55 protein-coding genes (1 of these 55 cut by a window edge) are annotated in these 56,077 nt (G+C 67.7%); 28 read left to right on the plus strand and 27 right to left on the minus strand.

Going from position 1 to position 56,077, the window contains the following annotated elements:
- The 3 genes in view from dnaE to GQ57_RS11505 are tightly spaced (at most 57 nt apart) and all read left to right on the plus strand, a layout consistent with a single transcriptional unit that may run on beyond the window.
- On the plus strand, positions 1 to 2,336 hold the 3' portion of the coding sequence (gene dnaE / locus GQ57_RS11495) for a DNA polymerase III subunit alpha (protein WP_031402840.1). The gene continues 1,198 nt to the left of window position 1, outside the view; the window shows 2,336 of its 3,534 coding nt (coding positions 1,199-3,534); its start codon lies beyond the left edge, outside the window; it ends in the stop codon at positions 2,334 to 2,336.
- A gap of 57 nt (positions 2,337 to 2,393) precedes the next feature.
- Positions 2,394 to 3,572: a glycosyltransferase family 9 protein gene (locus GQ57_RS11500; RefSeq protein WP_034197935.1), complete on the plus strand. Its 1,179-nt coding sequence runs from the start codon at positions 2,394 to 2,396 to the stop codon at positions 3,570 to 3,572.
- The gene (locus GQ57_RS11505) at positions 3,565 to 4,503 is read left to right on the plus strand and encodes a glycosyltransferase family 2 protein (RefSeq protein WP_031402842.1); all 939 of its coding nucleotides are present in this window, start codon (positions 3,565 to 3,567) and stop codon (positions 4,501 to 4,503) included. Before GQ57_RS11500 ends, GQ57_RS11505 begins: the two co-directional genes overlap by 8 nt.
- A gap of 18 nt (positions 4,504 to 4,521) precedes the next feature.
- On the opposite strand, the gene GQ57_RS11510 is transcribed toward GQ57_RS11505, so the two are convergent.
- Complete coding sequence (locus GQ57_RS11510) at positions 4,522 to 5,367, minus strand: beta-1,4-mannosyl-glycoprotein beta-1,4-N-acetylglucosaminyltransferase (RefSeq protein WP_031402843.1); 846 nt, start codon at positions 5,365 to 5,367, stop codon at positions 4,522 to 4,524.
- Between the two features lie 2 nt (positions 5,368 to 5,369).
- Positions 5,370 to 6,173 carry a glycosyltransferase family 2 protein gene (locus tag GQ57_RS11515; protein ID WP_052001261.1) on the minus strand — a complete coding sequence of 268 codons (804 nt, stop codon included), beginning with the start codon at positions 6,171 to 6,173 and terminating at the stop codon, positions 5,370 to 5,372.
- Positions 6,174 to 6,428: 255 nt separating this feature from the next.
- Here GQ57_RS11515 and GQ57_RS11520 point away from each other — a divergent pair, with 255 nt between their 5' ends.
- The 4 genes from GQ57_RS11520 to GQ57_RS11535 all read left to right on the plus strand — a co-directional run bounded on the left by GQ57_RS11520 (position 6,429) and on the right by GQ57_RS11535 (position 11,053).
- Positions 6,429 to 7,763 carry an O-antigen ligase family protein gene (locus GQ57_RS11520; RefSeq protein ID WP_235212808.1) on the plus strand — a complete coding sequence of 445 codons (1,335 nt, stop codon included), beginning with the start codon at positions 6,429 to 6,431 and terminating at the stop codon, positions 7,761 to 7,763.
- Positions 7,682 to 8,767, plus strand: a complete 1,086-nt coding sequence (locus GQ57_RS11525) for a hypothetical protein (RefSeq protein ID WP_235215051.1) — start codon at positions 7,682 to 7,684, stop codon at positions 8,765 to 8,767. The genes GQ57_RS11520 and GQ57_RS11525 overlap by 82 nt, the downstream gene beginning before the upstream one ends.
- Before the next feature lie 56 nt (positions 8,768 to 8,823).
- Positions 8,824 to 10,608 (plus strand): lipid A export permease/ATP-binding protein MsbA, encoded by a 1,785-nt coding sequence (gene msbA, locus GQ57_RS11530; RefSeq protein ID WP_031402847.1) that lies wholly within the window; start codon positions 8,824 to 8,826, stop codon positions 10,606 to 10,608.
- Between the two features lie 94 nt (positions 10,609 to 10,702).
- Positions 10,703 to 11,053 (plus strand): RcnB family protein, encoded by a 351-nt coding sequence (locus GQ57_RS11535; RefSeq protein WP_031402848.1) that lies wholly within the window; start codon positions 10,703 to 10,705, stop codon positions 11,051 to 11,053.
- A 64-nt stretch (positions 11,054 to 11,117) separates the two neighbouring features.
- Here the strand turns inward: GQ57_RS11535 and GQ57_RS11540 are convergent, their stop codons facing one another.
- The 13 genes from GQ57_RS11540 to upp all read right to left on the minus strand — a co-directional run bounded on the left by GQ57_RS11540 (position 11,118) and on the right by upp (position 22,577).
- Positions 11,118 to 11,684, minus strand: a complete 567-nt coding sequence (locus GQ57_RS11540; RefSeq protein ID WP_031402849.1) for an FUSC family protein — start codon at positions 11,682 to 11,684, stop codon at positions 11,118 to 11,120.
- 41 nt (positions 11,685 to 11,725) lie between these two features.
- Positions 11,726 to 12,994, minus strand: coding sequence for an MFS transporter (locus tag GQ57_RS11545; protein ID WP_031402850.1), 1,269 nt, complete (start codon positions 12,992 to 12,994; stop codon positions 11,726 to 11,728).
- On the minus strand, positions 12,991 to 13,953 hold the full coding sequence (locus GQ57_RS11550; protein ID WP_031402851.1) for a PRC-barrel domain-containing protein: 963 nt from the start codon (positions 13,951 to 13,953) through the stop codon (positions 12,991 to 12,993). Before GQ57_RS11550 ends, GQ57_RS11545 begins: the two co-directional genes overlap by 4 nt.
- A 295-nt stretch (positions 13,954 to 14,248) precedes the next feature.
- A complete protein-coding gene (locus GQ57_RS11555) occupies positions 14,249 to 14,584 on the minus strand; it encodes a YggL family protein (RefSeq protein WP_031402852.1) in 336 nt (111 codons plus the stop codon).
- A 126-nt stretch (positions 14,585 to 14,710) separates the two neighbouring features.
- Complete coding sequence (gene rng / locus GQ57_RS11560) at positions 14,711 to 16,180, minus strand: ribonuclease G (RefSeq protein WP_031402853.1); 1,470 nt, start codon at positions 16,178 to 16,180, stop codon at positions 14,711 to 14,713.
- An 8-nt stretch (positions 16,181 to 16,188) separates the two neighbouring features.
- On the minus strand, positions 16,189 to 16,821 hold the full coding sequence (locus GQ57_RS11565; RefSeq protein WP_034197936.1) for a Maf family protein: 633 nt from the start codon (positions 16,819 to 16,821) through the stop codon (positions 16,189 to 16,191).
- Between the two features lie 51 nt (positions 16,822 to 16,872).
- Positions 16,873 to 17,343: a 23S rRNA (pseudouridine(1915)-N(3))-methyltransferase RlmH gene (gene rlmH, locus GQ57_RS11570; RefSeq protein ID WP_006484265.1), complete on the minus strand. Its 471-nt coding sequence runs from the start codon at positions 17,341 to 17,343 to the stop codon at positions 16,873 to 16,875.
- A gap of 17 nt (positions 17,344 to 17,360) precedes the next feature.
- Positions 17,361 to 17,813: a ribosome silencing factor gene (rsfS, locus tag GQ57_RS11575; protein ID WP_031402856.1), complete on the minus strand. Its 453-nt coding sequence runs from the start codon at positions 17,811 to 17,813 to the stop codon at positions 17,361 to 17,363.
- Between the two features lie 4 nt (positions 17,814 to 17,817).
- Entirely contained in the window at positions 17,818 to 18,543 is a 726-nt protein-coding gene (locus tag GQ57_RS11580) for a nicotinate-nucleotide adenylyltransferase (protein WP_174923288.1), read from the minus strand.
- Positions 18,544 to 18,557: 14 nt separating this feature from the next.
- Entirely contained in the window at positions 18,558 to 19,481 is a 924-nt protein-coding gene (gene hemF / locus GQ57_RS11585) for an oxygen-dependent coproporphyrinogen oxidase (protein ID WP_034197937.1), read from the minus strand.
- Between the two features lie 118 nt (positions 19,482 to 19,599).
- Positions 19,600 to 20,877: a phosphoribosylamine--glycine ligase gene (gene purD / locus GQ57_RS11590; protein ID WP_031402859.1), complete on the minus strand. Its 1,278-nt coding sequence runs from the start codon at positions 20,875 to 20,877 to the stop codon at positions 19,600 to 19,602.
- A gap of 104 nt (positions 20,878 to 20,981) precedes the next feature.
- Complete coding sequence (locus GQ57_RS11595) at positions 20,982 to 21,710, minus strand: YebC/PmpR family DNA-binding transcriptional regulator (RefSeq protein ID WP_031402860.1); 729 nt, start codon at positions 21,708 to 21,710, stop codon at positions 20,982 to 20,984.
- Between the two features lie 216 nt (positions 21,711 to 21,926).
- Entirely contained in the window at positions 21,927 to 22,577 is a 651-nt protein-coding gene (gene upp, locus GQ57_RS11600; RefSeq protein ID WP_011352740.1) for a uracil phosphoribosyltransferase, read from the minus strand.
- Positions 22,578 to 22,781: 204 nt separating this feature from the next.
- Between upp and GQ57_RS11605 the strand changes: the two genes are divergently transcribed.
- Entirely contained in the window at positions 22,782 to 23,561 is a 780-nt protein-coding gene (locus GQ57_RS11605) for an SDR family oxidoreductase (protein WP_031402861.1), read from the plus strand.
- A gap of 46 nt (positions 23,562 to 23,607) precedes the next feature.
- Positions 23,608 to 24,000 (plus strand): methylglyoxal synthase, encoded by a 393-nt coding sequence (locus GQ57_RS11610; protein WP_031402862.1) that lies wholly within the window; start codon positions 23,608 to 23,610, stop codon positions 23,998 to 24,000.
- 253 nt (positions 24,001 to 24,253) lie between these two features.
- Here the strand turns inward: GQ57_RS11610 and GQ57_RS11615 are convergent, their stop codons facing one another.
- On the minus strand, positions 24,254 to 24,649 hold the full coding sequence (locus GQ57_RS11615) for a Rap1a/Tai family immunity protein (protein ID WP_152603238.1): 396 nt from the start codon (positions 24,647 to 24,649) through the stop codon (positions 24,254 to 24,256).
- A gap of 464 nt (positions 24,650 to 25,113) precedes the next feature.
- On the opposite strand from GQ57_RS11615, the gene GQ57_RS11620 reads away from it, so the two are divergent.
- The 14 genes from GQ57_RS11620 (at position 25,114) to GQ57_RS11690 (ending at position 40,917) form a co-directional block, all read left to right on the plus strand.
- The gene (locus GQ57_RS11620; RefSeq protein ID WP_031402864.1) at positions 25,114 to 26,088 is read left to right on the plus strand and encodes a quinone oxidoreductase family protein; all 975 of its coding nucleotides are present in this window, start codon (positions 25,114 to 25,116) and stop codon (positions 26,086 to 26,088) included.
- A gap of 300 nt (positions 26,089 to 26,388) precedes the next feature.
- A complete protein-coding gene (gene kdpF, locus GQ57_RS11630) occupies positions 26,389 to 26,481 on the plus strand; it encodes a K(+)-transporting ATPase subunit F (protein WP_006752209.1) in 93 nt (30 codons plus the stop codon).
- Positions 26,478 to 28,283: a potassium-transporting ATPase subunit KdpA gene (gene kdpA / locus GQ57_RS11635; protein WP_031402866.1), complete on the plus strand. Its 1,806-nt coding sequence runs from the start codon at positions 26,478 to 26,480 to the stop codon at positions 28,281 to 28,283. Before kdpF ends, kdpA begins: the two co-directional genes overlap by 4 nt.
- A 54-nt stretch (positions 28,284 to 28,337) precedes the next feature.
- Positions 28,338 to 30,422, plus strand: a complete 2,085-nt coding sequence (kdpB, locus tag GQ57_RS11640; RefSeq protein ID WP_034197938.1) for a potassium-transporting ATPase subunit KdpB — start codon at positions 28,338 to 28,340, stop codon at positions 30,420 to 30,422.
- Between the two features lie 25 nt (positions 30,423 to 30,447).
- Positions 30,448 to 31,029, plus strand: a complete 582-nt coding sequence (gene kdpC / locus GQ57_RS11645) for a potassium-transporting ATPase subunit KdpC (protein ID WP_031401944.1) — start codon at positions 30,448 to 30,450, stop codon at positions 31,027 to 31,029.
- Between the two features lie 151 nt (positions 31,030 to 31,180).
- Positions 31,181 to 34,024, plus strand: coding sequence for a DUF4118 domain-containing protein (locus GQ57_RS11650; protein ID WP_034197939.1), 2,844 nt, complete (start codon positions 31,181 to 31,183; stop codon positions 34,022 to 34,024).
- On the plus strand, positions 34,017 to 34,715 hold the full coding sequence (gene kdpE / locus GQ57_RS11655) for a two-component system response regulator KdpE (protein WP_031401942.1): 699 nt from the start codon (positions 34,017 to 34,019) through the stop codon (positions 34,713 to 34,715). Before GQ57_RS11650 ends, kdpE begins: the two co-directional genes overlap by 8 nt.
- Before the next feature lie 124 nt (positions 34,716 to 34,839).
- On the plus strand, positions 34,840 to 35,121 hold the full coding sequence (locus GQ57_RS11660) for a DUF333 domain-containing protein (protein ID WP_031401941.1): 282 nt from the start codon (positions 34,840 to 34,842) through the stop codon (positions 35,119 to 35,121).
- A 145-nt stretch (positions 35,122 to 35,266) separates the two neighbouring features.
- Positions 35,267 to 35,587, plus strand: a complete 321-nt coding sequence (gene sugE / locus GQ57_RS11665) for a quaternary ammonium compound efflux SMR transporter SugE (protein ID WP_031401940.1) — start codon at positions 35,267 to 35,269, stop codon at positions 35,585 to 35,587.
- Positions 35,588 to 35,783: 196 nt separating this feature from the next.
- A complete protein-coding gene (locus GQ57_RS11670) occupies positions 35,784 to 36,401 on the plus strand; it encodes a DUF4126 domain-containing protein (protein WP_031401939.1) in 618 nt (205 codons plus the stop codon).
- Positions 36,398 to 39,013 carry an ABC transporter permease gene (locus tag GQ57_RS11675; protein ID WP_034197940.1) on the plus strand — a complete coding sequence of 872 codons (2,616 nt, stop codon included), beginning with the start codon at positions 36,398 to 36,400 and terminating at the stop codon, positions 39,011 to 39,013. Before GQ57_RS11670 ends, GQ57_RS11675 begins: the two co-directional genes overlap by 4 nt.
- Positions 39,014 to 39,056: 43 nt before the next feature.
- On the plus strand, positions 39,057 to 39,467 hold the full coding sequence (locus tag GQ57_RS11680; protein WP_031401937.1) for a group II truncated hemoglobin: 411 nt from the start codon (positions 39,057 to 39,059) through the stop codon (positions 39,465 to 39,467).
- 104 nt (positions 39,468 to 39,571) lie between these two features.
- The gene (locus GQ57_RS11685; RefSeq protein WP_034197941.1) at positions 39,572 to 40,303 is read left to right on the plus strand and encodes an alanyl-tRNA editing protein; all 732 of its coding nucleotides are present in this window, start codon (positions 39,572 to 39,574) and stop codon (positions 40,301 to 40,303) included.
- Positions 40,300 to 40,917 carry a DUF924 family protein gene (locus GQ57_RS11690; protein ID WP_031401935.1) on the plus strand — a complete coding sequence of 206 codons (618 nt, stop codon included), beginning with the start codon at positions 40,300 to 40,302 and terminating at the stop codon, positions 40,915 to 40,917. Before GQ57_RS11685 ends, GQ57_RS11690 begins: the two co-directional genes overlap by 4 nt.
- A 188-nt stretch (positions 40,918 to 41,105) precedes the next feature.
- Here GQ57_RS11690 and GQ57_RS11695 read toward each other — a convergent pair whose 3' ends face one another.
- From GQ57_RS11695 to GQ57_RS11745, 11 genes are all read right to left on the minus strand, one after another.
- A complete protein-coding gene (locus GQ57_RS11695) occupies positions 41,106 to 42,998 on the minus strand; it encodes an ArnT family glycosyltransferase (protein ID WP_034197942.1) in 1,893 nt (630 codons plus the stop codon).
- 229 nt (positions 42,999 to 43,227) lie between these two features.
- Entirely contained in the window at positions 43,228 to 43,989 is a 762-nt protein-coding gene (locus GQ57_RS11700) for an SDR family oxidoreductase (protein WP_031401933.1), read from the minus strand.
- A gap of 22 nt (positions 43,990 to 44,011) precedes the next feature.
- Positions 44,012 to 44,593: a TIGR00730 family Rossman fold protein gene (locus tag GQ57_RS11705; protein ID WP_031401932.1), complete on the minus strand. Its 582-nt coding sequence runs from the start codon at positions 44,591 to 44,593 to the stop codon at positions 44,012 to 44,014.
- Positions 44,590 to 45,333: a TetR/AcrR family transcriptional regulator gene (locus GQ57_RS11710; protein WP_031401931.1), complete on the minus strand. Its 744-nt coding sequence runs from the start codon at positions 45,331 to 45,333 to the stop codon at positions 44,590 to 44,592. Before GQ57_RS11710 ends, GQ57_RS11705 begins: the two co-directional genes overlap by 4 nt.
- Positions 45,334 to 45,540: 207 nt before the next feature.
- Positions 45,541 to 46,077 carry a diacylglycerol kinase gene (locus GQ57_RS11715; RefSeq protein ID WP_034197943.1) on the minus strand — a complete coding sequence of 179 codons (537 nt, stop codon included), beginning with the start codon at positions 46,075 to 46,077 and terminating at the stop codon, positions 45,541 to 45,543.
- A complete protein-coding gene (locus GQ57_RS11720; RefSeq protein ID WP_031401929.1) occupies positions 46,074 to 47,108 on the minus strand; it encodes a glycosyltransferase family 4 protein in 1,035 nt (344 codons plus the stop codon). Before GQ57_RS11720 ends, GQ57_RS11715 begins: the two co-directional genes overlap by 4 nt.
- A 29-nt stretch (positions 47,109 to 47,137) precedes the next feature.
- Positions 47,138 to 48,076, minus strand: coding sequence for a UDP-2,3-diacylglucosamine diphosphatase (locus GQ57_RS11725; RefSeq protein WP_031401928.1), 939 nt, complete (start codon positions 48,074 to 48,076; stop codon positions 47,138 to 47,140).
- Positions 48,077 to 48,298: 222 nt separating this feature from the next.
- The gene (locus tag GQ57_RS11730) at positions 48,299 to 48,805 is read right to left on the minus strand and encodes an RDD family protein (RefSeq protein WP_034197944.1); all 507 of its coding nucleotides are present in this window, start codon (positions 48,803 to 48,805) and stop codon (positions 48,299 to 48,301) included.
- A 6-nt stretch (positions 48,806 to 48,811) separates the two neighbouring features.
- Positions 48,812 to 49,567: a DUF3106 domain-containing protein gene (locus GQ57_RS11735; RefSeq protein WP_034197945.1), complete on the minus strand. Its 756-nt coding sequence runs from the start codon at positions 49,565 to 49,567 to the stop codon at positions 48,812 to 48,814.
- A gap of 26 nt (positions 49,568 to 49,593) precedes the next feature.
- Positions 49,594 to 50,019, minus strand: coding sequence for a DUF3619 family protein (locus GQ57_RS11740; protein WP_031401925.1), 426 nt, complete (start codon positions 50,017 to 50,019; stop codon positions 49,594 to 49,596).
- On the minus strand, positions 50,016 to 50,579 hold the full coding sequence (locus tag GQ57_RS11745) for an RNA polymerase sigma factor (protein WP_021162797.1): 564 nt from the start codon (positions 50,577 to 50,579) through the stop codon (positions 50,016 to 50,018). The genes GQ57_RS11740 and GQ57_RS11745 overlap by 4 nt, the downstream gene beginning before the upstream one ends.
- A gap of 353 nt (positions 50,580 to 50,932) precedes the next feature.
- Here GQ57_RS11745 and GQ57_RS11750 point away from each other — a divergent pair, with 353 nt between their 5' ends.
- The 5 genes from GQ57_RS11750 (at position 50,933) to pssA (ending at position 56,070) form a co-directional block, all read left to right on the plus strand.
- Complete coding sequence (locus GQ57_RS11750; protein ID WP_031401924.1) at positions 50,933 to 52,696, plus strand: acetolactate synthase 3 catalytic subunit; 1,764 nt, start codon at positions 50,933 to 50,935, stop codon at positions 52,694 to 52,696.
- Between the two features lie 110 nt (positions 52,697 to 52,806).
- Positions 52,807 to 53,298 carry an acetolactate synthase small subunit gene (ilvN, locus tag GQ57_RS11755; RefSeq protein ID WP_006398781.1) on the plus strand — a complete coding sequence of 164 codons (492 nt, stop codon included), beginning with the start codon at positions 52,807 to 52,809 and terminating at the stop codon, positions 53,296 to 53,298.
- A 95-nt stretch (positions 53,299 to 53,393) separates the two neighbouring features.
- Positions 53,394 to 54,410: a ketol-acid reductoisomerase gene (gene ilvC / locus GQ57_RS11760; RefSeq protein WP_014896490.1), complete on the plus strand. Its 1,017-nt coding sequence runs from the start codon at positions 53,394 to 53,396 to the stop codon at positions 54,408 to 54,410.
- Between the two features lie 127 nt (positions 54,411 to 54,537).
- A complete protein-coding gene (locus tag GQ57_RS11765; RefSeq protein WP_031401923.1) occupies positions 54,538 to 55,182 on the plus strand; it encodes a phosphatidylserine decarboxylase in 645 nt (214 codons plus the stop codon).
- A 15-nt stretch (positions 55,183 to 55,197) separates the two neighbouring features.
- Positions 55,198 to 56,070 carry a CDP-diacylglycerol--serine O-phosphatidyltransferase gene (gene pssA / locus GQ57_RS11770; RefSeq protein WP_031401922.1) on the plus strand — a complete coding sequence of 291 codons (873 nt, stop codon included), beginning with the start codon at positions 55,198 to 55,200 and terminating at the stop codon, positions 56,068 to 56,070.
- The last annotated feature ends 7 nt before the right edge of the window (positions 56,071 to 56,077 follow it).

The raw sequence follows: 56,077 nt of genomic DNA on the forward strand, positions 1-56,077 counted from the left end.
CGATGCCCGACTTCGACATCGACTTCTGCCAGCACGGCCGCGATCGCGTGATCCAGTACGTGAAGGAGAAATACGGCGCGGACGCCGTATCGCAGATCGCGACCTTCGGCACGATGGCCGCGAAGGCGGCCGTGCGCGACATCGGCCGCGTGCTCGATCTCGGCTACATGTTCACCGACGGCGTCGCGAAGCTGATCCCGTTCAAGCCCGGCAAGCACGTGACGATCGCCGACGCGATGAAGGAGGAGCCGCAGCTTCAGGAGCGCTACGACCACGAGGACGAAGTCCACCAGCTGCTCGATCTCGCGCAGCGCGTCGAGGGCCTCACGCGCAACGTCGGGATGCACGCGGGCGGCGTGCTGATCGCGCCCGGCAAGCTGACCGATTTCTGCCCGCTGTACACGCAGGGCGACGACGGCGGCGTCGTCAGCCAGTACGACAAGGACGACGTCGAGGCAGTCGGCCTCGTGAAGTTCGACTTTCTGGGCCTCACGACGCTGACGATCCTCGACTGGGCCGAGCGCTACATTCGCCGCCTCGATCCGTCGAAGGCCGACTGGTCGCTCGCGCAGGTGCCGCTCGACGACGCCGCATCGTTCCAGATCCTGAAGAAGGCCAACACGGTCGCGGTGTTCCAGCTGGAAAGCCGCGGGATGCAGGGCATGCTGAAGGATGCGCAGCCCGACCGCTTCGAGGACATCATCGCGCTCGTGTCGTTGTATCGTCCGGGCCCGATGGACCTGATTCCGAGCTTCTGCGCGCGGAAGCACGGCCGCGAGAAGGTCGAGTACCCGGATCCGCGCGTCGAACCCGTCCTGAAAGAGACCTACGGCATCATGGTCTATCAGGAGCAGGTGATGCAGATGGCGCAGATCATCGGCGGCTACTCGCTCGGCGGCGCGGACTTGCTGCGCCGCGCGATGGGCAAGAAGAAGCCCGAGGAGATGGTCAAGCACCGCGAGATCTTCGCCGAGGGTGCGGCGAAGAACGGCCTCACGCGCGAGAAGTCCGACGAAATCTTCGACCTGATGGAGAAGTTCGCGGGCTACGGCTTCAACAAGTCGCACGCGGCTGCCTATGCGCTGCTCGCGTACTACACAGCGTGGCTGAAGGCGCACCATCCGGCCGAATTCATGGCGGCCAACATGACGCTCGCGATGGACGACACCGACAAGGTGAAGATCCTGTTCGACGACTGCGTCGTGAACAACCTCGCCGTGCTGCCGCCGGACATCAACCAGTCGCACTACCGGTTCGAGCCCGTCGCCGAAGCCGACGGCAAGCGTTCGCGCACGATCCGCTACGGCCTCGGCGCGGTGAAGGGCAGCGGCCAGAACGCGATCGAGGAAATCCTGCGCGCCCGCGAGGAGAAGGCGTTCACCGACCTGTTCGACTTCTGCGAGCGGATCGACCGGCGTGTCGTCAACCGCCGCACGGTCGAGGCGCTGATCCGCGCCGGTGCGTTCGATTCGCTGAACACGAACCGCGCGCAGCTGATCGCGTCGGTGCCGCTCGCGATGGAAGCGGCCGACCAGGCCGAGGCGAACGCGATGCAGGCGGGCCTGTTCGACATGGGCGCCGAATCGCCGCACGCGCATGCGCTCGTCGACGAGCCGGCGTGGGACGACAAGCGCCGCCTGCAGGAAGAAAAGGGCGCGCTCGGTTTCTACCTGTCCGGCCACCTGTTCGACGCGTATCGCGACGAGGTGCGCCGCTTCGTGCGGCAGAAGGTCGGCGATCTGAAGGAGGGGCGCGACAAGCTCGTCGCCGGCATCATCGCGTCGCTGCGCACGCAGATGACCCAGCGCGGCAAGATGCTGATCGCGCTGCTCGACGACGGCTCGGGCCAGTGCGAGATCACGATCTTCAACGAGCAGTTCGAGGCGAACAAGGCGCTGTTCAAGGAAGACGAGTTGCTGATCGTGCAGGGGCAGGCCCGCAACGACGCGTTCACGGGCGGCATCCGCTTCACGGCCGACACGGTGATGGATCTCGAGCGCGCACGCAGCCGCTATGCGCAGGCCGTGCGGCTGACGATGAACGGCAATGCCGATGCGGACGCGCTGCGCCGCGTGCTCGAGCCGCACGTATCGAAGGACGATCCGGCGGCCGCGCCGGCGGTCGAAGCGCCCGCGCCGCGCGGCGGTGGTCGCGACGGCGGGCGCCGCCCGCAGGCGCCGCTGCCGAACGGGCTCGCGGTCCAGATCCACTACAGCAACGCGCGGGCACAGGGTGAAATGCGTCTCGGCGATGCGTGGCGCGTGAAGCCGAGTGATGCGCTGCTGGCCGAGCTGCGTGCGGCGTTCGACGGCAGCGCCGTCGAGATCGCGTATTGAACGGGCTGAGCATCTCGATCCGATTGCCAACGGAGACCAACGAGGCTCAGCCGATTTATGGATCAAGTTTTGGACCTGTTTCCCACCGACCGTCCTCCGTGCACGATCCTGGTCGTCTGCACGCGCCGCATTGGCGACGTGCTGCTGACGACGCCGCTCGTGCGTTCGCTGAAGGTGCGCTGGCCCGAGGCGCAGATCGACGTGCTGGTGTTCCGCGGTACCGACGGCGTGCTCGAGAACAATCCGGATGTCCGGCGGGTGATCACGGTTGCGCAACGTGCCGGTATCGGCGAGCGTTTTGCCGATGCGGCGCGGATCTGGCGTCGCTACGATCTGGCGTGCGCCGCTATCAGTTCGGATCGTGCGCGGTTCTACTGTTGGTTCGCGGGCCGCAAGCGCATCGGTCTGTTGGCGCCGGAGCGCGTCACGCGTTTCAATCGCTGGATGCTCGATCGCCATGTTGTCGACGACAGCGATCTGCACACCGTCAATAGCGGTCTGCTGTTGGCGCGCGGGCTCGGCATCGCTCCGCTCGCCGACGTGGTGCCTCCCTCCGTCGGTAGCGGCGCTGCTGCAGTCGCGCGTTTCGAGCAGCATTTCGACGGCGCCGGCGAATTGCAGGGGCGGCCGTACGTGGTGCTGCATCCATATCCGATGTACGCGTACAAGCTGTGGCATCTGGAGGGCTGGGTTGAGCTCGCTACTTGGCTGCACGGTCAGGGATTCGCGATCGCATTGAGCGGTGGACCGGCGCCGGCCGAGCGCGACTATGCGGAGCAGATCGCCGGCCGGTTGCCGGGCGTCGTGCTGAATCGGGTCGGGCAGCTGTCGTTGGCGGAAAGCGCCGAGATGATTCGGCGCGCGCGTCTGTACGTGGGCCCGGATACGAGCGCCACGCATATCGCGGCGGCCACTGGTACGCCGACGCTTGCGCTGTTCGGACCGTCCGATCCGGTGCGTTGGGGTCCGTGGCCTCACGGATGGGCCGCGGCGGTCAATCCGTGGCAACGCAAGGGGACGGCGCGACACGGAAACGTCTATCTGCTGCAGGGCGAAGGCGGTTGCGTCCCGTGCCTTAACGAAGGGTGCGAGCAGCGCCTGGAAAGCCTGAGCGAATGCCTGACCACGCTCAGCTCGGCCCGCGTGATCCGGGCCGCAGGCGAATTATTGAACGTGCCGGTGCCCGACGCCCTGGTACGCGTCGATGTATTAGCGAGAGAGAACAAGCATGTTTAGCATTCTGATTCCGACCTGGAACAACCTGCCGTATTTGAAGCTGTGCATCGACAGCATTAGACGGCATTCGGCCTACGAGCACGAGATCGTCGTGCACGTGAACGACGGCAGTGACGGTACCCTCGACTGGGTGCGTGAGCAAGGCATCGCGCATACGTGGAGCCGGGGCAACGTCGGCGTGTGCATCGCGCTGAACGACGTGGCAAGGCTCGCGACGCGCGACTGGATCGTATTCATGAACGATGACATGTTCTGCACGCCGGGCTGGGATCTCGCGTTCGAAAACGCGCTGCGCCGACTCGACCACTCGTGCGCATACTTGTCGTCGCACCTGATCGAGCCGACGCAGACCGGGAACGATCTGGTATCGGTCGGCGCGTTCGGCACGGACCCGCAGACCTTCGACGAAGCCGGCCTGCTGGCGCATGCGAAGCAACTGAAGACCGTCGATCGTGACGGCGTCGCATCGCAGCCAACGCTCGTGAGCCGCGAACTGTGGCACCGCGTCGGCGGCTACAGCATCGAGTTCGGACCGGGTATGAGCAGCGATGACGATTTCCTGATCAAACTGTGGCTGGTCGGTTGCCGGGTGTTCCGCATTGTCGGCGAAAGCCGCATCTATCACTTCAGCTGCCGTAGTACCGGGCGTATCAAGCGCAATCGTGGCGGCCGTGAGTTCCTGATGAAGTGGGGCATCTCGCCGCGCGAATTCAAGAATAAGTACATGCGCGATGGCGCGGACAATCCGCGCGACGCGCTGCCGAACGTGCCGGTGCCCAGTCTGAAGAGCCGCCTGAAGCGTTTGATGTACGCGTTCGGTCGTTATCCGACGCTCGACCTCGAGGCCTGGGAGCCGAACCTGCCGGCGCAACTGCAGTTTCTCCCGCTCGCCGGGCACGACGCGCGGTCCGGCGAGAAGAACAACGTTTGAGCACGCGCCCGAGGCCGCTCAAACCGGCCTCAGCCATTGCGCGTAACGTTCGCGGTGCGCGGCCAGATGGGGCGGGAAACGTTCGGCATCTGGCGTTTGCGCAACGTAATGGCTGTTCGGGTTGAGCAGGTCCCGACCCGCATGGATCTGTGCGTCGATATACGCGAGATCCTTGTACTCGTCGCGCACGAACTCCTGCTCGGCGATGCTCTCCATCTTGAGCACGATTTTCTCCGGCGACAGCACCCACGTGAAATGCCAGCCGCCTGGCGTCAGGCGCTGTACTTCGAAGCGCCGGAACCATGCGCGGCGCAGCGAACGCAACGGTCCGGACGATTTGTATGAGCGCACCGCGTTGATGTTGCCGAAAAACCGTTCGACCTGATGCATTGTCGTGATCTTGGACCCGGCCCAGATCGCGGGCCGGCCATCGTCCTGCACGAGCTGATTGTTCAGAAAATAGGCATACGCATGCTGCTGAAAATCACCGCGGCGATAGCGCGGGTCGTATGCGCGAATCGTGGCCGGATACGGAATCTCGTCGAGGTCCGACACCAGGATCCAGTCGTCAGGCCGTGCGTCGTGCAGCCCGTGGATCAGGTAGTTGCGCTGATAGTTCTCATTCCTCCACGCGCTGCGCGCGCCCGGCGGGAAATGATCAACCACCAGATAGCGAATCTTGTCGCGGTATTTCGCGAATTTCTCGATGTCGAAATTCAGCGGTTTGGGATTGCCGGTTTGGGTGTAGACCGCTTCGGAAATCACGAAATAGTCGACGTGGTCCCACAGTGTCTCGAGTCGCAGCTCGAGCAGCATGTCCTCGTTGAAATAGCAGAAGCAGTCGTAAATCTTTGGGCGGGTCATATTCAGGCTTGCGGGTGATTGCCGCGATCGTCGCCGAGCAACATCATCTTCAGGTAGCGGTAGTACGAGGTCTCGGCATTCGAAACGGCCAGGATGAATCCCATCCTGCCGTCGAGGAAGCCCAGCTTGACGACATAGGTGCGGATGAAAGTCCACAGGCCGTGCAGCACCGCGCGGCGCAAACCTCCCGATTTGCCGCGTGCGACTTTCTGTGCCGCGCCATAACTCGAATAGCTGTCGATCTTGCCGAGCACCTCCGAAAGATCGCGGTACGTGTAATGCAGCAGAGGCGTCGCCAGCCGCGCGCAACGGGCGTCGTCGTTGCCGATCACGCGTTCGTGCACGAGATCGTCGGAGAAGCGCGCCCGGCCGCGCACAAACAGGCGCCGCACATAGTCGGGACTCCAGCCGCTGTGGCGAATCCAGGTTCCGCAGTAATTGGAGCGGCGCGGGAGATCGTAGAGTTCGGCACCCGGCGATTCGATGCAAGCCAGGATTTCGTCGCGTAGCTCGGGCGGAACGCGCTCGTCGGCATCGATCGAAAGCACCCATGTGCCGCGGGCCTGGTCCAGCGCGCGCTGCTTTTGAGCGCCGAAGCCGGGCCAGTCGGTTTCATGAACAATCGCGCCATATTCGCGACAGATGGTTTGCGTGCCGTCGGTGCTGCCGGAGTCGAACACGATGATCTCGTCGACCCAGGGCCGTAGCGATGCGAGACATGCGCCAATATCGCGCGCCTCGTTCTTGGTGATTACGATGGCGGTGAGTGTGGGGGCGGCTGTGCGGGCGGCGAAACGGTCGCTCATGAGATGTGATGCTCGGGTCGATGCAGGTCTGGCAGGGGGCGGCGAAACTCATGGAAGTATAGCAAGCGCGGACGTTTGCCATGCCGGCGGCAGCCCGGCTTCGGCGAAGCGCGTGGCGATCCCCGTGCCCGTCAGCGCCCGCGCGGCGCGCGGCACGTCGGGCGCGCCGCGGCGCTACGTCGCCCCGAAGTCCGTGTGCTATTCTCCGGCTGATATTTTCATGCAATAACCTTGCGATATCCGAAATCAATGAGCATGTTGTTCGATCGTTTGCGGCCTGGCGCGTGGTGCCGGAACGGGACGCAGCACGACCTCGCACCCGGTTGCCAGCGGAGCGATCTTGTGGCGGTGCTGGCGGCGGGACTGGGGGTAGCCGGATATCTCAGCTGGCGTGGCGCGACCAATACCGCGTTATTCATTCTGGTGCTGCTGGCGTTGCTGCACGGCCCTGCATGGGGGGCACAAGCGCGCGGCCAATGGCGCCGTTTCGCGCCGTTGATGATTGCGCTCGCCGCGCCGATCACGGCGGTCGCGATCGGACAGCTGCTTCGGCACGAATGGGTGCTGAAGGCGTTTGACGCGCCCATGCGAATGCTGCTCGGGATTCCGGTCCTTCTGTATTTCCATCAGCGGCGCATTGACTTTGCGCGTATCGTCGGCTACGCCGCTCCTCTCTGCCTGTTCGCGATGCTGATCGAGGTGTGGCTGAATCCGGCTGCCTCCAGGCAGTGGGGCGGGCGCTATGCGACTTATTTCGTCGACACCGATACGTTCGGTGTTTATGGGCTGGTGCTGACCGGCTTTTGCTTGTTCAGCTTGCGCGTTGCGTCGGGCGGCAGAGGCAGGATGCTGGCGGCGTGGCAGTCGCTCGGCGTGCTGGTCGGTATCGCGCTGATTATCGGTTCCGGCACTCGCACTGCATGGTATGTGATACCGGTGGTGTTTGCGCTGTGGATGTGGCTGAACCGGCGCTCCGTCAGATTGTGGTGGCTGCTGGTCTGTGTCGCAGTACTGGCCGCCGTGGTAATTCCTGATCATGAAGTCGCAGTGCGCCTGGCCAGCGGTTATGAAGAGATTCGCCAGTGGCTCACCGGTACGCAGCGCGACACGTCGGCTGGCCTGCGTCTGACCATGTGGCACATATCGTGGGAACTGTTCAAGCACAGTCCGTGGAGTGGCTACGGTGACACCGGATATCTCGCGTCTCTGGGCCAGCCGTGGATCACGTCGATCGCGCCGCCATCGCAGGCGATCGCGATCGAGCACGGCCCGCATAACGAACTGCTGGCGAACTTGCTGCGCTCCGGCGTGGCCGGCGGAGTCGCGGTCCTGTGTCAATTCCTGATTCCGCTCGTGTTCTTCGGGCGGCGGTGCCATGCCGCCGACGATGGCGTGAAGCGGGCGAGTCAGCTCGGCTTGATTTATATCGTTTGCGTGATGGTGATGAGTGCCGGTTTTGAAATGTTCACGCTGAAATACACTGCCTCGTTCTATGGCCTGGTGATTGCGTGCCTCGGCGCTCAGGTGCTGGCGAGCGAAGGCGCGGCACGGCAGACAGCATCGCGCACGACCGAGGTGGCACACGGATGAACCGATATGCCAAAGTCAAGGTCATTTGCCCTGGGGGCGCGATGACGGCTGGGCCCGAGGCGCTGCATCAGCTCGTCGCCGAACTGAACCGGCTCGGCCAGCCGGCGGCGATCGTGTATAGCCCGTTCGACCGGACCTTCGAGACCCCCGAACCGTATCGCAAGTACGCGGCCCCGGTGGAGGCGTATGCGGACGAGCACGGCGAGCTGATTGTGTTTCCGGAGATCATGCCGACCGACGCGCTGCGCGTGAAGCGCGCCGACGCGGCGATCTGGTGGATGTCGCTGAACAATTACACGTGCGTGCGGTATGGAAACCCGCTGCGCGATCGCTTCCGCTATTTCAAGGCGTGGATCAAGGGCAAGCGACCGCTGGGTGGAATCGGCGCGTTGCGGCATCTGAAGCACTTTGCCCAGAGTCACCATGCGCAGACGTATCTTGCGGCACGCGGCTTTTCGGTGCTGCCGTTGACCGATTCGATTCCGGTTTATACCGCGCTCGACTATCTGGCGGCGTTGCCGCAGCGGCTAGCGGCCGCGACGCACGACGATGTGATTCTGTACAACCCGAGCAAGGGACGATCCGTCACCGAGCGTTTGATGCGCGCCTATCCGCAATGGCAGTTCAAGCCGCTGCGCGGCCTGAACCGGGAGCAGCTTGCCGACGCGTTCTGCGCGGCGAAGGTCTACATCGATTTTGGACACCATCCGGGCCGGGACCGTCTGCCGCGCGAGGCGGCCGTGCACGGCTGCTGCGTGGTGACGGCCAGGCATGGCTCGGCCGGCAATCCGGTGGATGTGCCGATTCCGGACAGGTACAAGCTGGACCCGAAGGCGAGCGGGTTCGTCGAGCAGTTCGGCCAGGTCATCGACGCGATTTTCGGCGATTTTGCGGGCTGCTCCGCCGAATTTGAGCCGTACCGACATATGATCCATCGGGAGGCGGACGTGTTCGAAGCGCAGATCCGGCGCGCGTTCGAGCTCGGGGGGCCATCCGCCTTATAATTCGCTCCATTCACGGAGCTTCCCGGGCTCTTCGTCATTTGTATCAAAGGATCGTCTTGAGCAAGCACCAATCCGGCCTCAGAAAGCCAGTCGGCGATGGGGACACACAAACCACCGCGGTCGGCAAGCGGCTGTGGGCCTACGTTCGCCCGCTGGCCGGCGTGCTGCTGCTCGGCGTGCTGGCGATGGCGGTCAGTTCGGCGACAGACGCAGGCATTCCGGCACTCCTCAAGCCGCTCCTCGATCATGGCTTCGGCAGCAACGGCAGCCGCCAGGCCATGTGGTTCGTGCCGATCGCCGTGATTGGCCTCGCGTTCGCACGCGGCGCCGCGCAGTACATGTCACAGTATCTGCTGTCGTACGTGTCGAACCGGATCCTGCTGCAGATGCGTCTCGACATGTTTGCGCGCATGGTCAACACCGGCGCATCGTTTTTTCAGCGCGAAACCGCGAGCACGGTGATCAACGCGATCGTGTTTGAGGTCAATCAGATCCTCAGCGTGCTGGTGAGCGTGATGGTCACGCTGGTGCGCGATTCGTTGACCGTGATATTTCTGCTCGGCTACCTGTTCTATCTGAACTGGCGCCTGACGCTGATCATCGCGGTGATCCTTCCGGGCATCGGCTGGCTCGTCAGCAAGATCAATCGTCGTCTGCGCCGGCTCGGCCGCGATCAGCAGATGCTGACCAACGACCTGTCGTATGTCGTCGAGGAGGCGGTGGCCGGCTATAAGGTGGTTAAGGTGTATAACGGCGAGCCGTACGAAATCTCGCGTTTCAGCGAAATGGCCAAACGGCTGCGCGGCTATGCAATGCGGCTGTCAGTGGCCGGCGGCCTTGCACAACCCCTGACACAGTTCCTTGCGTCGATCGCGCTCGCGATCGTGATCACGATCGCTGTCGTGCAATCGAAGCACGATCAAACCACGGTGGGCGGCTTCGTCGCGTTCGTCACGTCGATGCTGCTGATCATTTCGCCGCTCAAGCATCTGATCGACGTGAACCAGCCGCTGCAGCGCGCGGTGACCGCCGCCGAGCTGATCTTCGGGCTGATCGACGAGCCGGCCGAGCCGCAGGGCGGCGGCCGGCCGCTCGCGCACGCGCGCGGCGAGATCGAGTTCCGCGGCGTGACGTTCGATTACGGCGCGGCGGAGCGGCCGACGCTCGACCGGATCTCGTTCAAGGTCGCGCCGGGCGAGATGGTTGCGCTGGCGGGGCCGTCCGGCAGCGGCAAGACGACGCTCGTGAACCTGCTGCCGCGCTTTTTTGATCCGACCGACGGTTCCGTCCTGGTCGACGGCGTGCCGATCGCCGACTACGACATTCATGCGCTGCGCAGCCAGATGGCGATGGTGAGTCAGGATGTCGTGCTGTTCAACGACACGATTGCCGCCAACGTCGCGTACGGGCAGACGCCCGACCGCGCGCGCGTGCAGGCCGCGCTCGAGGCCGCGAACCTCGCCGATGCGGTTGCCGCGATGCCCGACGGGCTCGATACGCTCGTCGGTGGCAACGGGATGCGGCTGTCCGGCGGCCAGCGCCAGCGGCTCGCGATCGCGCGCGCGATCTACAAGGACGCGCCGATCCTGATTCTCGACGAGGCGACCTCGGCGCTCGATTCGGAATCGGAGCGGCACGTGCAGGCGGCACTCGAGCGGCTGATGGAAGGCCGCACGACGCTCGTGATCGCGCACCGGCTGTCGACGATCGAGCGTGCGGACCGCATTCTCGTGCTCGAGGCCGGCAAGATCGCCGAGGAGGGCAGCCACGAAGAACTGCTGCGCCACGGCGGTCTGTACGCACACCTGCACCGGATCCAGTACCAGCAGCAGACGGCGTAATGCGCGGTCACGCGGTTGCGGGATGCCGTGTGCTAGTCTTCGCCGGGTAGTCCGAGTGGTTTCGTTCGACGTGACAACACGGAGGGAAGGCACGATGAAGAAGATGCACGGGATGATGCTGGCCGCCCTGGTCGCGGCGGGTTTCGCCGCACCGGCCGCGATGGCGCAGGATCATGACAACCACTACGACCAGGGCATGCAGCACGGCCGCGGCCAGATGCGCCACGAGCCGGACGTGCCGCCGCGCTGGGCCGACCAGCCGCGTCGCGAGTGGCACCGGGGCGACCGGCTGCCGCCCGAGTTCCGCGATCGCCAGTACGTGATCGACGACTGGCGCGGCTATCACCTGAGCCCGCCGCCGCGCGGCTATCAATGGGTCGGCATCGGCGGCGATCACCTGCTGGTGCAGATCGGTTCCGGCATCGTGCTGCGGATCGGCGACTGACCTTGCCGGTCGCCCCACCCGTATCGCCACGCGGCGATGCGGGCCGGGCGATCGAACCACTGCGTCACTTCGCCGCTGCGCGGCGGAACCAGCGACGCTCGATTCCCGACATCACCCAGCACACGCCCAGCGCGCACACGGTGCCGAGCGTCACCTCGCCGAGCCGCATCAGCGGAATGTCCCACAGCGGGCCGTTGCCCGGAAACAGCAGCACGATCGTCGCGGTCACGCCGCCGAGCCGTGCCGCACTGCCCACGTTCAGACACCAGCAGCAGACGATCACGACCGCGACGGTGATCGCGTACGCGACGAGGCGATCGCCGCCGAGCGCCGCGCCGGCGAAGCCCAGCACGCCGCCGACCATCGCGCCGATGAACTGGTCGCGCGACAGCGACATCGTGTCCGAATAGTTGTGCTGCGTGACGGCGATCGCGGTGATCGCGGCCCACACGGCCTGCTCGGTGTGCAGCGCGCGCCCGATCGCGTACGCGAGGCATGCGCCGCACACGGCCTGGAGCGCCATCAGCCCGCCTTGCGCGAGCCGTTCGCTGAATGACAGCCCCTTGAACAGATCGAAGATCGACTGCTGGATCTGCTGGCGGGCTTCGTTGAGTGTCCTGATCGTATCCATCATGCGTTGGCCAATAAACGGGTAACGGCGGCGTACCGGCCTCAGTGCGCCTGTTCGGGCGAGGCGGCGGCCGCTTCGCCGGCGGTCGCGTCGCCGTTCCCGACGCGCGTTTCGGGCATCACGAGCCAGACCAGCAGCACCGCGAGCGCGCCCGCGCCCGCGAGCCCGAAGAAGCTGACCGCATTACCGAAGTGATCGGCGACATAGCCCGCCGCGGCGGTGCTCAGCGTCGCGCCGATGCCGGCCGCGAGCCCGAACAGCCCGATGCACAGGTTGTAGCGGCCCTTGCCGCCCGCGACGTCGGCCGCGATCAGCGGCAGCATCACGCCGAACACGGCCGCGCTGATGCCGTCGAGCATCTGCACGGGCACGAGCAGGTACGGGCTGCTCACGCCGGCGAACAGCAGCGCGCGCACCGGCAGTGCGGAGAAGCCGAGCAGCAGGATCGGCCGGCGCCCCCAGCGCTGCGCGGAGCGGCCGACCCACGGCGACAGCATCGCGACGATCGCCTGCGGCACGATGATGCACGCGGCGATCACGAGCTGCACGTTCTCGCCCATCCCGGCCGTGACCTCGCCGGCCGCGAGGTTCAGCATCGCCGCGTTCGACAGGTGGAACAGCACGACGCACGCCGCGAAGATCAGCATCCGGCGGTCGCGCAGCAGTTCGAGCAGCGTTTCGCGCTCGCCCGCTTCGTCGTGCTCGCCGCGCTCGTCCGGCTTCGACGACTGCGGGATCACCTCGTGCGTCGGCTGGATCATCGCGAGCGCGACCAGCGCGGGCAGCGCCAGCACGGCGGTCAGCCAGAACACCGCGCGCGCGGAGAAGTATTCGCCGGTCAGCCCCATCAGGCCCGCCGCGACCGCGCTGCCGATCGACGCCCAGCGGGCGTTGCGGCCGAGCCGGTCGCCGAGGTCGGCGCGGCCGACGAGCGAGAACGAGATCGCGGCCATCGCCGGCACGAGCATGCAGCTCGCGAAGCCGTGGAACACCTCGGCGGCGATCACCGGCACGATGGTCGGGCTCGACGCGAGCAATACCGCGGACAGGATGATGGCCGCGATCGCCCACGCGGCCGCGCCCTTCTTGTTCTTCAGCGCATCGACAGCCGCGCCGCCCGGCACCTGGCTGACCATTGCGCTGATCGTGCCGATCGACAGCACCATGCCGATCTCGCCCTGGGTCCACTTGTGCGACGCGAGGTAGGACGCGATGAACGGACCGAACCCGGTTTGAACGTTTGCAACGAAGAAGTTGAGCCAGTCGAGGGACCGCAGACTGCGAACGCTGACGGAATGCTTGATCGTCATCGGGTCGCACTCGCAGACGAAGCCGGTGCCGGGGCAACGGGCGGGTAGACCGCGACGATCGGCTTGTCGGCCGCGTAGGGCGGCGACGCCTTGATCTGTGCGTCGTTCAGGTCGAGCTGCGGGTGCAGCGCCTTGTCGCGCGTGACGAAACGCAGCGCGCCCCAGCTCGCGGCGATCGAACGGCGGTCGGTATTGACGAGCCCGCCGAGGTCGAGCACGACGGCCTGCGGCTGCGACGCGCGGTCGATCAGCACGTCGACGACGCGGCCGATCTTCGTGCCGTTCGGGCGCTCGACGTCGCTGTCGAGCATCGACAGCCGCGTCGCGGGCGAGGCCGCGGCCGAACCCGACAGCGGCACGGCCTTGGGCCGCGCGGCCGGCGGCAGGTCGCCCGACGGCATGTCGAGCACGATCGGCTCCTGCTTGCCGCCCGGCGTGAAGCGGAACACGTTCCACGGGAAGATGACCTTGCGGTCGCCGACGCCCATGAAGCCCTGCAGGTTGACGACCATCTCGCGCGGCTTGCCGCTCGCGTCGGTCACCATGTCGACCGCGCGGCCGATCACCCTGCCGTTGCGGCGCGCGACTTCGCTGTCGAGCAGCGCATGGATCTGGGTCCGGTCGAGCGGGCGCGTCGCGACGAGCGGCGCGGGCGGAGGCGGCGGCGGTGTGGGCGATTCGGGGCGCTGCACGGGCTTCGGCCGCGTGACTTCGCGATGCGGCTTCTTCGGCGCTTCCGGTTCCTCCGGGTGTGTCGGCGCCGGCATGGGCGGCATCGTCAGCGGTTCGCCGGCGGTTTCCTTGACGGGCTCGACGAGCGCCTCGCTGATCGGTGCGGGCGGATTCTGGACCGGCAGCAGCCCGCAACCGGACAGCAGCGCGGCGGCGGAGAGAATCAGGACGGCCGTCGACGACGGAAACGACTTGCGGGATGCGGGAAACGGAAGTCCGCCGCTCATTGACACTCACTCCATGGGTCGGGGGCGGCCCGAGGGCACGCGGCTGGCGATGGATGGCGGGTGCGGGCGGCGCACCACGCGAGGAGAGATTTTAACGTGTCTTGCTTTCACGGCCGATTTCGATGGCTTGCCGGAGGCTGACCGTCGGGAAAAGGTAGGGATCGGCGGGGGTGGTCGCGTCGCTGTCAGGCGAGGGCGACGGGAGGCGGAAGACGGGCGGTGCACGCCGGCTCCGGCCCGCCGCCGTCATGGCGGGCAGGCGCGGGTGCTGCATGAAGCAGGGAAAACCGGAACGTCAGGCGTCCGGGTACCACGCATCGGTGAATTCGCTGACCTTGACGTCGGTCAGTTCCGGCCGGGCGGCCAGCCAGCCGCGCACGCGTTCGCGATCGGCATCGGTCGTCGTGCCGCGCGGCGCGCCGGAAATCACGTATGCGCCGATGCCTTCGTCCGCCGATGCGACGGTCAGCAGCCCGTTCGCTTCGACGAAGTCGATGAACGCGTCGATCAACTGGCCGCGTTCGAGGTCGGACAATTCGTTGCGATAGTGCGCGGTGGCGTTGAATGCGAGTTCCTGGAATTCGCCGATGTGGAGTTTCTTGCGCTGGCGGCGGTTGTGGCCTTGGCTCATGGTGTGTCGTGAATACGAAAAGGGTGGATGAAAAGGCGGCGGCGGGGGCCGGCGCGGCATGCGCGGGCGGCCCGGGCGCCGCATCGAAGCGCCGCGCGGCGACGCCGGCGGCGAAAAGGCGGAACGTTACATCAGCACGATATCGTACTGCTCCTGGCTCAGGTTCGACTCGACCTGCAGCGACACCGGCTTGCCGATGAAATCGATCAGCATCGCGAGGTGCTGCGATTCCTCGTCGAGGAACAGGTCGATCACCTGTTGCGCGGCGATCACGCGGAATTCGCGCGGGTTGAACTGCCGCGATTCACGCAGGATCTCGCGCAGGATGTCATAGCACACGGTGCGCGACGTCTTCACCTGGCCCTTGCCCTGGCAGGTCGGGCACGGTTCGCACAGCACGTGCGCGAGCGATTCGCGGGTGCGCTTGCGCGTCATCTCGACGAGCCCGAGCTGCGAGAAGCCGTTGACCGTCACGCGCGTACGGTCGCGCGACAGCGCCTTCTTCAGCTCGGACAGCACCGCGTCGCGATGCTCGGCGTTCTCCATGTCGATGAAGTCGATGATGATGATCCCGCCGAGGTTGCGCAGCCGCAGCTGCCGCGCGATCGTGTGCGCGGCCTCGAGGTTGGTCTTGAAGATCGTGTCGTCGAAGTTGCGCGCGCCGACGTAGCCGCCCGTGTTCACGTCGATCGTCGTCATCGCCTCGGTCTGGTCGATCATCAGGTAGCCGCCCGACTTCAGGTCGACCCGGCGCGACAGCGCGCGCTGGATTTCCGTCTCGATGTTGTACAGGTCGAACAGCGGCCGCTCGCCCGTGTAGTGGTGCAGCTTCGGGCTCACGGCCGGCGTGAACTCGGCCGCGAATTCCGCGAGGCGCTGGTAGGTTTCGCGCGAGTCGACCTGGATGCGCGTCGTGTCGTCGTTCGCGAAATCGCGCAGCACACGCTGCGCGAGATCGAGATCCTGGTACAGCAGGCTCGTTGCCGGCAGCCGCTGCGCCTGCGCGACGATCGTCGCCCACGTCTTGCGCAGGTAGGTCACGTCGCCGGCCAGCTCGTCGGACGTCGCATCCTCGGCGATCGTGCGCACGATGTAGCCGCCTTTCTCGTCCGGCGGAATCACGGCGGTCAGGCGCGCGCGCACGGCCTCGCGCTCGGCTTCGCTCTCGATCTTCTGCGAGATGCCGATGTGCGGCTCCTGCGGCAGGTAGACGAGCGTGCGGCCCGCGATGCTGACTTGAGTCGACAGCCGCGCGCCCTTCGTGCCGATCGGATCCTTGATCACCTGCACCATCAGCGTCTGGCCTTCGAACACGGTCTTCTCGATCGGCTGGTGCGGCGCGCTCGACTGCGGTTCGCCCGCGACGCGCGGTTGCCAGATGTCGGCGACGTGCAGGAAGGCCGCGCGCTCGAGGCCGATGTCGATGAACGCCGACTGCATGCCGGGCAGCACGCGCACGACCTTGCCGAGATAGATGTTGCCGACCCGCCCGCGCGACAGCGTGCGCTCGACGTGAAGCTCCTGCACCGAGCCTTGCTGGACGAGTGCGACCCGCGTTTCCTGCGGCGTGAGGTTGATCAGGATTTCTTCGTTCATGGTGGGGTTCAGAAGGCGACGCGCGCGGTGCGCAGCAGCGCCGCAGTCTCAAAAAGGGGCAGACCCATGATACCTGAATGGGAACCGTCGATTCGCTCGACGAATTCGGCCGCGCGCCCCTGGATCGCGTACGCGCCGGCCTTGCCGAACGGCTCGCCGGTTGCGACGTAGCGCGCGTATGCGTCGTGCGACGCGACCGCGAAGCGCACCGACGAGCGCGACAGCGCGGGCGGCAGCAGTTCGCCGCTGGCGTCGATCACGGCGACGGCGGTCAGTACCGCATGTTCGCGGCCCGCGAGACGGGTCAGCATCGCGAGCGCGTCGTCGGCGTCGGCCGGCTTGCCGAGGATCGCGCCGTCGATCGTGACGGTCGTATCGGCGACCAGCACCGGCGCGGCCGGCTTGCCGCTCGCGACAAGCCGCGCCCGCGCGGCCGCGGCCTTCGCGACGGTCACGCGTCGCACGTAGGCATCGGCGGCCTCGCCGGGCAGCTCGGCTTCGAGCGCCTCGGCGTCTTCGTCGGGCCGCGGCAGCAGCAGCTCGAAACTCACGCCGATCTGCTGCAGCAGCTCCTGGCGGCGCGGGCTTTGCGAGGCGAGATAAAGGGTCGGAAAAAGCGCGGTGGGCGTGCTGGACGGCATGGTGTCGTTATCTCGGTGGGCGCGCGCGGCGCGCGTCGCGAGGACGACGCGTCATGCGCGGTGGTAGGGGTGATTCTGCGTGATGCTCCACGCCCGGTAAAGCTGTTCGGCGAGCAGCACGCGCACCATCCCGTGCGGCAGCGTCATGCTGGAGATGCGCAGCAGCACGTCGGCGCGCGCTTTCAGTTCCGGATCGAGCCCGTCGGCGCCGCCGATCACGAACGCGACGTCGCGGCCGTCCTGCTGCCAGCCGGGCAGCGCCTGCGCGAGCTGCATCGTGGTCCAGTCGCGGCCGCGCTCGTCGAGCGCGACGAGGCGCGCGCCTTTCGGCAGCGCGGCCTCGATCTTCTGCCGCTCGGCCGCCATCACGCTCTCGGCGCTGCGGCCGCCCGAACGCAGTTCGGGCTTGATCTCGCGCAACTCGATGCGCAGTTCGGGCGGCATCCGCTTCGTGTATTCGTCGAAGCCGGACGCGATCCAGCCCGGCATCTTGTGGCCGACGGCGAGGATGAAAAGCTTCATCGGGACAGACGGGCGACTCAGCGGCGACGGGCGGCCGTCTTGCGTGCCGGGCGCGCCGGTGCGGCTTCTTCTTCCTCGTCCTCGTCGTCTTCGCTGGCCGTCGCAAAGCCGTTCGGGCCCTTGCCGCCGCCGAGCTTCATCCGCACGGGCTTGTCGCCCCAGATTTCCTCGAGGTTGTAGTACTGGCGCAGCGCCGGTTGCAGGATGTGCACGACCGCGTCGCCGCAGTCGACCAGCACCCATTCGCCGGTGTCCTCGCCTTCGGAGCTGACGATGTCGCCCCCAGCCTCCTTGACCTTGTCGCGTACGTTCGACGCGAGGGCCTTGGTCTGGCGATTGGAGGTGCCCGACGCGACGACCACGCGGTCGAACAGTTCGGTCAGGTGGCTGGTGTTGAACACCTTGATGTCTTGCGCCTTGACGTCTTCGAGGGCGTCGACGATCACGCGCTGCAGTTTGCGGATATCCATGGATTCAGGAATGGTAGAGACGATGTTGAAGAATATAGGCCCATACGGCGGCCGGCACATGCTCGGCCGATGCGTCGGGCATTTGCGCATGGCGCGCGATGCATTCGCGCAGGTGCGCGCGGATGTCGGTCGCGGCGATGTCGAAGGCGAGCGTCGTGTCGATCAGCAGGCGGCCGGCCGGCACGGCTTTCAGCACGTCGGCGCCCGCCTGCCGCACGGCGATTTCCCGTGCGACGTCCGGCGGCGCCGCGCCGAGCTCGAAGCCCGGGCGCGTCGACACGCAGACGTGCGCATGGTCGAACAGCCCGCGCCAGTCGCGCCACGTGTCGAGGCGCACGAGCTGGTCGGCGCCGATCAGCAGCGACAGCGACGCGTCGGGGCCGATCCGCTCGCGCCAGCGCGCGAGCGTCTCGACCGTGTAGGTCGGGCCGGCGTGCTCGATCTCGTCGGTCGCGACGGTCACGGCCGTGCCCGGCAAGGACAGCGAGCCGGCGGCGGCGCGCGTCATCGCGAGCCGATGCTCGGCGGCCGACACGTCGCGCTTCTGGTACGGCTGCCCGGCGGGCAGCAACACGAGCTCGGTCAGGTCGAGCAGTTCGGCGAACCGGCGCGCGAGCGCCAGGTGGCCGTCGTGGATCGGGTCGAAAGTGCCGCCCAGCAGGCCGATACGACGCGGCAGCGGGGCGGGGCGGGCGATGGTGTCCAGAGACGCGTCCTTTCGTTGGGGCAGCGGGGCGCGCGGGCTCACACCCAGTCGCGCGGCACGAGGAAGTCGCTGGTCAGGCGCGCTTCGGGCGAACCCGGCTCGGGCTGCCAGTTGTAGCGCCAGTTCGCGACCGGCGGCATCGACATCAGGATCGACTCGGTCCGGCCGCCGCTCTGGAGGCCGAACAGCGTGCCGCGGTCGAACACGAGGTTGAATTCGACGTAGCGGCCGCGCCGATACGCCTGGAACTCGCGTTCGCGCTCGCCGTACGGCATGTCGGCGCGGCGTTCGACGATCGGCAGGTAGGCCTGCAGGAACGCATCGCCGACCCGTTGCATCATGTCAAACGAGCGTTCGAAACCGGGCTCGGCGTAATCGTCGAAGAAGATCCCGCCGATGCCGCGCGTCTCGTTGCGGTGTTTCAGGAAGAAATACTCGTCGCACCACGTCTTGAAGCGCGGGTACAGCTCGGCGCCGAACGGGTCGAGCGCATCCTTGCAGGTCTGGTGGAAATGCCGCGCGTCGTCCTCGAAACCGTAAACCGGTGTCAGATCCATGCCGCCGCCGAACCAGAACACGGGATCTTCGCCCGGCTTCGTCGCGATCAGCATCCGCACGTTCATGTGGACGGTCGGGCAGTACGGATTGCGCGGGTGCAGCACCAGCGACACGCCGAGCGCCTCGAAGCCGCGGCCCGCGAGCTGCGGGCGCGCCGCGCTCGCCGACGGCGGCAGCGCGTCGCCCGCGACATCGGAAAAACCGATTCCCGCGCGCTCGAACACGCGCCCACCTTCGAGGATGCGCGTGCAGCCGCCGCCGCGCAGGCGTTCGGCCGGCCCGCGCTGCCAGGCGTCGGTCGCGAGCGGCGTGCCGTCGAGCGCGCCGAGCGCGTCGGCGATACGTGTCTGCAGGCCCTGGAGGTACGTGCGCACGCGCGTCACGTCGTAGGTCGAATCGGTCATGTCTGAACTGGCTGCCCCCGCCCGAAGCGGGGGCCGTAAAAAAAGCATCTGCCGGGCATTCTATCGAACCCCGGCAGAGGAGGCGGCGCCTGGGTCGGGCCAGGCGCCCGGACCCGCGTCACGCGTTCTTGCGGTTGAGCGCGCGGAAACCGATGTCGCGGCGGTACTGCATGCCTTCGAAGTTGATCTGGTTGATCGTGTCGTAGGCATGCTGCTGCGCTTCGCGCACCGAATCGGCGAGGCCGACCACGCACAGGACGCGGCCGCCGGACGTCGTCAGCTTGTCGCCGTCGAGCGTCGTGCCCGCGTGGAACGTGACCGTCTGTTCGGTCTCGGCCGGGATGCCGTTGATGCGGTCGCCCTTGCGCGGCGCGTCCGGATAGCCGTGTGCGGCCAGCACGACGCCCAGCGCGGTGCGACGGTCCCAGTCGAGCTCGACCGTATCGAGCGTGCCCGCGATCGCGTGCTCGACGACCTTCGAGAAATCGCTCTTCAGGCGCGCCATGATCGGCTGCGTTTCCGGGTCGCCCATCCGGCAGTTGAACTCCAGCGTGCGCGGATGGCCTTCCTTGTCGATCATCAGGCCCGCATACAGGAAGCCCGTGAAGCGGATGCCGTCCTTCTCCATCCCGCGCACGGTCGGCATGATGATCTCGCGCATCACGCGCGCGTGCATCTGCGGCGTGACGATCGGCGCGGGCGAATATGCGCCCATGCCGCCCGTGTTCGGGCCGCGGTCCTCGTCGAGCAGGCGCTTGTGATCCTGGCTCGAAGCCAGCGCCAGCGCATGCTTGCCGTCGACCATCACGATGAAGCTGGCTTCCTCGCCGTCGAGGAATTCCTCGATCACGACGCGTGCGCCCGCATCGCCGAGCTTGTTGCCCGACAGCATCATGTCGACGGCTGCGTGCGCCTCTTCCAGCGTCATCGCGACGACGACGCCCTTGCCGGCCGCGAGGCCGTCGGCCTTCACGACGATCGGCGCACCCTTCGCGTCGATGTACGCATGCGCGGCGGCCACGTCGGAGAAGGTTTCGTACTCGGCGGTCGGGATGCCGTGGCGCTTCATGAACGCCTTCGCGAAATCCTTCGAGCTTTCGAGCTGCGCGGCTTCGCGGGTCGGGCCGAAGACCTTCAGGCCGCGTGCGCGAAACAGGTTGACGATGCCGGCCGCGAGCGGCGCTTCCGGCCCGACGAGCGTGAACGCAACGCCTTCGCGTTCCGCGAAATCGGCGAGTTCGTCGAGCGCCGTGATGTCGACGTTCTTCAGACGCTCGTCCTGCGCCGTGCCGCCATTGCCGGGCGCGACGTAGACCATCTGGACGCGCGGCGACTGCGCGAGCTTCCACGCCAGCGCATGTTCGCGGCCGCCGGAACCGACGACGAGTAGTTTCATGGGATTCCCCGCAGACTAGAAAACAGGGCGGCCGGCACGCTCAGGCGCGCCGGCCGCGGATTCGATCGGGCCGCCGCCGCAACGGGCGCACGGCGGCCGGCATCTCATTCCTCGACGATGACGGCGTTCGTATACACGTCCTGCACGTCGTCGAGGTTCTCGAGCGCGTCCAGGAGCTTCTGCATCTTCGCCGCGTCGTCGCCGGTGAACTCGACTTCGTTCTGCGGCTTCATCGTCACTTCGGCGAGCTCGGCCTTGAAGCCGGCGGTTTCGAGCGCGTCCTTCACTGCCGAGAAGGCCTGCCAGTCGCACAGCACCTCGATCGAGCCGTCGTCGTTCGTGTTCACGTCGTTCGCGCCGGCTTCGAGCGCGGCTTCCATCAGCGCGTCTTCCGACGTGCCCGGGGCGAACAGGAACTGGCCGACGTGATCGAACATGAAGGCAACCGAGCCGTCGGTGCCCATGTTGCCGCCGAACTTCGAGAACGCATGGCGGACTTCCGCGACCGTGCGGGTGCGGTTGTCGGTCAGCGTGTCGACGATGATCGCCGCGCCGCTGATGCCGTAGCCTTCGTACCGGATTTCCTCGTAGTTCGCGCCGTCCGCGCCGCCGACGCCGCGATCGATCGCACGCTTGACGTTGTCCTTCGGCATGTTCGCGTCGGCCGCCTTGTCGACCGCGAGACGCAGGCGCGGGTTCGAGTTGACGTCGCCGCCGCCGAGGCGTGCCGCGACCTGGATTTCCTTGATCAGGCGGGTCCAGATCTTGCCGCGCTTCGCGTCGGCCGCTGCCTTCTTATGCTTGATGTTGGCCCATTTCGAATGACCAGCCATACCTTTCTCCGTGCCCGGGCGCGCAGCGCGGGCGATTGTGCCAATGTGTCGTTGAATCGGCGGCCGTGTCGGCGGGCATGAAGCCGCGGGGCCGCGTGTCGAGTGGATCGGGATTTTATCACGCGGCGACCGTCGTTTCGGGGCCGCCGCGCATGGCCGAACGGCCGGGTGGGCCGCCGCCGGGCCGGGCCGCGCGCCGCGCGGGCGCGCCGGAACTCAGTTCTTGGTGCCGAACAGGCGGTCGCCCGCGTCGCCGAGGCCCGGCACGATGTATGCGTGCTCGTTCAGGTGCGAGTCGAGCGACGCGACGAACAGTTTCACGTCCGGGTGGGCGTCCTGGAACACCTGCACGCCCTCGGGCGCGGCGACGAGGGCGACGAACATGATGTTCGCGGCCGGCACGTTGCGGCGCTTGAGCACGTCGACCGCATGGACGGCCGAATAGCCGGTCGCGACCATCGGGTCGCACAGGATGAAGATGCGGTCTTCCAGATCCGGCAGGCGCACCAGGTACTCGACCGGGCGGTGGTCGTCGGCGCGGTACACGCCGATATGGCCGACGCGCGCGGACGGAACCAGGTCGAGCAGGCCGTCCGACATCCCGATGCCTGCGCGCAGCACTGGCACGATCGCCAGTTTCTTGCCCGCGATCACCGGCGCGTCGACCTCGACCAGCGGGGTTTCGACCCGCTTGGTCGTGATCGGCAGGTTGCGGGTGATCTCGTAGCCCATCAGCAGCGTGATCTCGCGCAGCAGCTCGCGGAACGTGCGCGTCGACGTGTCCTTGTCGCGCATGTGCGTGAGCTTGTGCTGGATCAGCGGGTGATCGGTGATGAAGAGATTGGGGAAACGGCTGTCCTGTTTCATGACGGGGGTGCCTTGGCGGCAAAAGGTGATCGGGGCGGCGCGCCCGGGCCGGCCGCCGCTTATGGCCGCAATTTTACCAAGGCGCGCCGCGCGATCCGGATATTATCGACGTCTCACGACAATCCGCGCGCCGCGCGCGCCCGTTCGCCCGTCCGGCGGCGCAACGGCGCCGCGCCGGCGCGCGTCGCCACCAAGGAATCGACGATGGATCTCGGCATCGCAGGAAAGACCGCGCTCGTGTGCGCGGCAAGCAAGGGGCTCGGTCGCGGCTGCGCGGAAGCGCTGGCCGCCGAGGGCGTGAACCTCGTGATCGTCGCGCGCACGCGCGACACGCTGGAGGAAACCGCGGAGGAGATCCGTGCCGGCGCGAACGTGTCCGTCACGGCGGTCGCCTGCGACATTACGACGCCGCACGGGCGTGCGGCCGCGCTCGCCGCGTGCCCGCAGCCGGACATTCTCGTGACGAATGCCGGCGGCCCGCCGCCCGGCGATTTCCGCGACTTCTCGCACGACGACTGGATCCGCGCGCTCGAGTCGAACATGCTGACGCCGATCGAACTGATCCGCGCGACCCTCGACGGGATGATCGCGCGCGGCTTCGGCCGGGTCGTCAACATCACCAGCTCGGCCGTGAAGGCGCCGATCGACGTGCTCGCGCTGTCGAACGGCGCGCGCTCGGGGCTGACCGGTTTCGTCGCGGGGCTGTCGCGCAAGGTTGCCGGGCAGGGCGTGACGATCAACAACCTGCTGCCGGGGCTGTTCGACACCGACCGGATCGCGACGACGCTCACCGCGTCGGCGAAGGCGCAGGGCGTCACGGTCGACGAGATGCGCGCGCGGCGCACCCGGGAGATCCCGGCCGGCCGTCTCGGCACGCGCGCGGAATTCGGCGCGGCATGTGCGTTCCTGTGCAGCGTGCATGCCGGCTACATCACCGGGCAGAACTGGCTGCTCGACGGCGGCGCGTATCCGGGCACGTTCTGACGCGCACCGCCATTCACGACCACCACCGACAACGAAGGATCCGGAGATGAGCAAACCCCGCATCGCCTTGATTGCGCACGACGCGAAGAAGAACGAGATCGTCGCGCTCGCGGGCGAATACCGCGCGACGCTCGCGCAATGCCGCCTGGTCGCGACCGGCACGACGGGCGGCCGCATTGCGGCCGCGCACGGGCTCGAGGTCGAGCGCAAGCTGTCGGGGCCGCTCGGCGGCGATTTGCAGATCGGTGCGGAACTGGCCGACGGCCGCGTCGACATCGTCGTGTTCCTGCGCGATCCGATGACCGCGCAACCGCACGATCCGGACATCACCGCGCTCGTGCGCGCGTGCGACGTGCACGACGTGCCGGTTGCGACCAACGTCGCAACCGCGCGGATGCTGCTCGACGATCTGGCGCGCAACATGCAGGACGTCTGCTAGCCGGGCGGCCGGGACGGCGGCGTCAGGTCGAGGGCGACCTTGGGCGCTGACGCTGCCGTGACGAAGGGGCGCGAACGGGGGCCGCGAACGACGGCAGATCGGGTGCGGATCGTCACCGTAGCGGCCAGAACCACACCTCGGATGCCTCCCAATAGCCATCCGAACCGCTGGCGGCCCGTGCGCCGTCATCCTGTTGCCCGGATAGTGACTGAGTAGCAGGAAAAAGGGCGGCTTCAACCCGGATCTCCGCCGATCAGCGACACGGATACTTGTGCCGAAGGATGCCGACGACGAGGCTCGTCGCGCTGGCCTTCAGCGCTTCTCGCGGCAGCTTGCGGAGCGTGTCGAGTACGTCCAAACCGACTTCTCCCGGCTTGATGCGCGCGTTGCCGCACCAGTCCTTGCCGGCTGTGGCGTCGGCCACGCCAGCCAGATACCCGGTCGCGGCGTGGCGCTCGGCGTCGGCGTATGGCGTGATATCGGTGCGGCTCATGCCGTCGAGCAGCCGGACGCCGTCGACGCGCGGCACCTTGGTCGCGCTTGCGACCGCGGCACTCGCCGACAACGACACGAAAACAAACATGTGCCGGAGGGAAAGGACGCCCACGGGGTGACGCTCGCAAATTCGACGGAAGCGCAAACCTGGCATGGCTCCCGTCTCGGAAATCGGCAAGGTGGCGGCGTGTTTCGGCGAACCGATCCCGGCCGGAGTCGCCGACGTCGGCGCCCGGTGTGAAGAAGTTGCGCGGGGGTTGCGTGGCGTGCAGGGATGCTCGCCGCTGATTCGCGGGACCGTCAGGCTCCGCTGTCCCCGACCGGGCGGGGTGCCGTCCGGTGCGCAGCGCATGATTGGAACGTGGCGAAGTGTTGCTGGCGCGGTTTGCGCGGGCAATGCCGGCCTGACGGGCATCGAGCGGGCCGCAGGCCCGGTCGGCGTCGCGATACCCCTGCGTCGGCAAAGGGTTTGCGGCGGCGCGCTGCGCGACGCCGCGCGTTGCGCGAGAATCGTGCGTCGCGATGCGCGCCCGCCGCCCGGTTCCCGCAAGAATCGGCCGGCCCGCCCATCGGCGATCCGGATTTTTCCTGACCGATTGACAGACGAGGAGCGAAACGATGCCGAAAGCAATCCGATACGACCAGCCGGGCGGCCCGGACGTGATGAAGTGGGTCGATGTCGAGGTCGGCGAGCCGGGCGCGGGCGAAGTCCGCATCCGGCAGCATGCGGTCGGGCTCAACTACATCGACGTGTATTTTCGTACGGGCCTCTATCCGCAGCCGCTGCCCGGCGGCCTCGGGATGGAGGCGGCGGGCGAGGTGACGGCCGTCGGCGAAGGCGTGACCGCGTTCAAGGCGGGCGACCGCGTCGCGTACGTCGGGCAGCCGCCGGGCGCCTACGCGCAGGAGCGCGTGATGCCGGCCGCGAAGCTCGTGAAGTTGCCGGACGGCATCGGCTACGACGACGCGGCGTCGGTGATGCTGCAGGGCCTGACCGCCCACTACCTGCTGCGCCGTACCTACCCGGTGAAGGCCGGCGACACGATCCTGATCCACGCGGCGGCCGGCGGCGTCGGCCTGCTCGTGTGCCAGTGGGCGAAGGCGCTCGGCGCGACCGTGATCGGCACGGTCGGCTCCGACGCGAAGGCCGAACTTGCGAAGGCGCACGGCTGCGATCACCCGATCGTCTATACGCGCGAGAACTTCACGCAGCGCGTGAAGGACATCACGAACGGCGCGGGCGTGCCGGTCGTCTACGATTCGATCGGCAAGGACACCTATGTCGGCTCGCTCGACAGCCTCGCGCCGCTCGGCTACTTCGTCAGCTTCGGCAACGCGTCGGGCCCGCTGCCGCCGATCGACTCGAAGGAATTCTCGTCGCGCGGCTCGCTGTTCTTCACGCGTCCGACGCTGTTCTCGTACATCGCGAAGCGCGCGGATCTCGAATCCGCGGCCGCCGAGCTGTTCGACGCGATCCTGTCGGGCAAGGTGAAGACCAGCATCAACCAGCGCTACCCGCTCGCGGAAGTCGGCCGCGCGCATGCCGATCTCGAGTCGCGCAACACCACCGGCTCGACGATCCTCGTTCCCTGACCCGTCCCCGCCGTGCCGGCACCCCGCCGGCACGCGTCCCCGCGGGCGGCGCCGAGGCGCCGTCCGTCCCGCCTCCCGGTTGCGCCCGTCTGCGCGTTTACGCGTTTTTTACACCGGCCCCGATACCTTTGACCCGTCCTTTACGTGCGTTCCCATAAGGTTCTAGTCGTCTGATTTCGATGACGGAGAACACAAAATGGATGGGGTTTTCATCGGCGCACTGGTGCTTTTCACCGCGCTGATCCTCGGTTTGGTTGCCGGTTGCGAGAAGCTCGTGCAATACGGTCGCGGGGGGCGAGCATGACCTGGATGCTTTGGCTGGCGGGCGCATCGACGGCCCTGCTGTTCGCGTATCTCGTGTTTGCGCTGCTGCGCGCGGAGGACATCGAATGAACGCGAACAATCTCTTGCAGACGGCGCTCTTCATCGTCGTGCTGCTGGCGGCGGCCGTGCCGGTCGCGCGCTACCTGTCGGCGGTGATGGACGGCAGCTCGCGCGTCGTGCGCGTGTTCGGGCCGCTCGAGCGCGCGCTGTACCGCATCGCCGGCGTCGACGCCGGCAGCGAGATGAACTGGAAGCAGTATGCGATCGCGACGATCGCGTTCAACGCGCTTGGCGCGCTGTTCCTCTACGGCCTGCTGCGCCTGCAGGGCTTCCTGCCCGGCAATCCGCAGCAGTTCGGCGCGATGACGGTCGACGGTGCGTTCAACACCGCCGTGAGCTTCGTCACCAATACGAACTGGCAGGACTACACGCCGGAGCAGACCGTCAGCTACCTGACGCAGATGCTCGGCCTGACCGTGCAGAACTTCCTGTCGGCGGCAACCGGCATCGTCGTCGTGATCGCGCTGATCCGCGGTTTCGCGCGCCACACGGCAGCCACCATCGGCAACTTCTGGGTCGACCTCACGCGGGTGACGATGTACGTGCTCGTGCCGATGTCGGTGCTGATCGCCGGGCTGCTGATGAGCCAGGGCGTGATCCAGAACATGAAGGCCTACGAGGACGTGCCGGTGCTGCAGGCGAGCACGTACGCGGCGCCGAAGCTCGACGCGCAGGGCAACCCGGTGAAGGACGACAAGGGTAATCCGGTCACGGTGTCGACGCCGTTGACGAAGCAGACGCTCGCAATGGGCCCGGTCGCGTCGCAGGAAGCGATCAAGATGCTCGGCACCAATGGCGGCGGCTTCTTCAATGCGAACTCCGCACACCCGTACGAGAACCCGACGCCGTTCGCGAACTTCATCCAAATCTTCGCGATCCTGATCATCCCGGCCGCACTGTGCCTGGTGTTCGGCCGCGTGATCGGCGATCGCCGGCAGGGTATCGCGGTGCTGGCGGCGATGACGGTCGCGTTCGTGATCGCGATCGGCGTCGAGGTGAACGCCGAGCAGGGCGGCAACCCGACGCTCGCCGCGCTGCACGTCGACCAGTCGGCGAGCGCGCTGCAGCCGGGCGGCAACATGGAAGGCAAGGAAACGCGCTTCGGCATCGCGCAGACCGGCATCTTCACGGTCGCGACCACGGCCGCGTCGTGCGGGGCGGTCGACACGATGCACGATTCGCTGACGCCGCTCGGCGGCCTCGTGCCGATGCTGCTGATGCAGCTGGGCGAGGTGATTTTCGGCGGGGTCGGTTCCGGCCTGTACGGGATGCTCGTGTTCGCGCTGCTCGCGGTGTTCGTCGCCGGCCTGATGATCGGGCGCACGCCGGAATACGTCGGCAAGAAGATCGAATCGTACGAGATGAAGATGGTGTCGATCGTCGTGCTGCTCACGCCGCTGCTCGTGCTGGTCGGTACGTCGATCGCCGTGCTCGCCGATGCGGGCAAGGCCGGCATCGCGAACCCGGGCCCGCACGGCTTCTCGGAAATCCTGTACGCGTTCAGCTCGGCCGCCAACAACAACGGCAGCGCGTTCGCGGGCCTGACGGTCGGTACGCCGTTCTACAACTGGATGACCGCGATCGCGATGTGGTTCGGCCGCTTCGGCACGATCGTGCCGGTGCTGGCGATCGCCGGCTCGCTGGCCGCGAAGAAGCGCATCGCGGTGACGAGCGGCACGCTGCCGACGCATGGTCCGCTGTTCGTCGTGCTGCTGCTCGGCACCGTGCTGCTGGTGGGCGCGCTGACCTACGTGCCGGCGCTTGCGCTCGGCCCGGGCGTCGAGCACCTGATGATGTGGCTGGGCGCGTGATGCGCGTCCGCACGGCGACACATTGAAAAGACTGAAGAGATTGAAGAGATCGCAATGACTCAACATTCCGCAACACGGTCCATGTTCGACCCGGCGCTGCTGCGCCCGGCGATCGTGGATTCGTTCAAGAAACTCACGCCGCGCACGCAGTTCCGCAACCCGGTGATGTTCTGCGTGTACGTCGGCAGCATCCTGACGACGATCCTGTGGATCGCGGCGCTTTCCGGCCAGGCCGAGGCGCCGTCGGGCTTCATCCTCGCGATCGCGCTGTGGCTGTGGTTCACGGTGCTGTTCGCGAACTTCGCCGAAGCGCTCGCGGAAGGGCGCTCGAAGGCGCAGGCCGCATCGCTGCGCAGCGCGAAGAAGGACGTGACGGCGAAGAAGCTCAACGAGCCGCATCCGAAGTCGCCGATCCGCATCACGAACGCGACCGAGCTCCGCAAGGGCGACGTCGTGCTCGTCGAGGCCGGCGACGTGATCCCCGCCGACGGCGAGGTGGTCGACGGCGTCGCGTCCGTCGACGAGTCGGCGATCACCGGCGAATCCGCGCCGGTGATCCGCGAATCGGGCGGCGATTTCTCGTCGGTGACGGGCGGCACGCGCGTGCTGTCCGACTGGATCGTCGTCAAGGTCACCGCGAACCCCGGCGAGGCGTTCCTCGACCGGATGATCGCGATGGTCGAAGGCGCGAAGCGCAAGAAGACCCCGAACGAGATCGCGCTGACGATCCTGCTGGTGGCGCTGACGATCGTGATGCTGCTCGCGACCGCGACGCTGCTGCCGTTCTCGATGTTCTCGGTCGAAGCGATGAAGGCCGGCCACGTGGTGACGATCACCGCACTGGTCGCGCTGCTCGTGTGCCTGATCCCGACGACGATCGGCGGCCTGCTGTCCGCGATCGGCGTGGCCGGCATGAGCCGGATGATGCAGGCGAACGTGATCGCGACGTCGGGGCGCGCGGTGGAAGCGGCCGGCGACGTCGACGTGCTGCTGCTCGACAAGACCGGCACGATCACGCTCGGCAACCGCCAGGCATCGACGTTCGTGCCGGCGCCGGGCGTGGCCGAGGAAGCGCTGGCCGATGCCGCGCAGCTGTCGTCGCTCGCCGACGAAACGCCGGAAGGCCGCAGCATCGTCGTGCTCGCGAAGGAGCGCTTCAACATTCGCCAGCGCGACATGGCGCAGCTGCATGCGACGTTCATCGGCTTTTCCGCGCAGACGCGGATGAGCGGCGTCGATCTCCCCGGCCGCGAGATCCGCAAGGGCGCGGCCGACGCGATCCGCGGCTACGTCGAGGCGCACGGCAGCCGTTTCCCCGAGGAAGTGCGCCGCGCGGTCGACGAGGTCGCGCGCCGCGGCAGCACGCCGCTCGTCGTGGCCGACCTGCATGACGGCGCGGCGCGCGTGCTCGGCGTGATCGAGCTGAAGGACATCGTGAAGGGCGGCATCAAGGAGCGCTTCGCGGAACTGCGCAAGATGGGCATCAAGACCGTGATGGTGACGGGCGACAACCGGCTGACGGCCGCGGCGATCGCGGCGGAAGCGGGTGTCGACGACTTCCTCGCGGAAGCGACGCCGGAAACCAAGCTCGCGACGATCCGCGAGCATCAGGCGGCAGGCCGCCTCGTCGCGATGACGGGCGACGGTACGAACGATGCGCCGGCGCTCGCGCAGGCCGACGTGGCGGTGGCGATGAACACCGGCACGCAGGCGGCGAAGGAAGCGGGGAACATGGTCGACCTCGACTCGAACCCGACGAAGCTGATCGAGATCGTCGAGATCGGCAAGCAGATGCTGATGACGCGCGGCTCGCTGACGACCTTCTCGATCGCGAACGACATCGCGAAGTACTTCGCGATCATCCCGGCCGCATTCGTGACGACGTACCCGCAGCTGCGCGTGCTCGACATCATGCACCTGACGTCGCCGGCGTCCGCGATCCTGTCGGCGGTGATCTTCAACGCGTTGATCATCGTCGCGCTGATCCCGCTGGCGCTGAAGGGCGTCACGTACCGGCCGCTCGGCGCGGCGTCGCTGCTGCGCCGCAACCTGCTGGTGTACGGCCTCGGCGGCGTGCTGCTGCCGTTCCCGTTCATCAAGCTGATCGACATGACGCTCGCTGCACTCGGCTGGGCCTGAGCCCGCCGTATTTGAAGGAACCATCATGAAAACGTTGATTCGTCCGCTCGTCGTGATCTTTGTCGTGCTGACCGCGGTGACGGGACTCGCCTACCCGGCCGTGATGACCGTGTTCGGCCAGGCCGTGTTCCCGTCGCAGGCGAACGGCAGCCTGATCGAGAAGGACGGCAAGGCGGTCGGCTCCGCGCTGATCGGCCAGCAGTTCGATGCACCGAAGTACTTCTGGGGCCGGCTGTCCGCCACGACGCCGATGCCGTACAACGCGACCGGCTCCGGCGGCTCGAACCTCGGCCCGCTGAACCCGTCGCTGGCCGACCAGGTGAAGGGGCGCATCGCCGCGCTGCACGACGCGGGCACCGACATGTCGAAGCCCGTGCCGGTCGACCTCGTGACGGCGTCGGCGAGCGGCCTCGATCCGGAGATCACGCCGGCCGCCGCCGCGTACCAGGTCGAGCGCGTCGCGAAGGCGCGCAACCTGGCGCCCGACGCGGTTGCGCAGCTCGTCGCCGCGAACACGACGGGGCGCCAGTTCGGCGTGCTCGGCGAGCCGCGCGTGAACGTGCTGAAGCTGAACCTCGCGCTCGACGCCGCGCAGGCCGCGCACTGATCGGGCACGCGAGAACCGGCGTCCGGCGCGGCCCGAGCCGCGCCGGACGCGTTTTTTCCCGACGGCGCTTGCGCCGTCTTTGCCTTTTGCGGCGATTTGGAACAACAATGCTCGTATTCGCGCGCATCCGGGCGCCTCGCCTTTCTGACGCATGAACCGTCCCGATCCAGACCAACTCCTCGACAAGCTGCAGCGCGATGAAGAAAAACAGCGACGCGGCCAGCTCAAGATCTTCTTCGGCGCATCGGCCGGCGTCGGCAAGACCTACGCGATGCTGCAGGCCGCGCGCCAGCGCATGCAGGAAGGCGTCGACGTCGTCGTCGGCATCGTCGAGACCCACGGCCGCGGCGAAACCGCCGCGCTGCTCGACGGCCTCGACGTGCTGCCGCTCGCCCGCATCGACTATCGCGGCCGCACGCTCGCCGAATTCGATCTCGACGGCGCGCTCGCGCGCCAGCCGCAACTGATCCTCGTCGACGAACTCGCGCATTCGAACGTGCAGGGCGCACGGCACCTGAAGCGCTGGCAGGACGTCTACGAACTGCTCGACGCGGGCATCGACGTGTACACGACCGTCAACGTCCAGCACCTCGAGAGCCTGAACGACGTGGTCGGCGCGATCACCGGCATCCGCGTGTGGGAGACCGTGCCCGACCGCGTGTTCGACGCGGCCGACGAAGTCACGCTCGTCGACCTGCCGGCCGAGGAACTGCTCGAGCGGATGCGCGACGGCAAGGTCTATCTCGCGCAGCAGGCCGAGCGCGCGGTGCGCAACTTCTTTCGCAAGGGCAACCTGATCGCATTGCGCGAGCTGGCGCTGCGCCGTACCGCCGACCGCGTCGACGCGCAGATGCGCGAGTATCGCGCCGACCGTTCGATCCAGCGCATCTGGCAGGCGCGCGAGCGGCTGCTGGTGTGCGTCGGTCCCGGCCCCGAGGCGCCGACGCTGGTGCGTGCCGCCGCGCGGCTCGCCGCGAGCCTGAAGGCCGACTGGATCGCCGTTTATGTGGAGACGCCGCGCCTGCAGCGGCTGCCCGACGCGCGGCGGCAGCGCACGCTCGACGCGCTGAAGCTCGCGGCCGAGCTCGGCGCGGAGACGGCCACGCTCGCCGGCGCCGACGCGGTCGCCGCGCTGATCGGCTATGCGAAGGTGCGCAACGTGTCGAAGGTCGTCGCGGGCGGCTCGCCGAAAGTCGGGCTTGCGCGCCGCTTCGTGCGGCCGTTCGGCGAGCAGCTCGCCGAACGCGCGGGCGACGTCGACCTGATGCTGATCCGCGCGTCCGCGAGCGACGAGGCGCGCGCCGCACCGCTCGACGCGCGGGCGCGCGACTGGCGCGACGCGTTCGCGCAGTTCGGCACGCACCGTTCGCCGCCGCGGCACTACGTGTACGCGGCCGCGATCTGCGCGGCGATCACGGTCGTCGCGAGCCTCGTGTCCGAGCGCCTCGATCTCACGAACCTCGTGATGCTGTACCTGCTCGGCGTGGTGTTTTCCGCCGTGCGGCTCGGGCGCGGCCCGGGCGTGCTGCAGTCGTTCCTGTCGGTGGCCGCGTTCGACTACTTCTTCGTGCCGCCGCGCATGTCGTTTTCGGTGAGCGACACGCAATACCTGCTGACCTTCTTCGGGATGCTGCTGACGTCGCTCGTGATCAGCCACCTGACGTCGACGCTGACGCGCCAGGCGAGCGTCGCGCAGCGCCGCGAACGCCGCACCGGCGCGATCTACGCGATGGCGCGCGAACTCGGGGCGGCGCTGACGACCGAGCAGATCGTCGAGATCGGCAGCCGCCACGTGGGCGAGGTGTTCCGCGCGCGCGTCGCGTTCCTGCTGCCCGACAGCGCGGACAAGGTGCGACAGAAGATCGAGGATCCCGACGCGGCCGTCACGCTGACGGGCGCCGATCTCGACAGCGACGTCGGCCAGTGGGTGTACGACCAGCAGAAGCCGGCCGGCCGCGGCACCGATACGCTGCCGGCCACCGCCGCGCTGTATCTGCCGCTGAAGGCGCCGATGCGCACGCGCGGCGTGCTCGCGGTTGCGTCGCGCGAGCCACATGAACTCGAGGTGCCCGAGCAGCAGCGGATGCTCGACGCCTTCGCCGCGCAGATCGCGCTCGCGCTCGAACGCGTGCACTACGTCGAGATCGCGCGCGACGCGCTCGTCAACATGGAATCCGAGCGGCTGCGCAACTCGCTGCTGTCGGCGATCTCGCACGACCTGCGCACGCCGCTCACGACGATCGTCGGCTTCTCGTCGATGCTCGCGAACGGGCGCGCGGCGGCCCAGGGCGGCGACGTCGTGGCGGCCGAACGGTTCGCGCAGCGGGAGGGCGAGCTGATCGACGCGATCCACGACGAGGCGCTGCGGATGACGGGCATCGTCACGAACCTGCTCGACATGGCGCGGCTGCAGGCCGGCAGCCTGCAGCTCAAGCGCCAGTGGTCGCTGCTCGAGGAAGCCGTCGGCGCCGCGCTGGCCGCATGCAAGCGCGTGCTCGCGCGCCATCCCGCGCGTGTCGCGCTGCCGCCCGACCTGCCGCTGCTGCAGATGGACGCGGTCCTGATGGAGCGCCTCTTCAGCAACCTGTTCGAGAACGCGGCGAAGTACACGCCGCCCGACACGCCGCTCGACATCGGTGCCGAGCGCGTGACCGACGACGGGCTGCCGTTCGTGCGCGTGCACGTCGACGATTTCGGCCCGGGCCTGCCGGCCGGGATGGAAACGCGCATCTTCGACAAGTTCACGCGCGGCGAGAAGGAATCGGCGACGCCGGGCATCGGGCTCGGCCTCGCGATCTGCCGTGCGATCGTCGAGGCGCACGGCGGTAAAATCGGCGCGCTCAACCGCACCGCGCCCGACGGTCGCGTGACGGGCGCGCGTTTCTGGTTCACGCTGCCGGTCGAGACGCCGCCGGCCGCGCCAGCCGTGCCCGACGACGAACCCGATGCGCCGGGCGCATCGTCCCCATCCGAGTCATTGCCAGACCATGAGTGAACCCAGCCTGACCGTTGTCCTGATCGAGGACGAAAAGCAGATCCGACGTTTCGTGCGCGCCGCGCTTGAAGAGGAGGAGATCGCCGTGTTCGAGGCCGAGACGGGCAAGCAGGGGCTGATCGACGCAGCGACGCGCAAGCCCGATCTCGTGATCGTCGACCTCGGCCTGCCCGATACCGACGGCCTCGACGTGATCCGCGAGCTGCGCGGCTGGTCCGAGGTCCCGGTGATCGTACTGTCCGCGCGCACGCAGGAAGAAGAGAAGGTCGCGGCGCTCGACGCGGGCGCCGACGATTACCTGACCAAGCCGTTCGGCGTGTCCGAACTGCGCGCGCGGATCCGCGCGCAACTGCGCCGGCGCAACCAGGGCGGCGCGAACGAGTCGCCCAAGGTGAGCTTCGGCACCGTGGTCGTCGATCTCGCGCTGCGCCAGGTGTGGCGCGACAACGAGATCGTGCACCTGACGCCGCTCGAATACCGGCTGCTCGCCACCCTCGTGCGGCACGCGGGGCGCGTGCTCACGCACCGGCAACTGCTGCGCGACGTGTGGGGGCCGTCGCACGTCGAGAGCCACCATTACCTGCGGATCTACATGGCGCACCTGCGCCAGAAGCTCGAGCTCGACCCGGCGCAGCCCGAGTACATCGTCACCGAGACGGGGGTCGGCTACCGGCTCGTCGGCGCCGCCTGACGGGCCTTGACGGCCGGCGGGGTTGCGCCGGCGCGACAGTCTCGCCGCCGACGCGGACGATGCACACTCGCCACTCATTCCCCGTTATCCTGACCGTTCCGGGAACGAAAACGAGGAGCGTGCAATGTCCGTCCGTCTGGTCGTCATCTGTGCGCTGGCGCTTGCTGCGCCCGGCGCGTTCGCCCAACCGCTGCCGCCGGGGCAACAGCCGCCCGCGCAGGCGTCGCTGGCCAATCCCGCCTCGGTCAACTGCGAGAAGCTCGGCGGTCGCCACGTGATCCGCAGCTTGCCGCGCGGGCAGGTCGGCATGTGCATGTTCAAGGACGGCCGCGTGTGCGAGGAGTGGGCGCTGTACCGCGACGACCGCTGCGTCGGCGGAGCCGCCGCGAAGCGCGTGTCGAACTGAGCGCCCCCGGCCGATCCTGCCCCGGGCCGGCCGCCGGCCGCGCGCCGCGTCTGTAAGCCTCTTGTTATACTCGGCGCCGCCCGGGGACGACCCCGGGCCATTCGCTTCAACGGGGACGGCCCCATCCGATACGGAGTGCGTCGAGATGGCGTGGGTATTGTTGTTGATTGCCGGTGTGCTGGAAGTGGCCTGGGCGGCCGGCATGAAATCGTCGGACGGCTTCACGAAGCTCGGTCCGTCGGTGTTTACGATCGTGACGGCGCTGGCCAGCTTCGGGCTGCTCGCGGTCGCGATGCGCCAGTTGCCGCTCGGCACCGCATACGCGGTATGGACGGGCATCGGCGCGGTCGGTGCGTTCGTGTTCGGCATCGTGATGATGGGCGAGGCGCTGACCGTCGCGCGCGTCGCGAGCGCGGCGCTGATCGTCGCCGGGCTGGTCGGCCTGAAGCTGTCGTCGGCCGCCTGACGTCCGCACCGGGTGCCGCACTGCGGAATTGCGCCGGCGGCCCGTCAGGCCTGTCTATAATGGAACGCATTCGGGCCTGAATGTTGCCGTGCCGCCGTTCGCGGCCGCGGCGCCGGCCGCCACGCGCCGCGCGGCCGGTCTGTCCGACCCGATCCGATCAATCGGCAAAGCGCACGGAAAGTGCAAGGAGAGGGCCATGATCGAAGCCATTTCGCTCGGCGCGGGGCTCGCGTGGGCGAGCGGCCTGCGCCTGTACCTGACGGTGCTGATCGCCGGCCTGCTGGCGCGGGTCGGCTGGCTCCATCTGCCCGACACGCTGGCCGTCCTGATGTCGCCGTGGGTCATCGGCGCGGCGGCCGTGCTCGCCGTCACCGAATTCCTCGCCGACAAGATCCCCGCGTTCGACTCGCTGTGGGATGCCGTGCACACCTTCATCCGCATCCCCGCCGGCGCCGTGCTCGCAGCCGGCGCCCTCGGTCATGCCGATCCGACCGTGCTCGCGGTCGCGGGGCTCGCCGGCGGTTCGCTGGCCGGCGCCGCGCACGTCGCGAAGGCCGGCACGCGTGCGCTGATCAACCTGTCGCCCGAACCGATCTCGAACTGGGTCGCATCGTCGACCGAGGACGGCCTCGTGGTCGGCGGGCTCGCGCTCGCGTTCTTCGTGCCGCTCGCGTTCCTCGTGCTGCTCGCCGCCTTCATCGCGGCTTCCGCGTGGGCGCTCCCGCGCCTGTGGCGCGGCGTCTCGGGCGGCTTTCGCGGGATGGCGAACCACATGGTGTCGCGACTCAACTCGATCGGGGGGAAGCGCGATTGAAGGAGCCGCAACACGCGGCGCAGCCGCCGGCCGGGCAATCCGGCCATGACGTGCGCGCGCATGCCGGCCGCTTCGGCCTGCACGACCTGATCCGCCAGGCCGCCCGGATGACCGCGCGCGACTGGCGCGCGGGCGAGCTGACGCTGCTGGTGCTCGCGCTGGTGCTCGCGGTCGCGGCGCTGACGAGCGTCGGCTTTCTCGCCGACCGGCTGCGCCAGGGGCTCGAGCGCGACGCGCGCCAGATGCTCGGCGCCGATTTCGTCGTGCGCGCCGATCGCCCCGTCGATCCGTCGTTCGACCGGCAGGCCCGCACGCTCGGCCTGCGGACCGCGACGACCGCGATCTTCCCGAGCATGATCGCGTCCGCCGCGCCCGGGCAGGGCGCCGACGCGGCGCCGTCGCGTCTCGCGGCCGTGAAGGCCGTGTCGCCCGGCTATCCGCTGCGCGGCGCGGTCGAGATCCTGCCGGCCGGCGCCGCCGCTGCGCAGAAGGCGGCCGCGATTCCCGCGCCCGGCACCGTGTGGGCCGATCCCGCGCTGCTCGATGCACTGCACCTGAAGGCGGGCGACACCGTGCGCGTCGGGCTGCGCACGTTCACGGTCGCCGCGTCGATCTCCCGCGAACTCGATCGCGGCTTCTCGTTCGTCAATTTCTCTCCGCGGCTAATGATGCGCGCGGACGAGCTTGCCGCGACGGGGCTCACCGGCTACGGCAGTCGCGTCACGTATCGGCTGCTGGTCGCCGGCGACCAGCAGGCCGTCGCGCGCTTCGAAACCTATGCGCACGAACGCGTCGATGGCGGGAAGCTGCGCGGCGTCGGTCTCGAGTCGTTGCAGGAGGGCCAGCCGCAGGTGCGGCAGACGCTCGATCGCGCGCGCCACTTCCTGACGCTCGTCGCGCTGCTGACCGCGCTGCTCGCGGCGGTCGCGATCGCGATGGCCGCGCAGCGCTACATGCGGCGCCATCTCGACGGCTGCGCGACGATGCGCTGCCTCGGCGTAAGCCGTCGCACGCTCGGTGCGCTGTTCGCGCTCGAATTCGCCGGCATCGGGATCGTGTCGGGTGCCGCGGGCGCGCTGCTCGGCTACGGCGGCCACTGGGCATTGCTGGCCGCGCTCGGCGGCCTGATCGACGTTGTGCTGCCGCCGCCCACGCTGTGGCCCGCGCTGATCGGCATGGGCGCCGCACTGGTGCTGCTGCTCGGCTTCGCGCTGCCGCCGCTCGTGCCGCTCACGCGGGTGCCGCCGGTGCGTGTGTTGCGCCGTGAATGGGGCGAAGCGTCGCGCACCGCGTGGGCCGCGTATGCGATCGGCGTCGTGCTGTTCGCGGGGCTGCTGATCGTGGCCGCCGGCGACCTGAAGCTCGGCCTGATCGTCGCGGGCGGTTTCGCCGGCGCGCTGGTCGGCTTCGCGCTGGTCGCGCGGCTCGTGCTGTTCGCCGCCGCGCGCGCGGTGCGCAATGCGCGCGTGGCCGCCGGCATCGGCTGGCGCTACGCGCTCGCGTCGCTGCAGCGGCGCGGCACGGCGAGCGCGCTGCAGATCACCGCGCTCGCGCTCGGGCTGATGTGCCTGCTGCTGATCGCGATCATGCGCAACGACCTCGTCGCGGGCTGGCGGCAGTCGACGCCGCCCGATGCGCCGAACCAGTTCCTGATCGACATCCAGCCCGACCAGCGCGACGACGTCGCGGCCTATCTGGCCACGCACGGCGTGCGCGACGCGGTGCCCGCGCCGATGGTGCGCGGCCGTCTCGTCGCGATCAACGGCAAGCCGGTGAATCCGGATGCCTACCCGTCCGACGAGGCGCGCCGGCTCGTCGACCGCGAGTTCAACCTGTCGTATACGACCGAGTTGCCGTCCGACAACCGGATCGTCGCGGGCAACTGGTTCGGCACCGCGGCCACACCGCAGATCTCGATCGAGGCCGGCCTCGCGAAGACGCTGAAGGTGAAGCCGGGCGATACGCTGCGCTTCGACGTGACGGGGCTGACGGTCGACGCGCCGATCACGAGCGTGCGCAAGCTCGACTGGGGCTCGTTCCGCGTCAATTTCTTCGTGCTGATGCCGCCGCCGGTGCTGAAGGATTTCCCGGCCGTCTACCTGACGAGCTTCCATTTGCCGGCGTCGGACGCCGCGCTGCTCGACCCGCTGATCGCGCGCTATCCGAACCTGACCGCGATCGACGTCGCGCCGATCCTCGCGCAACTGCAGCGGATGATGCTGCAGGTGGTCGGCGCGGTGCAGTTCCTGTTCGCGTTCACGCTCGCGGCCGGCGTGCTCGTGCTGTACACGGCGCTTGCCGGCTCGCGCGACGAGCGCGTGCGCGAGGCCGCGCTGCTGCGCGCGCTCGGCGCGTCGCGCGCGCAGGTGGTGGCGGTGCAGCGCGCGGAATTCGTCGTGGTCGGCGTGCTGGCCGGTGCGCTGGCGTCGGCCGGTGCGATCGCGGTCGGCTGGGTGCTCGCATCGCGCGTGTTCGACTTCCGGCTTGCCGTCGATCCGTGGCTCGTGCCGGCCGGCATCGCGGCCGGCGTCGCGTGCGCCGGTGCGGCCGGCTGGCTGAGCCTGCATAATGTGTTGCGGCGCCCCGCGCTGCAGTCGCTGCGCGACGCATGAGCGTCGCCGGCGGCCCCGAAGATCCCGTTTTCCGACTATCCGTATGACCGATGTGAATGACGATGCGCCGTCGCAGCCGACGGCGTTCGAGCTCGTGGGCGGCGAAGCCCGCGTGCGCGACATGGTGGACCGTTTCTACGACCTGATGGACCTCGAGCCCGAGTTCGCGGAGATTCGCGCGCTGCATCCGCAGTCGCTCGACGGCTCGCGCGACAAGCTGTTCTGGTTCCTGTGCGGCTGGCTCGGCGGCCCCGACCACTACATCAGCCGGTTCGGCCATCCGCGGCTGCGCGCGCGGCACCTGCCGTTCCCGATCGCATCGGTCGAGCGCGACCAGTGGCTGCGTTGCATGGCGTGGGCGATGGATGACATCGGGTTGCCCGAACCGCTGCGCGAGCGGCTCATGCATTCGTTCTACGACACGGCCGACTGGATGCGCAACCGGCCCGGTTGACCGACCGGTACGCCGCTGCCTGCGCGCAGGGCGATCTGCGTCTGGGCGCGCGTGCGGCACGGCGCGACACTGACCGTTTCCCGCAACGATACGAGGCTCGCCCGATGACGACACAAGCGCTGTTCCGTGAAGACGCGTACCTCACGCAATGCGATGCGGTCGTTCTGGCCGTCGGCGACGACGGCATCCGGCTCGACCGCACCGTGTTCTATCCGCTCGGCGGCGGCCAGGCCGGCGACACCGGCACGCTGACGCTGCCCGACGGCAGCACGATCGCGATTGCCGACACGCGCAAGGCGAAGTTCGACGGCGCGACGCCCGACGATGCCGTGCACGTGCCCGCACCGGGGCAGGAAGCGGGCATCGCGAGGCTGACGCCCGGCACGCGCGTGGCGGCGGAGATCGACTGGCTGCGCCGCTATCGGCACATGCGCCTGCATACGGCCGCGCACCTGATGTGCGCGGTGCTGCCGTATGGGGTCGACGGCTGCAGCGTGACCGCCGACTACGTGCGGCTCGATTTCGCGACGTCCGACGCGATCGACCGCGACGATGTCGAGCGGCGCCTCGCCGGCCTGGTCGCCGGCGCGCACCCCGTGACGACCGAGTGGATCACCGACGACGAGATGGCCGCGCGGCCCGACCTGGTGCGTACGATGAGCGTGAAGCCGCCGATGGGCCTCGGCCGCGTGCGGCTGTTGCGCATCGAGGCGGTCGACCTGCAGCCTTGTGGCGGGACCCATGTGCGCAACACGGCGGAAATCGGCGGGCTGCGGGTCGCGAAACTGGAAAAGAAGAGTGCGCGCACACGGCGCCTCGTACTGGAGTTTGCATGACGATCGACACGCCGAAGGCCGGCGCGGCTGCGCTGGACCCGCAAGCGCGGGAGATTCTCGATTTCTGGTTCGGCGAGCCGGGCTCGGCCGAATTCGGGCAGCAGCGCAAGGTCTGGTTCAACGGCGGCGCGGCCTTCGACGACCTGCTGCGCACGCGCTACGGCGCGCTGCTCGACGCGGCCTGCGACGGCGCCTGCGATCGCTGGGCCGTTTCGCCGGCGGGCGCGCTGGCGTTGATCGTCGTGCTCGACCAGTTCTCGCGCAATATCCATCGCGGCACGCCGCGCGCGTTTGCCGCCGATCCGAAGGCGCTGGCGCTCGCGCGCCGCGTCGTCGCGGACGGCTGGGACGCGCAATTGCCGAGCGGGCATCACCGCGTGTTCGCCTATCTGCCATTCGAGCATGACGAGTCGGCCGAGAGCCAGCGCGAGGCCGTGCGCCTGTGCGCCGGCATTCGCGACGAAGCGGGGTGCGCGAGCTATCACGGCTTCGCGTTGCTGCACGCGGCCGTCGTCGAGCGTTTCGGGCGCTTTCCGCACCGGAATGCGATTCTCGGCCGTACGTCGACCGATGAGGAAACAGCGTTTCTGCGGGAGCCCGGCTCGTCGTTCTGACGATCCGGGCGGCGTCGTGAGCGGCGGGCGCGCCGCTGCGGAGCCCGTGCGGGCGCCATGTCGTAGCGGTCGGGGGAGTCGGCCGGCGATGTGAGTTTCGCGGCGGCGCATCGTTCACGCAGCCCGTGTCGACCTTCGCCGGACATGGGCGTCGAGACAGGCACGGCGGCATGCCGTGCCGCCGTGTGTTACTGCAGGTGCTGCTCGGGCGTGCGCACGTAGACGCGCAGCAATTCCTCGTTGTCGCCGGGCCGCGCACCCGTCCAGAACAACTGCCATTCGCTGCCGGGCGCCGGATCGACGGCCCGCACGCCCTGGACGATCATCCAGGTGCAGCGCGTCGTATTGGCATTGTCGATCGGCATGTGCTGGATGCCGGAGAAGTAGTACAGCATCGGCGCTTCCGATTCGCCGAGCCCGTGCAGGCTCGCCATGCAGTCGCCGTCGTTCCATTCGAGCGCCAGATGGGCGTTCAGGTCGTCGAACACCGAGCGGTAGCTCTTCGCAACGTCGAGCCATGGCAGCAGCAGCGTATAGACGAGCCCCCATGCGACGAGTGCGCCTGCGCCCCACGACAGCGCGCCGCGCCACAGCCCCGTCAGGCGCAGCTTCGGCAGCAGCGTCAGCCAGCCGGCCGTCAGCGCGAGCGCGCCGATCAAGAGTGCGGGCTCGATCGGTATCGTCCAGTCGAGTGGCAGCCAGCGGCCGAGCGGCGCGAGATTCGCGCGCGACGCGGCCGGATCGGCCATGATCGCCCAGATGGCCCACGCGAGCGCGGCAACCGTGCCGAACAGGATGCGGCTCAGGTAATCCCATGCGAGATGCAGCCGGCGCGGCAGGCGTTCGATGGCCAGTGCGGCGACCAGCGCGAGCGGCGCGAAGAACGGCAGGATGTAGAGCTGTCGCGACGTCGCGGACACCTGCAGCACGACGAGCCCGATGCCCGCGAACATTACGGGCAACGCGATGCGGGGCGTGCGCCAGTCGCGCCACGCGCCGCGCGCGAGCGCGGCGATCGCGAGCGGCGCGACCGGGAAGCCGACCAGCAGGAAAGCACGCAGGATAAAGAGCGGTTTGTCGTTTTCCGCGCCCAGTACGGGGACGGAGAACCCGAAGAAGCGGCCGACGTTGTTATCCCAGAACCACGTCATGAACAGCGTCTCGGAGCGCAGAAACAGCGCGGTCGGCCAGATGAGCGCGAACGGCGCGAACACGAGCGCGGCGACGCCGAGCGAGCGCGCGAACGAGCGGGTGCGGCAGGCCGGGTACAGCACCATCGTGCCCGCAAGCGTGGCCGCGAACACGAGCGGTACGAACAGCCCCTTCGTCATCAGCGCGATGCCGACGCCCGCGCCGAAGATCGGCGCGGCCCAGCGGCTCGACGGCCGGACCGGCAGCCCGTGACGCATCTGCTGCGCGCGCGCGACGTGCTGCGTCACGAGTTCGAGCAGCCCGCAGAAGCCGATCGCCGTGCCCGCGAACAGCGCCACGTCCGTCATCATGTCGTGCGTGTGCTTGATGACAACGAGGGTGCCCGCGCTCAACGCGACCGGACCCATCACGCGCAGGTCCAGCCAACTGTCCGAGCGGCTGGCGACGCGGGCCGCGCGTGCGATGAAGCCGAACGCGAGCGCAGCGAACAGCGCACTCGCGAGCCGGGCCGCGTCGTGCAGCGGCATCACGCGCTGCAGCAGCCAGGCGAGGCTGGTCGCGACCCACGCGTAAAGCGGCGGCTTCTCCATGAACGGCAGGCCGGCGTTGGTCGGCACGACGAAGTCGCCGGTTTCGAGCATGTGCTGGATGATGCCGAACGTGTAGGTTTCGTCCTGCTTCCAGGGATCGTGGCCGAGCACGCCCGGCAGCGTGTACGCGCAGATCAGCGCGACGACGAGCAGCCACGCGCGCCAGCCGAGCAGGAGCGCGCGTTCGCGCGTGGCGCTGGTTGCGGCGTTAGCGGTCGCGGCGGGTGTGCCGGCGACGTCGAGCGTTGCAATGAGGTCGGCATCAGCAGTCGAACGGGTAGGCTGAGCCGGAGCGGGCACGGACGTGCGTCGCCGGCCGGGCGCTGCGGTTCCAGGCATGGAAGGAGTCTCGGGTCGAGTCGAGCGGGTCCGGCTACATGGGCAGGACCGGTAAGGGCCACATCAGGGGGCGACGGACAGGTGTTTTCAGGCACCTGTCTGATGTCTGGTAGTAAACCACGGAATTGTTACGGGGGCTTACTGAAACTGTCTCGAAATTGTGGAGATTTGTGGTGTCCTGACGACGGATTGCGTCCGGCGATGAAACTGGATGGACCTCGGCGCGGGATTACCGGCCGCCGCCGACGTCGAGCAGGGCGCCCGTCGTGTAAGACGCCGCGTCGCCGAGCAGCCAGACGATCGCCTCGGCGATCTCCCGCGCTTCACCCGCGCGACCGAGCGGCGTCGTGGCGCCGAGGCGGGCCGCCCGGCCCGGCTGGCCGCCGCTTGCGTGGATGTCGGTCTCGATCAGGCCGGGGCGTACCGCGTTGACGCGCACGCCGTGCGGGCCGAGTTCCTTCGCGAGGCCGATCGTCAGCGAATCGACCGCGCCTTTCGAGCCTGCGTAATCGACGTATTCGTTCGGCGAGCCGATCCGGGCCGCGATCGACGAGACGTTGACGATCGCGCCGCCGCGGCCGCCGCGGTCGGTGGACAGCCGGCGCGCGGCTTCGCGTGCGCACAGGTATGCGCCGAGCACGTTGGTGTCGAACATCCGCCGCAGCCGGTCGGCCGGCATGTCGGCAAGCGGCAGCGACGGCGCGACGATGCCGGCGTTGTTGACGAGCGCGTCGAGGCGTCCGAACGCCGCCGCGACGGTATCGAACATCTTGATGACGTCCGCCTCGTTCGCGACGTCGCCCGCGACGATGCACGCACGGCCGCCCGCGTCGCGGACTGCCTGCGCGGTGAGTTCGGCCGCCGCTGCGTCGCGCGCATAGTTGATGCCGACGTCCCAGCCGTGCTCGGCCGCCAGCACGGCGGTCGCGCGGCCGATGCCGCGGCTCGCGCCGGTGATGAGGACAGCCTTGCGGTCGGTGGGTGCGGTCATGGCGTACGGGTTTTGTCGAGGGTTACTTTGCCGAGTCGGGCGCCCACTTGTCGCGGGCGGGCGGCTGGTAGCGACGCAGCCGCTCGATCAGTTCGACGGGTTCCGATTCGACGCACAGTGCGTCGAAATAGGCCGGGCGCATGAAGCCTTCGTCGACCGTATGACGCAGCAGCGCGATCAGCGGATCGTAGAACGAGTCGATGTTGTAGAGCGCGACGGGCTTGCGATGATAGCCAAGCTGCGCCCACGTGTAGACCTCGAAGAGTTCCTCGAGCGTGCCGGCGCCGCCGGGCATCGCGACGAACGCGTCGGACAGGTCGGCCATCATTTTCTTGCGGTGGTGCATGTCGGGCACGACGTGCAGTTCCGACAGCCCCGTATGGCCCACTTCCTTGTCGACGAGCAGTTCGGGAATCACGCCGACCGCACGGCCGCCGGCCGCCATCACTTCGTCGGCGATCACGCCCATCAGGCCGACACGGCCGCCGCCGTAGACGAGCGTGAGGCCCGCATCGACGAGCGCACGCCCGAACGCACGCGCGGCGTCGGCATAGACGGGCCGCACGCCGGACGACGAGCCGCAGTAAACACAGACTGCCTTCATTGCTTGGCATCCTTGGCGGGCGCGTGCCCGCCGGCCGGCCGCGGCGAACCGTCGCGCGGCGGCAGATAATCGGTGAACTGGCGCTTCGGCAGCTTGCCGGAGACCAGATCGTCGAACAGCTGGCGCGAGCGGCCGCGCAGGTACGGCGCCATCACCGAGATCACGTGCATGCTGACCTGGTGCAGTTCCTCGCGGATCGCATCCTGGTCGTTGTATTTGCGCGGGTGCATCACGTACTGGTACGACAGCCAGTACGTCGAGATCACGGCCATGTTGGTGGCGATGACCTCGATCTCGGCGGGCGTCGCGACCATTTCGGTGTCCGACACGAGCAGCTCGCACATCTCGCGCGCGAAGCGCACCTTGTGGCTGATGATCTGCTTGAAGTGCGTCTCGAGCGTGCGGTTGCGTGCGAGCAGGTCGTTGAGGTCGCGATACAGGAACCGGTAGGTCCACATGAAATCGGCCATGTACTGCAGGTACGACCAGGTTTCGTCGATCGTCGGACGGTGATCTTCCGGGAAACGCAACCGCCGTTCGATCTGCTGCTCGAACTGCGCGAAGATGCTGTTGATGATGTCGTCCTTGTTGCGGAAATGGTAGTACAGGTTGCCTGGACTGATTTCCATTTCCTCGGCGATCGTCGTGGTCGTGACGTTCGGCTCGCCGATCTCGTTGAAGAGTTTCAACGACAACTCGAGAATCCGTTCGCGGGTGCGGCGGGGAGGTTTCGCTTCCATGTCGTCCGGCCCTGTGTGTGCCGGACTGGCGGGCGCTGCAATCGATGCTGCGTGATTCGTCCGGCGCGGGTTGCTGTTCTATGTCTAGCGGACGATTATAAACCGGGGTTTCGCAACATCGGGCGCATTTCGTGTTCGCGGCCCCGCGCGGCGCATGGTGCAGCGCCGCACGCGGGGCGGTGCGCGGCGTGCCCGCCGGGCTGTTCGCTAGAAGCCGAGCCAGCGTGCGACGACCGGGCCGAGCACGAAGCCCCACGTCGTCACGCACGCGAACAGCGCGACCGTCACGGCCGCACTGCCGAGATCCTTGGCGCGCTTGGAGAGTTCGTGGCGCTCGAGCGAGATGCGGTCGATCGCGGCCTCGACGCTCGAGTTCAGCAGCTCGACGATCAGCACGAGCAGCACCGACGCGATCAGCAGTGCGCGCGACGCGGCCGGCACCGGCGCGAATGCGCCGATCGGCAGCATCAGCGCGGCGAGCGTGAGCTCCTGCCGAAACGCGCTCTCCTCGCGGATCGCGACACGAAAGCCGTTCAGCGAATGCTTGAGCGCGAACCAGGCGCGCGTGATGCCGCGGTGGCGCTTGTACGGGTTCGGCGGCAGCGGCGTGAGTTGATCGTCGGGACCGAGCGGCTCGTGCGCATGCGCGTCCGCTTCGGCGTGCGGCTCTTCCTCGTCGAACGGGCGATGCCGTTGCGGCGTCGCGGCGGGGGGCGGGGTCTTGTCGTTCAGGTCTCGTTTCAAACGGCGGCACCTTCGGCTGGCGAGTACGCGGTCTTCGGCAGCGGCTTCAGATGCGACGCGAACTGCTCGGAGGCCGCGCGCCACGAAAAGCGTTCCGCCCAGGCACGCGCAGTCGTGCGTTCGATCTTCAGCGCCTCGAGGCAGGCTTCCTGCAGGTCCTCGTGCATCGCGCCGGCGTCGCCTTCGCCGAGCACGTCGATCGGGCCCGTCACGGGATACGCGGCGACCGGCGTACCGCAGGCGAGCGCCTCGAGCAGCACGAGGCCGAACGTGTCGGTGCGACTCGGGAATACGAACACGTCGGCCGCAGCATACACCTTCGCGAGCTCCGCCTGTGACAGCACGCCGAGATAATTCGCCTCCGGATAGCGCGACTTCAGTTCCGCGAGCGCGGGGCCTTCGCCCGCGACCCACTTCGAGCCGGGCAGGTCGAGACGCAGGAACGCCTCGACGTTCTTCTCGATCGCGACGCGGCCCACGTACAGGAAGATCGGCCGCGCGGTATTGAGCACCTTCGATTCCATCGGCCGGAACACGTCGAGATCGACGCCGCGGGTCCACAGCACGACGTTCGTGAAGCCGTATTTCTCGAGGTCCTGCTTGACGACCGGCGTCGGCGCCATCACCGCGAGCGACGGCCCGTGGAACCAGTGCAGGAAGCGGTAGGTCGCGGCCAGCGGGATGCCGAAGCGCGCCTGCACGTATTCCGGAAAGCGCGTGTGGTACGCGGTCGTGTACGGCAGCTTGCGCGCGCGCGCGTAGCGCCGCGCGGCGAGGCCGAGCGGGCCTTCGGTCGCGATGTGCAGCGCGTCGGGCGCGAACGCGTCGATCCGCGCGCGCAGCTTGCGGTACGGCAGGATCGACAGGCGGATCTCGGGGTAGGTCGGGCAGGGCACCGTGCGGAATTCCAGCGGTGTCAGCAGTTCGACGCGATGGCCGAGCGCCACGAGTTCGCGCGACGTGCTCTTCAGCGTGCGCACGACGCCGTTGACCTGCGGTTCCCATGCGTCGGTGACGATCATGATCTTCATCGCGGCATTGTCCTGTGAGTAGGGTTGTGTCAGGCGGTGGCCTTGGCCTTGCGCGACGGGGCTTCCGACGGTGCGCTGCGCATCACCGTCCAGTACACGATCTTCAGTTCGCCTTCCATCGTTTCCACGAGCGCGGACAGGCTTTCGACCCAGTCGCCGTCGTTGCAGTACAGCACGCCGTCGATGTCGCGGATCTCCGCCTTGTGGATGTGGCCGCACACGACGCCGTCGCAGCCGCGGCGACGCGCCTCGTCGGTCATCACGGTCTCGAACTGCGAGATGAAGTTGACCGCGTTCTTGACCTGGTGCTTCAGGTACTGCGACAGCGACCAGTACTGGAAGCCGAGCCGGCTGCGGATCCGGTTGAACCAGCGGTTCAGCACGAGGATCAGCGTGTAGAGCGTGTCGCCGAGGTACGCGAGCCATTTCGCGTGCTGGATCACGCCGTCGAACAGGTCGCCGTGCACGATCCACAAACGTTTGCCCGCGAGCGTCGTGTGGAACGCCTCGCCGCGCACGTGGATGTCGCCGAACGCGAGATCGCAGAATTGCCGCGCGCCTTCGTCGTGGTTGCCGGGGATATAGATGACCTGCGTGCCCTTGCGCGCCTTGCGCAGGATCTTCTGCACGACGTCGTTGTGCGCCTGCGGCCAGTACCAGCCCTTCTTCAGTTGCCAGCCGTCGATGATGTCGCCGACGAGGTACAGGTATTCCGAATCGTTGTGACGCAGGAAGTCGAGCAGGTACGGCGCCTGGCAGCCGCTCGAGCCGAGGTGGATGTCGGACAGCCAGATGGTGCGATAGCGATGCGTGGCCGAATCGGGGTCGTCGTGCTGCGTGGCGTGCCCGGCATGCGGTTCTTGCGACGCCAGGCCGTCGGCCGTGGCGGAATCGGACAGGAACGCGGTGGCGGCGCGTGCGCCGAGAGGGTGACGTAACAGTGAGGTCGCGGACGTTTTCTGGCCCATGCATGACTCGCGCCGGTTGACATTAACGGCATTCCGCCATGCGGGCGTGACTGTGCCGTGACAGTCACAAGACGTTCTTATTACGGCCGCTGAAGGGTGTTTGGCAGTGAATGCGCGGGCGTTGTGCGACCTGCCGAACGGAGCGGTCGGCGGTTGTCCGGCAAGGCCTGGGGCCGGATCGACGGAGCGGGGGAGCGGTTTTCGTCTGGCGAATGCGGCGCGTCAGCGCGGCATCGCAACGACGCGCGTGCGCGCGATCCGGTCGTGCGGGAACTGGCGGCCGGCATGCAGGCGGGCGGCGCCGGCCCACGCGACGATCCAGGCGGCGGTCAGTGCGAGCGTGACGGGCACCGACAGGCCGAGGAGCGGATGCAGCGCGAGCGGCGGCAGGAACCACAGCCAGCCGAGCGCGTAGCGCACGAGCGCGTGGCCCGCGCTCAGCGGCCGGCCGCTCGACGATTCGAGCCGCAGCCGCCAGGTCTTCATCGGCAGGGTCTGGCCGCCGTGCGTCCAGAACCAGACGAAATACGCGCCGACGACCAGCGCGATCCAGGCGGCGAGCAGGTTGTGGTGGACGAGGCCGTTGCGTTGCTGCGTCGCGAGGCTGAACGCGAGCCCGGCGAAGAACACCACGCCGAACAGCAGCACGCCTTCGTAGAGCAGCGCGGCAAGGCGCCGTCGTACGGACGGCGCGGCGGCGGGGGCAGCGGGCGCGCGGGCGTCGGCCACGGCCGCTCAGGAGCCCTTGAACAGCGAGGGCGCGTCGGCGGGCGACACCGGCGACACGGCGGCCGGCACGGATGCGGCGCCGGACGTCGCCGATGCCGGCACCGGTTGCGCGGCGGCACCGGCCGACGCGGGCGCCGGCACGGCGGCCGTGCCGCTCGCCGGATGTTCGTGCGAATTGACGAGGCGGCGCACGTCGCGGTCGGCGACGGTCGGCGGCGCACTGACGACGCTCGGCCGGCGGCGGCGCTCGGCAGCCGCGAGACGTTCCTTCTGTTCCTCGGGGAGCTGCTGGTACGCCTTCCAGGCGCGCTCGCGCGCCTGCGCGGACAGTTCCTTCGCGCTCTGGTAGTTCTCGCGCGCGACGCGACGCTGCTCGGGCGTCATCTTCGCCCATTCGGTCATCCGCTCCTGCAGGCGCTTCTGGTCATCAGGCGTCAATTTCGAGAAACGCGACGCGATCTTCAGCCATTTTCGCTTGCGGGCGTCGCTGAAGCCGTCCCACTGGTCGGCGAACGGCGCGAGCGCAGCATGCTGCGCCGGCGTGAGGCGCGCCCACGACAACGGGCCGGTGGCGGCCGGCAGCGGCAGCGGAGGGAGTTCGGTGGTCAGCCCGGTCGCGGCCGACGCGGGCGTGGCCGGGCTGTTGGCCGCGACGGCGGTCGTCGCGGGGGGCGGGTGAAATCGGGAGTACGTGGCGACGTAGGAAACGGCGATCGCGATCACGCATCCGAAAAATACGGCCAGGCCGCGCTTCTGACTCACCCGTGCGATCCCCTCGTTATTGTCTGTTAGTGAGCGCGCGAAAGATACGCGTTGAACCCGTGATCGAGATACGCGTTGAGCGGCAGGTCGTCGCTGAGCATCGCCGCGTCGATGTCGGCGAGTTCGGCGGTGCGCTGCATGTCTTCCCAGTAGGCGATGCCGACGAGCCCCGCGAGCAGCAGCGCGAGCGGCCACGCGCGCAGCAGGCGGCGAGCGAACGACGCCTGCGGGCGGTTCGCGGGCCCCGTGCCGTAGGCGCCGGGCGCGCCGGCGAAGGCCGGCACGAACACCGGTGCGGTCACGGCTTCGGGCTTCTTGCGCGCGAGCGCGGCCCGTCGGGCGACGGCCAGACGGTCGGTGGTCGCGGCAGGCAGGGCGGCCGCGCGCTCGTCCAGCGCGCGGCGCACCTTCAGCGCGAATTCGTGTTCTCGATTTGCGGGAGCGGAGCTCATAGCGTGATTCCTTTGGCCTTGAGCGCTTGCGCCAGCGTGTGGGTGGCTCGTGAGCAGTGCGTCTTGACGCTGCCTTCGGAGCACCCCATTGCGGCGGCAGTCTCGGCGACATCCATATCTTCCCAATAACGCATCAGGAACGCTTCCCGTTGACGTGCCGGAAGCTTCTGGATTTCTTCGTCGATCAGGGCCAGAACCTGTTCTCTTTCGAGCCGGTGCTCGCTGCTCTCGACGCCCGCATTGTCGTCCGCGGATTCGAGCGTTTCGAGGGGGTCGAAGTCGTCGTCGTCGGTGTTGTTCAGCGACGAGAAGAGCGTGACCCAGGTGTTGCGGACTTTCTGCCGGCGGAACCAGTCGTGGATCGCGTTCTGCAGGATCCGCTGAAAAAGCAGCGGCAACTCGGCCGCCGGCCGGTCGCCGTATTTCTCCGCGAGCTTGATCATCGCGTCCTGCACGATGTCGAGCGACGCATCGTCGTCACGCACGGCGTACGCAGCTTGCTTGAACGCGCGCCTTTCGACGCCCGCCAGAAAGTCGGCGAGTTCCTTGTCTGATGCCATTCCGTGAAGGTATGCGCTGCGGGCTGCTGCGTGTGAAAAAGGTCGAAAAATTTCGTAAAACCCGCGGATGCTATCAAATTTTCGTGCCGCTTGGCACCGGGTCGGGCGTCGTACGTTGCGCGCGAGCCGCGGCGGCGGGTGCCGGGCGGTGCCCGTGATGCACTGCGGGATATTTTGCTTGACGCCCCATGCACGACCCGCTATCGTCAACGATTCGCAACATGAAGTGATGGTCTCATTTGAGGCTGGCCCAAGAAGCCCGCCCTTCAAACTGGACGCGCCGCTTGAACCCGAGCCACAAGCCCGGCAGAGAGCACCCGATCAATTTTTTGCCGAAAATTCGAAAGGTCAACATGAACATGCCCAGCGCGGAATTCTCCACGTCGGAACCCCTTTCCCTTCCCGATAGCGACTCCATCGGCGGTACCGTGCTCATGAAGGCACTGGCCGACGAAAACGTCGAATTCATCTGGGGCTACCCCGGCGGCTCGGTTCTCTACATCTACGACGAGCTTTACAAGCAGGACAAGATTCAGCACGTGCTGGTGCGCCACGAACAGGCGGCCGTGCACGCAGCCGATGCGTATGCGCGTTCCACCGGCAATGTCGGCGTCTGTCTCGTGACGTCGGGCCCCGGTGTCACCAACGCGGTGACCGGCATCGCAACGGCGTACATGGATTCGATCCCGATGGTCGTGATCAGCGGCCAGGTGCCGACGGCCGCGATCGGTCAGGATGCCTTCCAGGAGTGCGACACCGTCGGCATCACGCGTCCGTGCGTGAAGCACAACTTCCTCGTGAAGGACGTGCGCGACCTCGCGGAAACCGTCAAGAAGGCGTTCTACATCGCCCGCACCGGCCGTCCGGGCCCGGTGCTGATCGACATCCCGAAGGACGTCTCGAAGACGCCGTGCCAGTACGAGCCCGTCAAGAGCGTGTCGCTGCGTTCGTACAATCCCGTCACGAAGGGCCATTCGGGCCAGATCCGCAAGGCGGTGTCGCTGCTGCTGACGGCGAAGCGTCCCTACATCTACACGGGTGGCGGCATCATCCTCGCCGACGCGTCGCGCGAGCTGAACCAGTTCGCGGACCTGCTCGGCTACCCGGTCACGAACACGCTGATGGGCCTCGGCGGCTATCGCGCGTCGGACCGGAAATTCCTCGGCATGCTCGGCATGCACGGCACCTACGAAGCGAACATGGCGATGCAGCACTGCGACGTGCTGATCGCGATCGGCGCCCGCTTCGACGACCGCGTGATCGGCGATCCGGCGCACTTCGCGTCGCGTCCGCGCAAGATCATCCATATCGACATCGACCCGTCGTCGATCTCGAAGCGGGTGAAGGTCGACATCCCGATCGTCGGCGACGTGAAGGAAGTGCTGAAGGAGCTGATCGAGCAACTGCAGACGGCCGAGCACGGCCCCGACACCGAGGCGCTCGCGCAATGGTGGAAGGACATCGAGGGCTGGCGCTCGAAGGACTGCCTGAAATACGACCGCGCAAGCGAGATCATCAAGCCGCAGTACGTGGTCGAGAAGGCGTGGGAGCTGACGGACGGCAATGCGTTCGTGTGCTCGGACGTCGGCCAGCACCAGATGTGGGCGGCGCAGTTCTACCGATTCAACAAGCCGCGTCGCTGGATCAACTCCGGCGGCCTCGGCACGATGGGCTTCGGCCTGCCGGCGGCGATGGGCGTCAAGATGGCGCACCCGGACGACGACGTGCTGTGCATCACGGGCGAAGGCTCGATCCAGATGTGCATCCAGGAGCTGTCGACCTGTCTGCAGTACGACACGCCCGTGAAAATCATTTCGCTGAACAACCGCTACCTCGGCATGGTCCGCCAGTGGCAGCAGATCGAATACAGCAAGCGCTATTCGCATTCGTACATGGATGCGCTGCCCGATTTCGTGAAGCTCGCCGAAGCGTACGGCCATGTCGGGCTGCGGATCGAAAAGACCTCGGATGTGGAGCCTGCGCTGAAGGAGGCGCTGCGCCTGAAGGATCGCACCGTGTTTCTCGACTTCCAGACCGATCCGACCGAAAACGTCTGGCCGATGGTACAGGCCGGCAAAGGCATCACCGAGATGCTGCTCGGATCGGAAGATCTGTAACGGCGCGACGCGCGCCGGCCCGGATGCGGCCGCCTTCACGAAGGGCGGTGCGGCACGCGGCGGCGCGCGGCGCGAGTGAATCGACACGGTACATTCTGGAAGAAGCGAACATGAGACACATCATTTCCGTCCTGCTGGAGAACGAACCGGGCGCGCTGTCGCGCGTGGTCGGCCTGTTTTCCGCACGCGGCTACAACATCGAAACCTTGACGGTGGCGCCGACCGAAGACCAATCGCTGTCGCGGCTCACCATCGTTTCCATCGGCTCCGACGACGTGATCGAACAGATCACGAAGCATCTGAACCGCCTGATCGAGGTGGTGAAAGTGGTGGACCTGACCGACGGTGCACACATCGAACGCGAGCTGATGCTGATCAAGGTCCGTGCAGTGGGCAAGGAGCGCGAAGAAATGAAGCGGATGTCGGACATTTTCCGCGGCCGCATCATCGACGTGACCGAAAAGACCTACACGATCGAATTGACGGGCGCGAGCGACAAGCTCGACGCATTCATCCAGGGGCTGGACGCGGGCGCGATCCTCGAGACCGTGCGCACCGGCAGCTCGGGCATCGGACGCGGCGAGCGCATCCTGAAGGTGTGATGCCGAACAGGCACGCCGGGTGCGCCGTCATGTCCCGGCCCGCAGTACTCCATCCGAACGAATTGTTGAATTTTTGAATTAGCGAAGGAACCATCATGAACGTTTTCTACGACAAAGACGCCGACCTCTCCCTCATCAAGGGCAAGCAAGTCACGATCATCGGCTACGGCTCGCAGGGCCATGCCCACGCGCTGAACCTGAAGGACAGCGGCGTGAACGTGACGGTCGGCCTGCGCAAGGGCGGCGCGTCGTGGAGCAAGGCCGAAAACGCCGGCCTGTCGGTCAAGGAAGTCGCGGAAGCGGTGAAGGGCGCCGACGTCGTGATGATGCTGCTGCCGGACGAGCAGATCGCCGACGTGTACGCGAAGGAAGTGCACGAAAACATCAAGCAAGGCGCGGCGCTGGCATTCGCGCACGGCTTCAACGTCCACTACGGTGCGGTGATCCCGCGCGCCGACCTCGACGTGATCATGATCGCGCCGAAGGCACCGGGCCACACCGTGCGCGGCACGTACTCGCAAGGTGGCGGCGTGCCGCACCTGATCGCGGTTGCGCAGAACAAGTCGGGCGCGGCACGCGACATCGCGCTGTCGTACGCGGCGGCGAACGGCGGCGGCCGTGCCGGCATCATCGAGACGAACTTCCGTGAAGAGACCGAAACCGACCTGTTCGGCGAGCAGGCCGTGCTGTGCGGCGGCACCGTCGAGCTGATCAAGGCAGGCTTCGAGACGCTGGTCGAGGCAGGCTACGCGCCGGAAATGGCGTACTTCGAGTGCTTGCACGAACTGAAGCTGATCGTCGACCTGATCTACGAAGGCGGCATCGCGAACATGAACTACTCGATCTCGAACAACGCCGAGTACGGCGAGTACGTGACGGGCCCGCGCGTCGTCACGGAAGAGACGAAGAAGGCGATGAAGCAGTGCCTGACCGACATCCAGACGGGCGAGTACGCGAAGAGCTTCATTCTCGAGAACAAGGCAGGCGCACCGACGCTGCAGTCGCGTCGCCGCCTGACGGCCGAGCACCAGATCGAGCAGGTCGGTGCGAAGCTGCGTGCGATGATGCCGTGGATCGCGAAGAACAAGCTCGTCGACCAGACGAAGAACTAAGCACCGCGTGCTGTTCCGGCCCTTCGAGTGAAGGGTCGGTATCAAAAAGCCGTCCGAAGGCAGCAGTGCCCCGGGCGGCTTTTGCTATCCTACGGGCTTTGCAATTCACCGAACACAGAACGAATCCATGAACTATCCTCATCCGATCATCGCGCGCGAAGGCTGGCCGTTCATCGCGATTGCAGCCGTCATCGCGCTGTTGATCCATGCCGTCGGGGGCTTCGGCTTCGCGTGGCCGTTCTGGCTGCTGCTCGTCTTCGTCGTCCAGTTCTTCCGCGATCCGCAGCGCCCGATCCCCGCGCAGCCGAACGCGGTGCTGTGCCCCGCCGACGGCCGCATCGTCGCGGTCGAGACCGCGCAGGATCCGTACGCGAACCGCGAAGCGCTGAAGATCAGCGTGTTCATGAATGTCTTCAACGTCCATTCGCAGCGTTCGCCGGTCGATGGCGCGATCACCAAGGTCGAATACTTCCCGGGCGCGTTCCTGAACGCCGCGATCGACAAGGCGTCGACCGAGAACGAACGCAATGCGGTCGTGATCCAGACGGCGAGCGGCAAGACCGTCACCGCCGTGCAGATCGCCGGCCTCGTCGCCCGCCGGATCCTTTGCTACGTCCGCGCCGGCGAGCCGCTGTCGCGCGGCCAGCGCTACGGTTTCATCCGCTTCGGTTCGCGCGTCGACGTGTACCTGCCGCTCGGCAGCCGCGCGAAGGTGTCGATCGGCGAGAAAGTCTACGCGTCGTCGACGATCCTCGCCGAACTCGAGCAGTAAGCGGCGGGGCGCACGATGGCCGCATTCAAACCGCGTCGGCCGCGCAACGGCGCCGGCCAGACGCCACGCCCGTTTCGCCGCAACAAGGTGATGGCGCCCGATCCGGCGCCCATCGAGAGCCGCCGCGCCGCGCGCCAGCGCTTCCTGAAGACGCGCGGCATCTATCTGCTGCCGAACGCATTCACCACCGCGGCGCTGTTCTGCGGCTTCTTCGCGGTCGTGCAGGCGATGAACGTGCGCTTCGAAATCGCCGCGATCGCGATTTTCGTCGCGATGGTGCTCGACGGGATGGACGGGCGCGTCGCGCGCATGACGCATACGCAGAGCGCGTTCGGCGAGCAGTTCGACAGCCTGTCCGACATGGTGTCGTTCGGCGTGGCGCCCGCGCTGGTGATGTACGAGTGGGTGCTGAAGGATCTCGGCCGCTGGGGCTGGCTCGCCGCGTTCGTCTATTGCTCGGGCGCCGCGCTGCGTCTCGCACGCTTCAACACGAACATCGGCGTCGTCGACAAGCGTTTCTTCCAGGGGCTGCCGAGTCCGGCCGCCGCCGCACTGATCGCGGGCTTCGTGTGGCTGGCCACCGACAACCGCGTGCCGATGAAGCTCGGCTGGCTGCCGTGGGTCGCGTTCGTGCTGACGATCTACGCGGGCGTGACGATGGTGTCGAACGCGCCGTTCTACAGCGGCAAGGCGCTGGACGTGCGGCATCGCGTGCCGTTCGCGGCAATCCTGCTGGTCGTCGTCGCGTTCGTGCTCGTGTCGTCCGATCCGCCGTTGATGCTGTTCTGCCTGTTCGTGCTGTACGGGCTGTCCGGCTACGTGTTCTGGGCCTACATGGCCGTCCGCGGGCGCGCGAATCCGGCGCGCTCGTCGCAGCGCGATCACTGACGCGCGA

Origin of the sequence: Burkholderia sp. MSh2 (assembly GCF_000731655.1) — a bacterium.
In the GTDB taxonomy this organism is placed as follows: domain Bacteria; phylum Pseudomonadota; class Gammaproteobacteria; order Burkholderiales; family Burkholderiaceae; genus Burkholderia; species Burkholderia paludis.

Coding starts and splice junctions, on each gene's coding strand:
- GQ57_RS11615 (WP_152603238.1), bottom strand. CDS start 24,649: ATGCCAGGTTTGCGCTTCCGTCGAATTTGCGAGCGTCACCCCGTGGGC.
- GQ57_RS11550 (WP_031402851.1), bottom strand. CDS start 13,953: ATGAGCGGCGGACTTCCGTTTCCCGCATCCCGCAAGTCGTTTCCGTCG.
- pssA (WP_031401922.1), top strand. CDS start 55,198: ATGGCCGCATTCAAACCGCGTCGGCCGCGCAACGGCGCCGGCCAGACG.
- GQ57_RS11765 (WP_031401923.1), top strand. CDS start 54,538: ATGAACTATCCTCATCCGATCATCGCGCGCGAAGGCTGGCCGTTCATC.
- GQ57_RS11685 (WP_034197941.1), top strand. CDS start 39,572: ATGACGACACAAGCGCTGTTCCGTGAAGACGCGTACCTCACGCAATGC.
- GQ57_RS11745 (WP_021162797.1), bottom strand. CDS start 50,579: ATGGCATCAGACAAGGAACTCGCCGACTTTCTGGCGGGCGTCGAAAGG.
- purD (WP_031402859.1), bottom strand. CDS start 20,877: ATGAAACTACTCGTCGTCGGTTCCGGCGGCCGCGAACATGCGCTGGCG.
- upp (WP_011352740.1), bottom strand. CDS start 22,577: ATGAAACAGGACAGCCGTTTCCCCAATCTCTTCATCACCGATCACCCG.
- rlmH (WP_006484265.1), bottom strand. CDS start 17,343: ATGAAGCTTTTCATCCTCGCCGTCGGCCACAAGATGCCGGGCTGGATC.
- GQ57_RS11515 (WP_052001261.1), bottom strand. CDS start 6,173: ATGAGCGACCGTTTCGCCGCCCGCACAGCCGCCCCCACACTCACCGCC.
- GQ57_RS11660 (WP_031401941.1), top strand. CDS start 34,840: ATGTCCGTCCGTCTGGTCGTCATCTGTGCGCTGGCGCTTGCTGCGCCC.
- GQ57_RS11720 (WP_031401929.1), bottom strand. CDS start 47,108: ATGAAGATCATGATCGTCACCGACGCATGGGAACCGCAGGTCAACGGC.
- GQ57_RS11705 (WP_031401932.1), bottom strand. CDS start 44,593: ATGAAGGCAGTCTGTGTTTACTGCGGCTCGTCGTCCGGCGTGCGGCCC.
- rng (WP_031402853.1), bottom strand. CDS start 16,180: ATGAACGAAGAAATCCTGATCAACCTCACGCCGCAGGAAACGCGGGTC.
- kdpC (WP_031401944.1), top strand. CDS start 30,448: ATGAAAACGTTGATTCGTCCGCTCGTCGTGATCTTTGTCGTGCTGACC.
- rsfS (WP_031402856.1), bottom strand. CDS start 17,813: ATGGATATCCGCAAACTGCAGCGCGTGATCGTCGACGCCCTCGAAGAC.
- GQ57_RS11670 (WP_031401939.1), top strand. CDS start 35,784: ATGATCGAAGCCATTTCGCTCGGCGCGGGGCTCGCGTGGGCGAGCGGC.
- GQ57_RS11555 (WP_031402852.1), bottom strand. CDS start 14,584: ATGAGCCAAGGCCACAACCGCCGCCAGCGCAAGAAACTCCACATCGGC.
- GQ57_RS11595 (WP_031402860.1), bottom strand. CDS start 21,710: ATGGCTGGTCATTCGAAATGGGCCAACATCAAGCATAAGAAGGCAGCG.
- GQ57_RS11695 (WP_034197942.1), bottom strand. CDS start 42,998: ATGCCTGGAACCGCAGCGCCCGGCCGGCGACGCACGTCCGTGCCCGCT.
- GQ57_RS11750 (WP_031401924.1), top strand. CDS start 50,933: ATGAACATGCCCAGCGCGGAATTCTCCACGTCGGAACCCCTTTCCCTT.
- ilvC (WP_014896490.1), top strand. CDS start 53,394: ATGAACGTTTTCTACGACAAAGACGCCGACCTCTCCCTCATCAAGGGC.
- GQ57_RS11610 (WP_031402862.1), top strand. CDS start 23,608: ATGAGCAAACCCCGCATCGCCTTGATTGCGCACGACGCGAAGAAGAAC.
- ilvN (WP_006398781.1), top strand. CDS start 52,807: ATGAGACACATCATTTCCGTCCTGCTGGAGAACGAACCGGGCGCGCTG.
- kdpE (WP_031401942.1), top strand. CDS start 34,017: ATGAGTGAACCCAGCCTGACCGTTGTCCTGATCGAGGACGAAAAGCAG.
- GQ57_RS11680 (WP_031401937.1), top strand. CDS start 39,057: ATGACCGATGTGAATGACGATGCGCCGTCGCAGCCGACGGCGTTCGAG.
- GQ57_RS11540 (WP_031402849.1), bottom strand. CDS start 11,684: ATGGATACGATCAGGACACTCAACGAAGCCCGCCAGCAGATCCAGCAG.
- GQ57_RS11650 (WP_034197939.1), top strand. CDS start 31,181: ATGAACCGTCCCGATCCAGACCAACTCCTCGACAAGCTGCAGCGCGAT.
- GQ57_RS11500 (WP_034197935.1), top strand. CDS start 2,394: ATGGATCAAGTTTTGGACCTGTTTCCCACCGACCGTCCTCCGTGCACG.
- GQ57_RS11510 (WP_031402843.1), bottom strand. CDS start 5,367: ATGACCCGCCCAAAGATTTACGACTGCTTCTGCTATTTCAACGAGGAC.
- GQ57_RS11545 (WP_031402850.1), bottom strand. CDS start 12,994: ATGACGATCAAGCATTCCGTCAGCGTTCGCAGTCTGCGGTCCCTCGAC.
- GQ57_RS11700 (WP_031401933.1), bottom strand. CDS start 43,989: ATGACCGCACCCACCGACCGCAAGGCTGTCCTCATCACCGGCGCGAGC.
- hemF (WP_034197937.1), bottom strand. CDS start 19,481: ATGACCGATTCGACCTACGACGTGACGCGCGTGCGCACGTACCTCCAG.
- GQ57_RS11535 (WP_031402848.1), top strand. CDS start 10,703: ATGAAGAAGATGCACGGGATGATGCTGGCCGCCCTGGTCGCGGCGGGT.
- GQ57_RS11710 (WP_031401931.1), bottom strand. CDS start 45,333: ATGGAAGCGAAACCTCCCCGCCGCACCCGCGAACGGATTCTCGAGTTG.
- GQ57_RS11605 (WP_031402861.1), top strand. CDS start 22,782: ATGGATCTCGGCATCGCAGGAAAGACCGCGCTCGTGTGCGCGGCAAGC.
- kdpA (WP_031402866.1), top strand. CDS start 26,478: ATGAACGCGAACAATCTCTTGCAGACGGCGCTCTTCATCGTCGTGCTG.
- GQ57_RS11620 (WP_031402864.1), top strand. CDS start 25,114: ATGCCGAAAGCAATCCGATACGACCAGCCGGGCGGCCCGGACGTGATG.
- GQ57_RS11740 (WP_031401925.1), bottom strand. CDS start 50,019: ATGAGCTCCGCTCCCGCAAATCGAGAACACGAATTCGCGCTGAAGGTG.
- kdpF (WP_006752209.1), top strand. CDS start 26,389: ATGACCTGGATGCTTTGGCTGGCGGGCGCATCGACGGCCCTGCTGTTC.
- GQ57_RS11520 (WP_235212808.1), top strand. CDS start 6,429: ATGTTGTTCGATCGTTTGCGGCCTGGCGCGTGGTGCCGGAACGGGACG.
- sugE (WP_031401940.1), top strand. CDS start 35,267: ATGGCGTGGGTATTGTTGTTGATTGCCGGTGTGCTGGAAGTGGCCTGG.
- kdpB (WP_034197938.1), top strand. CDS start 28,338: ATGACTCAACATTCCGCAACACGGTCCATGTTCGACCCGGCGCTGCTG.
- GQ57_RS11725 (WP_031401928.1), bottom strand. CDS start 48,076: ATGGGCCAGAAAACGTCCGCGACCTCACTGTTACGTCACCCTCTCGGC.
- GQ57_RS11565 (WP_034197936.1), bottom strand. CDS start 16,821: ATGCCGTCCAGCACGCCCACCGCGCTTTTTCCGACCCTTTATCTCGCC.
- GQ57_RS11505 (WP_031402842.1), top strand. CDS start 3,565: ATGTTTAGCATTCTGATTCCGACCTGGAACAACCTGCCGTATTTGAAG.
- GQ57_RS11690 (WP_031401935.1), top strand. CDS start 40,300: ATGACGATCGACACGCCGAAGGCCGGCGCGGCTGCGCTGGACCCGCAA.